The organism is Streptomyces sp. NPDC001663 (assembly GCF_042893105.1).
Classification (GTDB): domain Bacteria; phylum Actinomycetota; class Actinomycetes; order Streptomycetales; family Streptomycetaceae; genus Streptomyces.
In genome coordinates this window covers 1-55,884 of the sequence record NZ_JBIAUR010000001.1, presented here as the reverse complement: position 1 = coordinate 55,884, position 55,884 = coordinate 1, and the positions used below count along the sequence as shown (strand labels likewise).

The window sequence follows — 55,884 nt, the reverse complement described above, 5'->3', positions numbered from 1 at the left end:
TAGCGTTGATCCCATGAAGGTCATCAGGCGAACCCGCACCGCAGCCGCGCGAGCGACCAGCTCACCGGCTGCCGACGCCTGACCTCTCCACCACATTCCCCGGCGGCCGGAAACGGACCGCCGGGACGTCGTCGCACCTCTCCTCCCCGTCTGCTCGCGCGGTTCTTTCCGGTCCCCACGACCCGAAGGACCAACGCCATGAACACCGAGCAGACCCTGCGGACGTTCACCGACTTCTACCGCGAGCGCGGACACCACCTCGTCACCGGAAGCTCGCTCCTGCCCCCGCCCTCGGACCCGGTGCTGTTCACCACCTCCGGCATGCACCCCCTCACGCCCTACCTCCAGGGCCGCCCCCATCCCCACGGCCGACGCCTGCTCAACGTCCAGCGCTGTCTGCGCACGACAGACCTCGACGAGATCGGCGACCTCACCCACCTGACCGTCTTCGAGATGCTCGGCTCCTGGTCGCTGGGCGACTACGGCCACTCGCAGAGCCTGCGGTGGGGACACGAGCTGCTGAGCGACGGATTCGGCATCCCGCACGACCGGCTGCACGTCACCGTCTTCGGCGGCGACGACCAGGTGGGCCCCGACATCGAATCCCTGAGCACCTGGCGGGAGTTGGGAGTGCCCGTGGAGCCGACCGTCGAGGACAACTGGTGGTCCAACGGCCCTGTCGGCCCGTGCGGTCCCGACTCGGAGATCTTCGTCTGGACCGGCGACACCTCACCCCGGGGCACCCCGACCACCGACCCGCGCTGGGTGGAGATCTGGAACCACGTCCACATGCGCTACCACCGCCACGAGGACGGCAGCCTCGAACCTCTCCGGCAGCCAAGCGTCGACACGGGCATGGGACTGGAACGGCTGCTGACCGTCCTCCAGGGCCACAACTCGGTCTACGAGACGGACCTGTTCGAGCCGTGGACGCGACTGCTGCCGCCGCTGTGGGACCTGGACGAGCCCTCGATGCGTCTCGTCTGCGACCACCTGCGCTCGGGCATCGTCGTACTCGGCGACGGCGTACGCCCGTCCAACACCGGCCGCGGCTACGTACTGCGCCGCCTGCTCCGCCGCCTCCTCACCACGCTGAGGCGCGACGGCTCCGACCGAACCTTGTCCGACCTGCCGGAGGAACTCATCGAGCACACCCTCGACCACTTCCGCCAGCCCTGCGGAGCCGGCCCGATCCGTGACGAACTGCTGGAGGAGGAACGGCGGTTCACGAAACTCCTCGAACGAGGTCGCCGCGTGCTGTCCCGCTCGGAGTTCCAGCGACCGCTGACGGACGAGGACTTCGGCTACCTGCACGACACCCACGGGCTGCCGCGCGACCTCGTGGCCGGCCTGCTCACCACCCGATGAACGGTTACGGCTTCAGGGCGTAGAAGATCTCGATTCCCGCGCCCGCGGGGCCGTTGGAATCGCGCCAGGCAAGCAGGACCCGGTTGTCGCCGGCCAACGTCATGTCCAGGCTCGGCGACTCCGGGTTGTCGGCGCTGACCTTCGTGGGGGCCTGGAAGCTGTCACCTCCGTTGGCACTCCGGGTGAGGAAGACGGCGAATTGGTTGTTCACCACCGCCTGCCAGGCCACGAAGACGTTGGTCCCGGATGCCACCACTCGAAGGAAGTCGGGATCGGTGCCGGTGGTGGCATCGCTCAGCTTGATGCGGTTGGCGAAGATGCCGTCGTTCTCCCGGTCCCGCCGGAAGACCACGTCGCCGCCCTCGGCCCACACCACATAGACCCGGGTACCCGACACCGCGATCCTCTCGCCGCCGGAGAAGATCGTGCGACTGTCGCTGAGGTTGATCCGGGGCAGGAACGTCGTGCCCCCGTCCTTGCTCCGGGCCAGGAAGACGTCCGGCTGCGGGTCGTTCGGATCGAAGCCGGGCGGAAACTCGTGCCAGAGGACGAAGATGCTGCTCCCCGACCGGGCGACGGTCGGGGGCTCGGCGTCCGCGTTGGGAGTTCCGGGGATCTGTTTCGGCGCGGTGAGCGCACGCTCCTGGATCGTGGTGTCGTCAGCCATGACGACCTCCTGGTGATCGGTGTCGGGCGGGCATCCCCTCCGCGGCCGATGCTATTGCCGCCGCGTCACGTTGACCGACGCGGAACCGGTCAGTCTAAAGCGGACGATTCGGGCCTTGGTCCACTGCTCCGACCACCGCTGGGGCCGACCCCGGGCATCTGCGCTCAGCCAAGCGCCCGGGCCAGATAGGCAGCCGTGGCGCTCCCGCCCGCCCCCGCGACCTCCGTCGGCGTCCCCGCCGCCACGACCCGCCCGCCCGCGTCCCCGCCGCCCGGCCCAAGGTCGATCACCCAGTCCGCGCCCGCCACGACCGACATGTCGTGCTCGACGACGATCACGGTGTGGCCGGCGTCGACCAGTCCGTGGAGTTGGCGCATCAGGACCTCGACGTCGGCCGGGTGGAGGCCGGTGGTCGGCTCGTCGAGGAGGTAGAGGGTGTGGCCGCGGCGGCCGCGCTGCAACTCGCTTGCCAGCTTGATGCGTTGGGCCTCGCCGCCGGACAGTTCGGTGGCGGGCTGCCCGAGGCGCAGATAGCCGAGGCCGACGTCGAGGAGGGTGGTCAGGCTGCGGGCCACCGCCGGGGTGTCGGCGAAGAACTCCGCCGCGCTCTCCACCGTCAGGTCCAGCACCTGCGCGATGTTCCGTCCCCGGTAGGTCACTTCGAGCGTCTCGGGGTTGTAGCGGGCCCCGCCGCAGTCCGGGCACGGCGCGTATGTGCTCGGCAGGAACAGCAGCTCGACGCTGACGAACCCCTCGCCCTGGCAGGTCTCGCAGCGCCCGCCGGCGACGTTGAAGGAGAACCGTCCGACGCCGTAACTGCGGGCGCGTGCCGCGTCGGTGGACGCGAACACCTTTCGTACGACGTCGAAGAGGCCGGTGTAGGTCGCCAGGTTGGAGCGCGGGGTGCGGCCGATGGGCTTCTGGTCGACCGAGACCAGGCGTTCCACGCCCGCCAGGTCCTCGGTGATCTCTCCGATGAGCGTGGATTTGCCGGACCCGGAGACGCCGGTGACCGCGGTGAACACGCCGAGCGGGAACTCGGCCGTCACCCCGCGCAGGTTGTGCCGGGTGACCGGGCCGACCTTCAACTGGCCCCGGGCGGTGCGCACTTGGCGTACCCGAGTGGGCGATCCGTCGAAGAGATAGCGGGCCGTCGCGGAGTCCGCCACCGCGGCCAGGTCCGCCACCGGGCCGCTGTGCAGCACCTCCCCACCGTGCTCCCCGGCGCGCGGGCCCACGTCCACCAGCCAGTCGGCGCCGCGTACGACGTCGAGGTGGTGCTCGACGACGAACACCGAGTTCCCGGCGGACTTCAGCCGCTCCAGGACGGTGAGCAGGGCCTCCGTGTCCGCCGGGTGCAGTCCGGCGGAGGGTTCGTCGAGGACGTACACCACACCGAACAGCCCGGACCGCAACTGCGTTGCCAGGCGCAGCCGTTGGAGTTCACCCGCGGAGAGGGTGGGGGTGGAGCGGTCCAGGCTGAGGTAGCCGAGGCCGAGTTCGAGGATCGGGGCGATACGGGACTTCAGGTCCTCGGTGAGGACGCGGGCGGCCTCGGAGGTGGCGGCCAGGGCGTCGGCGAGATCCGTGATCGGCAGCGCGGCCAGCTCGGCGATCGTACGGCCGGCGAAGGTCACCGCCATTGCCTCGGGGCGCAGCCTGCTGCCGCCGCAGGCCGGGCAGGGGGCGCTGGTCAGGAAGCGTTCCGCCTTGGCCCGCAGTGTCGGGCTCTTGGAGTCGGAGAAGGTCTTCATGACGTACCGGTGGGCGCTCATGTACGTGCCCTGGTACGGCCGTTGGATGCGGTCGGCGTCGCGCACGGGGTGCACGGTGACGACCGGCTGCTCGTCGGTGAACAGGATCCACTGCCGCTGCTCGGCGGGCAGTTCGCGCCACGGCTGGTCCACGTCGTGGTCGAGCGCGTCCAGGATGTCCCGCAGGTTCTTGCCCTGCCAGGCGCCCGGCCAGGCCGCGATCGCGCCCTCGCGGATCGACAGCGACGGGTCGGGGACCAGCAACTCCTCGGTCGTACGGTGCACTTGACCCAGGCCGTGGCACTCGGGGCAGGCGCCCGCGGCCGTGTTGGGGGAGAAGGCGTCCGAGTCGAGGCGCTCGGCGCCGGGCGGGTAGTCACCGGCGCGGGAGAACAGCATGCGCAGGGAGTTGGAGAGGTTGGTGACCGTGCCGACGGACGAGCGGGACGTCGGCGACGAGCGCCGCTGCTGGAGGGAGACCGCGGGCGGCAGTCCGGTGATCTCGCCGACCTTCGGCGCACCCACCTGGTGGATCAGACGGCGCGCGTACGGGGCGACCGACTCGAAGTAGCGGCGCTGCGCCTCGGCGTAGATCGTGCCGAACGCCAGCGACGACTTCCCGGACCCGGACACGCCCGTGAACACGGTCAACACGTCCCGGGGGATGTCGACGTCCACGCCCTTGAGGTTGTGCTCACGGGCGCCGCGGACGCGGACGTAGGGATCGTGTGAGCCGTGTGGGTCGGGCATGAAGTGGGCTCCGTACGGGTGGGTCTTCGACGGGGGCGGGACAAACCCCGCGATTCTATGCGAGGGGGGTGAGGGGCGCTCGGTGGCCGTCACGGGGCGGCAGTGCATCGCTGTCCCGGGCTTGAACCTCACGCGGTGTGAGGCTGCATCGTTGCTCCATGACCACTTCTGCGACCTGGAAGGTGGGCCGGCTCGCCGAGGCCAGCGGGCTGACCGTGCGCACGCTGCACCACTGGGACACCATCGGGCTGCTCAGCCCCTCACAGCGCACCACGGGGGGACACAGGGAGTACACCGAGGAAGACCTCGTCCGTCTGTATCAGGTGCTGGCGCTGCGCAGTCTGGGGCTGGCTCTGGACACGATCGCCGTCTGCCTCGATGCGGGGGTCGACCCGGTGCGGTTGGTCCGGGACCACCTGGCCGGTGTGGAGGAGTCCATCGCCGCGCTCGGTGTCCTGAAGGAGCGGCTCGTGCGACTCGGCGACGAGCTGTCGGCCGACCGGGCCCCGACGACCACGGACCTGCTCGACGCGCTGCACGCGATCGGCGGCACCGGTCCGGAGGGAGAGCACACGCTGGGCCGCCACCTGGATGCCGACCAGATCCACGTCCTGCGGACTCGTGCCGCTGCCCTGGGGCCCGCGGCACATTACCTGCTGGAGATCGAGTGGCCCGAGCTGTACCGCAGGGCCGAACGGCTCCGCACGGCCGGCACCCCTCCCACCGACCGCAACGTCCGCCGGCTCGTGGCCCGCATGGATGAGCTGAGCGCGCTGTTCACCGGCGGCGACGCCGGCATCTCGGCCGGCGTGCGCGCTGCCTGGCGGGACGATCCGGCGGCCATGTCCGGAGACCCTGCGGCACCGGCCGGCGAATGGCGAGCGCTGGCCGACTACCTGGACCGCGCTCGCAACAGCCCCCGCACGAGCTGAGCAACCTCCCGGGGGTCCACGCGGTCGGCGCACTCCGTCATGCGCCGCTCCCGGCTCGGGGCGAGGCTGGCTGTATGACCGGCGCCCCGTCCATCGCGATCTACCCGCCCGCTGAGGACGGCGGGCGGCGGGTCCGTGCCGCCGACCGGTTCCTGGGCATGGCGTACGGGATCCTGGACATCGTCGAGTTTCTGCGCCTCGCGGGTTTGGAGGACGTGGACGAGGACTGGGTGCGGCAGTCCCCGCTGATCGAGTGGCGGGGCGGTGGGCCGGAGGAGTGGAAGCGCTGACGCGGTGTCGGTGGAGATGCGGCCCTGGTCGCCTAGCCGATCAGGGCCTCGGTGATCTGGCGGGTGGTCTGCGCAGCGACCCGCGGATTGACGGCGGCGTAGGCGGTATGGGCGCTCAGGCCCGTGGCCAAGGCCCAGCCGCGGCCCCGCAGCCAGGTGGCGTCGTCCACGCCGAGTGCGGCGCGGAAGGCGGCCCGGCTCGCGGCCGACATCAACGTGAAGGCGATGGTCAAGTCGCAGGCCGGGTCGCCCACACCGAGCCCGCCGAAGTCGATGACCGCGCTCAGACGGCCGCCGACGGTCAGCAGATTGCCGGTGTGGAAGTCGCCGTGGAACCAGACCGGTGGGCGATCCCACGCGGGGGCGCCCAGCGCCGTGTCCCACAGCCCGGCCATCGCCGCGGCGTCGAAAGCGCCGTCGACCTGCGCGATCGCGGCACGCGTGGCACGGTCCCGGTCGGCCAGAGACCCGGCGGTGAGCTCCGCGCGGGCATCCTCGACCGGGATGGCCTCGGGAGTGAACCGCTGAAGGGCGACCAGGAACTCCGCCAGTTCTACCGCGGCCACGCACGAGTCGGCCAGCGCCTCGACGGTCGCGACCTCGCCGTCCAGCCAGCGGGACACCGACCATGGCCATGGATAGCCGAAGCCGGGTTCTCCCACCCCCACCGGCACCGGGACGGCCAGGGGCAGGTGCGGGGCGAGCCGGGGCAGCCACTCGGACTCCTTCCTGGCCTGCCCGACGGCTCCGGCCTGGCGGGGCAACCGGACGGACAGCTCCTCACCCAGCCGGAAGATCACGTGGTCCGAGCCGGCCGGGTCGAGCAACTCCAGGGGCAGTTCGGCCCACTGCGGGAACTGCGCATCAACCAGGTGCCTGGCCAGCGCGGTATCGATCGCGGGGCGGATGCCCGCGGTTCTCCCGGTCGCCAACAGCAGCTCCTGCGGTCGGCCCGCTCCGTGCGGCGGGCGGCCTCGGCCATCCCAGTACGTCGCGACCCCGCCTGTCGACCGGATTTCTCGCCGCACCGGGCAGCGCAGGCCGGTCCGGCCGCCGGGAGCCTGTCCCCGCGTGAGGGTTGCTGACAGCATGCCGTGATGCGCATCAACACCGCCTACGAGGGCGCCCTTGGCGACTACTTCGCCCAATCGGCCACCGACGGCCCCTACAACGCTCACACCGACCGGCCCGCCATGCTCGCCCTGGCCGGCGACGTCACCGGCCTGCGTGTCCTGGACGTCGGCTGCGGTGCCGGGCACTACATCGCCGAACTGCGGGCCCGCGGCGCGGCCGAGGTGGTCGGCGTGGAGGGCAGCGCGACGCTGTTGCGCCACGCCCGCGACCGGGTCGGCCGCGAAGCGACCGTCACGCTGCACCACCACGACCTGGAGGAGCCGCTCGATTTCCTGTCGGACGGTTCCTTCGACCTTGCAGTCGTGGCCCTGGTGCACCATCACCTGGACGACCGCACGCAGCTGTTGGCCGAACTGCACCGCGTGCTGCGTCCCGGCGGAACGCTGCTGGTTTCCACGGTCCATCCGACCGCCGACTGGGTGTGGCACGGTGGCTCCTACTTCGACGAGGACCGTGTCGAGACCCGCTTCGGGGAGAGCGGGTTCACCAACTCCTACCGCCGTATGACGATGCAGACCTTCCTGGGTGAGCTTCTCGACGCCGGGTTCGCCCTGGAGCGACTTGTGGAGCCGCGGGCCGAGGAGTCCGCCCGCCGAGTCGACGAGAACCGCTACCTCAAGACTCTTCAGACGCCGTTCTTCGTCGCCGTCCGCATGCGAAGGGACTAGGACGCAGCCTCACGCCGGATAGGGAGTCGCCTCCCGGGCCGACCGGAGCGCACCCGCCCACCAGGCCAGCTGGTCCAGCAGCGTCTTGGCGTACCCGGGAGCTTCGGTGTCGAGGGGACGGCCGTCCTGCCACGCCGTGAAGTAGTTCGGGAAGGCGAGGCCGTCGCGGATCGTCACGGCGTGCAGCTCGGTCAGGACGTTCTCCAGGTGCAGCACCGCGTGCCGGCCGCCCGCCGCGCCGCCGTAGCTGACGAAGGCGACGGGCTTGGCCGTCCACTGGGTGAAGTGCCAGTCGATGGCGGCCTTCAGCGATGCGGGATAGCTGTGGTTGTACTCCGGTGTCACCACGACGAACGCGTCCGCGCCCTCCAGGGCCGAGGTGAGGGCCGCCATCCCGGCCGGACGGGGGTACTCGTCTCCGGCGTACTTCGGGGAGGCCGCAGGCAGCGCCAACGGGATGTCGATCTCGGCCAGATCGACGACCTCCACCTCGAACCCGCCGTGCGTTACGGCCTGTTCGGCGACCCACGAGGACACGACCGGGCCGAACCGCCCGTCCCGGACGCTTCCGACGACGATCACCAGCTTGTGCTTGCTCTGCTCGTTCTTCTCCATGGCCACCACGATCAGACCGCACCGCGACCCCAACCAGACCGTGCTCAGGCTGGCCCCCACAGGGCCACGCTGAGCCCTCCGCGACCAGCGGGCCGCGTCCTATGCTCGCCACCATGGGCACGCCGTTGGGGGACTTCATCCGGGCCAAGCGCGACAGCATCCAGCCTCAGTCGCTGGGACTGCCCGAGCGCGGCCGCCGCCGGTCACCGGGTCTGCGCCGCCAGGATCTCGCCGCGCGGGCCGGCATCAGCGTCGAGTACCTCACCCGCATCGAACAGGGCCGCGACCGCAACCCGTCGGTGGCGGTGGTCAACGCGGTGGCCGACGCCCTCAGCCTCGACCCGTCGGAGCGCAACCACCTGCGCTACCTCGCGAAGATCACCGGCGGTGAATGCGTCGCCCACACCCAGCCCGCACCACCGCGCCGCCAGGTCCGGCGGCAGGTCCTGGAGACGCTCCGTCTCATCGAGCCGGGGATCGCCATGGTCACCAACCGGCTCGGCGACGTCCTCGCCCACACCGGCGGCTACGAGTCGGTGATGAGCGCGGCCGGACTGCTCGACGCGGACGAACCGAACCTCACCCGCTACCTGTTCACCGACCCCCGCGCCCGGACGTTCTTCGCCGACTGGGACGACGTGGCGGACGAGCAGGTCTTCGACCTGTGGCTCGCACCGTCCATGGAGAACTCGGAGTGGTTCACCGCCGAACTCGCCCCCGTCGCGGGCCCCGACTTCACGCGCCGCCTGAACCGCCACGTGGTTCCGCCCCGCGGACCGCTCCGCCTCGACCACCCGTCCGGGGGCGAACTCCGGCTCGAGCGCGAGACGCTCGAACTCTCCTCTGACGCCCAGCAGTTGGTGGTCTTCCTGCCCGCGGACGAGCGGACGGCCGAGGCAGTCGAGCAACTGCGCCGCCGGCCCCACGGCCGGCTCCGGGCCATCTCGTAACCCCGACCGCCGACGTCGGCGAGAGCGGCCCGCAAAGCTTCTTCCATCCCGCGCGCGTGATCGGCCGCGAGCTGTTCTGCTGGTTCCTGGAACTTCCCCCCTTTCCCGCCCATCCCGGAGGGACAGATGGACACCTATCGAGTCGCGCAGGCCGTGGAGGCCGGCGGGCCGTTCCAGATCGTCGAGCGGGAGGTGCCGCAGCCCGGCCCCGGCCACGTACGCGTGGCGGTGGAGGCCTGCGGGGTCTGCCACAGCGACACCATGTTCGTGAACGCCGGAGCGCCGGGCATCAGCTTCCCGGTGGTCCCCGGACACGAGATCGCCGGACGGATCGACGCGCTCGGCGAGGGCGCCCAGGACCGCGGCTGGCAGGTGGGCGACCGGGTGGCGGTCGGCTGGTTCGGCGGCAGCTGCGGCCACTGCACACGCTGCTGGCAGGGCGACTTCATCGTCTGCGAGAGCCTGAAGGTGCCCGGTTGGGCGTACGACGGCGGCTTCGCCGAGATGCTGATCGCGCCGGCCGACGCATTGGCCCGGATTCCCGACGCCCTGTCCGCGAGCGACGCGGGGCCCCTGGCCTGTGCGGGCGTGACCACGTACAACGGACTGCGGCGCAGCTCGGCCCGGCCGGGCGACCTGGTCGCCGTGCTCGGCCTCGGCGGTCTGGGCCACCTGGGCGTGCAGTACGCGGCCGCGATGGGCTACGAGACCGTGGGGATCGCCCGCGGGGCGGAGAAGGCCGACTTCGCCAAGCAGCTCGGCGCCCACCACTACATCGACAGCACGGCGGCCACGCCCGTCGCCGAAGCGCTGCGGTCACTGGGCGGCGCCAAGGTCGTCCTGGCCACGGCCGGCAACTCGCAGGCCATCACGGCGACCGTGGACGGGCTGTCGCCCCGCGGCGAGCTGGTGGTCATCGGGGCGGACGCCGAGCCCCTGGGGATCAGCCCGGTGCAGCTGCTCATGAGCGGCCGGGTCGTCCGCGGCCATCCGTCCGGCACCTCGCAGGACGTGCAGGACACCATGGCGTTCAGCGCCCTGCACGGCATCCGCCCGATGACCGAGACCCTGCCGCTGGACCGGGCCGGCGAGGCGTACGAGAAGATGCTCTCCGGCAAGGCCCGCTTCCGGATGGTGATCACCACCGGCTGAGACCGCGACCCGCAGGTCAACCGCCGAGCCCGCTGGCGGCGATGCGGGCGAGGCGGCGATACGAGTCCACCAGCGCCGCCCGGTCGTACGTACTGGTCGTCACCAGCACCTCCTGCGCCCCTGTCTCCTTGATCACTGTCTCCAGCTCGTGCGCCACTTGCTCCTCGGTGCCCGCGATGTGCCCGGCGAGCCCGGCCTCGTAGAAGCCGCGCTCCTTGGTTGTCATGGCGAGCGCCTCGACGCGCTCGGCGGGCGGCAGCGGTGGGAAGGTGCCGTGGGTGCGGGAGTACGCCATCGACCAGGCCTCCGGGATCAGCAGCCGGCGGGCCTGGTCGGGGCTGTCGGCGACGGCGATCGTGCCGGAGATGACGACGTACGGTTCGGCGGCCCAGGGGGAGGGGCGGAAGTGGGCGCGGTAGTGGTCGATGCCGCGCTGCATCTTCTCCCGGTTGCGGAGGTCGCCGATGACCATCGGCAGCCCCGCACGGGCCGCGATCGCGGCGCCCTCGCCCATGGCCAGTACGAACGGCGGCACGCTCAGCCCCTCGGCGGGCCGTGCATGAACCCCGGTCGGGGACGTCCCGCGGAACCAGCCGAGCAGCTCCTCGAGCTGCGCCCCGAAGTCCTCGGCGTCGCCCTTGTCCCGCCCGAGCGCCCTGCGCACCCCGTCCGTGAAGCCGACCGAGCGGCCGAGCCCCATGTCGATGCGTCCAGGGAAGAGGGACTCCAGCACCCCGAACTGCTCGGCCACGACCAGGGGTTGATGGTTGGGCAGCATCACACCGCCGGTCCCGACCCGGATCGTCCGGGTCGCCGCCGCGACGGCCGCGGCCAGCACGGTCGGTGCCGACCCGGCGACCCCGGGCACCCCGTGATGCTCCGAGACCCAGACCCGGTGGTAGCCGAGCTCCTCCAGCGCCCGCGCCATTTCTACGGTGTCGCGCAGCGCCTCGGCGTTCGTGCGGCCCTCGCGGGTGCGGGAGCGGTCGAGGACGGAGAAGCGGGTCGAGGCGATCGCGGAGCTCATGAAGGGTTCAACACCCACGAGCCCGCAAGATTCCTCAAGTGCCGCGAAGGGCTTTCCTCAGGGCGCGATGTTGTGGTTCAGGCGGAACAGGTTGCCCGGGTCGTAGCGGCGCTTCAGGTCCGTCAGACGGGCGTGGTTGCCGCGGTAGTTGGCGCGTACGCGGTCGTGGTCGTCGGCGTCCATGAAGTTGACGTAGCCGCCTCCTGCGCAGTGCGGTTCGAGGGCCTTGTAGAAGGCGCGGACCCAGGCCTTCTGGGCCTCGCAGTCCTCCCGGGTGGTCAGGGTGGGGCTGAGTGCGATCGAGTAGTCGGCGTCCCGGTAGGAGAAGGCGGTGTCCTCCGGGCGGATGCGGTGGCAGGCGCCGTCGACGGGGAAGACGACCGTCACGCTCTGGATGGACGGGGTCGTGGCGCCGTACTCGACGAACGCGTCGACGACTCCGTCCGGCAGGCCGCGGCTGAAGGCGCCCTTCCAGTAGTGGAAGAGGCCGGGCGGCACGAGCTCGTCGAACAGGGTGTTGATCACCGGGTAGGGCATGCGCTCCACCATCCGGCCCAGCACCGGTCCGAGCCCGGCGACGCGGTCGCGGATGCGGTCGTCCTCGTCCTCGGGGCCGGTCCAGCAGGTGACCACGCCGCACAGCGGCCGCCCGTGCCAGCGTTCGGGCAGGAACGGCAGCGGCGGTCCGAGGCCTACGACGAGCAGGGCGCCGAGCCGTTCGTCGCCCTCCGCGATCAGCTCCCGGTACCGGCGCATCACATCGGCGTCCAGCGGGAAGAACGTCGGCCCGCCGAGGATGTCGGCGACGGGGTGCAGCCGGTAGGCGAAGGACGTGACGACGCCGAAGTTGCCGCCGCCCCCGCGCACCGCCCACATCAGGTCGCTGTTCTGCTCGTCCGTGCAGGTCAGGAAGGATCCGTCGGCGGTCACCAGGTCCACCGAGGTCAGGTTGTCGCACGCCAGACCGCAGCGGCGGGCCAGATAGCCCATGCCGCCGCCCGTCGTCAGGCCGCCCACCCCGGTGGTGGAGACGATCCCGCCGGTGGTGGCCAGGCCGAAGGCGTGCGTGGCGTGGTTGACGTCCGCCCAGGTGCAGCCGCCCTCGACCCACGCCGTACGGGCATCGGGGTCGACGCGGATCCCGCGCATCCGGCCGAGGTCGAGGACGACACCGCCGTCACAGGTCCCGTGCCCGGCGACGCTGTGGCTGCCGCCGCGGACCGCGAGAGCGAGGCCCTGCTCGCGCGCGAAGTCCACGGTGGCCATCACATCGCCCGTGTCGACGGCCCTGACGACGATCGCCGGCCGCTTGTCGTGCAGCGCGTTGTAGACCAGGCGCGCCTCGTCGTACTCCGGGTCGCCCGGTTCGACGATCTCGCCGCGCACGGCCCCGCGCAGCCGCCCCAGCAACTGCTCGTCGAGGGCCGGTGTGGAGGTGGTTGTCATGGTGGCCACCTGCTTTCCGTTCCGGTGTCGGGAGGGGGCACACCACCGGTCTATGCGGGAAGGGGATGTGTCCTCATCGCCGAAACGGCCCATCCCGGGCACAGGAAGGCATGGGCAGAACGGCCCATCAGGCCAGGCCGTGCGTGCAGGCGTACGCCGTCGCCGCCGCCCGCGAGGACACGTCGAGCTTGGCGAAGATGTTGTTGAGGTGCCGGGCGACGGTGTGCTCGCTGATCACCAGTTCCGCGGCGATGGCCCGGTTGGTCGCGCCCGCCGCGACCAGCCGCAGCACCTCGATCTCCCGCCCGGTCAGCCCGCCCGGCCGCCGGTGCTCCACATCGGCCAGCAGAGCCGCCGCCCGACGGGCGTCCGGTACGGCGCCCAGCTCCCGGAAGACCTGCCCGGCGGCCCGCAGCTCCATCCGCGCCCCCTCGTCGTCGCCCGCGGCGCGATCCGCCGCCGCCAGCGTCATCCGCACCTGGGCCGCCTCATACGGCACCTGCAGCTCCAGCCAGAGCGTCACGGCCCGGCGCAGCAGCGGCAGCGCCCGCTCGAGGTCACGGGCCGCGAACGCCACCGCGCCGCCCGCCCAGGCCGCGCTCGCGTGCAGCGGCGTCGTCTGCGAACCGCGCCGCTCCTGCCACTCCCGGGCCAGGTCCTCCAGCTCCTCGGCCGCGGTGGCGCCCTCGTCCAGCCGGCCGAGGGCGAGGCAGATCTCCACCCGGGCCGCGAGCAGCCGGCAGTGTTCGAGACCGCCGGGCCCGGGGGCCTTGCGGCTGTCGTCGAGGGCCGGGCGCAGCGCGGCGGCCGAGGCCTCGGCCTTCCCCTGGGCCAGCCGCAGCAGGGCGAGCCCGGGCTGCGGGTCACGGCCCAGTTCATGAGCCCTGGCGTACGACTCCTCGGCCGCGGCCAGCTCACCGCGCCGCCGCCGGACCTCCCCGGTCACATAGAACGCCTCGGCGGCCATCCGCCGCTCGTAGGGCAGCAACTCCTCGCAGGTCCGTACGGCCTCGGCCAGCGCCCGCGTCCAGCTGCCCCGCAGCTCCAGCACCTCCACCCGGTGCACCCGGCACAGCCCCCGGAAGTTGTTCTCCGCCGGCATCGAGGCGCACCAGCTCATGGCCGCCTCGGTCCACTCGGCGGCGCGTGCGAGGTCGGCGCAGGCCATGCACTGCTGCAGGCCCAGGCAGTAGACCCAGCCGGTGAAGAAGGCGCTGAGCTCGCCCGCCGTGGCCGAGCACATCGCGTCGTCGAGGAGCTCGAGCCCCTCGGCGACCCTGCCCCGGGCGACCAGGACGCCCGCCTGCGCCTGGACGCCCATGGCGTGCAGATCGGGGCTGTCACAGCGGCGCGCGATCTCGGCCATGCGCCGGGCCGCGGCCATCGCCTCGTCGAACGCGCCGCGCTGCTGCGCCGCCTCCGCGTCCATCCAGGCGAGATAGCACTGCTCGACGCACTCGGGCTGGTCGCGCAGATGCTGCCGGGCCCGGCGCAGCCAGCCGGCGGCCACGGCCGAGCGGCCGGCCAGCTGGTGCTCGTAGAAGAGCATCCAGGCGCAGTACGCGGCCCGCCGGTCGTCGCCGGCCGCCGTGTACCCGGCGTAGGCGCGCATCCGCTGGACGATCGACTCCTCGACACGGCTCGTCCACCAGGCGGCGTCGGCGAAGGCGGCACAGTCGTCGGCGGTGAGCCGGCCGGGGTCCAGGCGCCGCAGCAGTCCGTACGCCTCGGCCCACGCCTCCCGGGCCACGGCCTCCCGCGCCCGCCGCAGTGTGTCGCCGCCGCTCTTCCCAGTCACACGCGGCTCCCTTCACGCTCACCGCGAGCAGGACCGCCTCCTTTCGGCCAGGATAGTCAGGCCACGGACAGTCGGTCCTGGGCCGCGCGCTCGTGATCGCAGGCCTCGTCGATGCCGTACGTGTCCCAGGCGGGGAACGGATCGACCGGCGGGAGGCTCTCGCCGGGTGTCATCAGGCAGCCGGTCAGGGCGGCTTGGAGTCCCGGCGCGTTCAACTGCGTGCCGATCAGGACCAGTTCCTGTGCGTACGGCGCTTCGCGGTCCCGGACGGCGGACGGCTCGAAGCGGGCCACGGTGCCGGCCTGGGACCACAGGCCCGTCACGTGCGGGCGGCCGGCCAGGGTGAAGAAGCCCTTGGAGCGCAGGACCCGGCCGTAGGCGCCGCTGTCCAGGTCCTCGGTCACGAAACGCCACAACCGGCCGGGATGGAAGAGGAGTTCGGAGCGGAACACGGTGGAGGAGATGCCGTACTCCTCGGTCTCGGGCACGTGGTCGCCGTTGAGTTCCTGCACCCATCCCGGTGCCTGTTGGGCGCGTTCGAGGTCGAACAGGCGGGTGCCGAGGACCTGTTGGACATCCACCCGCGCGTGTGTGGCCGTGACGATGCGCGCGGCGGGATTGAGACGGGTGAGCACCGCTTGCAGCCGGTCTGCGGCGCCTGCGTCCACGAGGTCGAGCTTGTTGAGCACGATGACGTCGGCGAACTCGACCTGGTCGACCAGGAGATCGCTGACGGTGCGCTCGTCGTCCTCGAACGGCGCCAGCCCGCGCTCGGCGAGCTCGTCACCCGACTCCAGCTCCGGCAGGAAGTTCGCGGCGTCGACGACCGTGACCATGGTGTCCAGCGCGGCGACCTCGCCGAGGGTGGCGCCGTCGTCGCGGGCGAAGGCGAAGGTGGCCGCGACCGGCATCGGCTCGGAGATGCCCGAGGACTCGATCAGGAGGTGGTCGAAGCGGCCCTCGCGGGCCAGCCGGTCGACCTCCTCAAGCAGGTCGTCGCGCAGCGTGCAGCAGATGCAGCCGTTGGTCATCTCGACGAGGCGTTCCTCGGTCCGCGACAGGGCGGCCTCACCGCCGCGCACCAGCGCGGCGTCGATGTTGACCTCGCTCATGTCGTTGACGATGACGGCGACCCGCAGGCCCTCGCGGTTGGCGAGGACGTGGTTGAGCAGCGTGGTCTTGCCCGCCCCGAGGAAGCCGGACAGGACGGTGACGGGCAGGCGGTCGTACGGCATCCGGCGTCAGCCCTCGGGGCGCAGCAGCCCGCGCTCGTACGCCTTGACCAGGTGCTGCGGCACGAGGTGGGCGACGCCGTCGATGGTGAGAGGCACCAATTGCGCGGTGGTCGCCTTCCACTGGGCGCGGCGGTGGCGGGTGTTGCTGCGGGACATCTTCCGCTTCGGGACAGCCATGGGAATCCTCCTCGGTGGCCCTGGGTGGGCGAGCACCGAGGACGCTACATGAAAATGGATCCCATTAACAATTGACGGTTGGTCGTCCTTGGGGGGCCGTCAGCGGCGGCTGCGGACGCGTGCCTCCCGAGGTGGCCGGATGAACTGCAGCTCCAGTGTGATCGGCGGCTCCGCGAGCCCCGGACCGCCCGCCGCCGCCCAGGTCACGATCTCCTCGGTGCAGTCGTCGTCCATGGCGAAGCCGATCCAGGTGGCCCGGCCGCCGGCCCGGCGCCCCTCTGCCGACGGCTGGACGACGATGACGTTCGCCTGGTCGCAGGGGCCCAGGCAGTCGGTCGTACGGACCTGGAAGCCGTACTCGGCCGCCGCGGCGCGGAGGCGGTCCAGCTGCCAGGCGTGGTCGGTGCCCGGATGCTTGCGCGGATCGCCGCAGCAGCAGCCCCGGCACACGACGAGTGTGCAGGGGCGCTGCCGGGCGGCGCCGATCATGATCGTGCGAGATGACATGCAAGAAGCATGCGGTGTACGGCGATCATGGCGCGCACGGGGGTCGTGGTGCGCGCCGTGTTGCGGGGCCGGAGGGTGCCGAGGGTGGTCTCACCGCTCGCTGCCCACGAGCATCCTTACCTCGAACTCCTCGTGGGAGACGTTCTCCTGACGGGTGCTCAGTACTGTGCCCAGCCAGCCCAGGAGGAAGCCCGCCGGGATGGAGACGATGCCCGGGTTCTGCAGTGGGAACCAGGCGAAGTCGGCGGACGGGTAGAACGAGTCCGGGGTGGAGGAGACGACGGGGGAGAAGACCACGAGCAGTACGGAGCAGACCAGGCCGCCCCAGAGGCTGAGCAGTGCGCCCTGTCCGGTGAACCGCCGCCAGAACAGGCTGTACACGAGGGCCGGCAGGATCGCGGAGGCCGCGATGGCGAAGGCGAGGAAGGCCAGGGTCGCGGTGTTGGCGTCCCAGGAGACGAGGGCGAGCAGGATGCCGAGGACACCGATGACGACCGCGGACAGGCGGGCCACGGTCAGCTCCTCGGTCTGGCTGGCCCGGCCCCTGCGGATCACCTCGCCGTACAGGTCGTGGGCGAGGGAGGTGGCCGCGGCGAGGGTGAGCCCGGCCGCGACGGCGAGCAGCGTGACGAACGCCAGGCAGGACAGCAGGGCGGTCAGGATGCCGCCGCCCAGGGCGTGGGCGAGGAGCAGCACGGCGGCGTCGCCCTTGTGGTCGGTGCCGGCGATGGTGTCCCGGCCGACGATCGCGGTGGCGCCGAGGCCGAGGATGCCGGCCGCGAGGCAGACCAGGCCGACCAGGCTCACGGCCCAGACGACGGAGGAGCGCAGCACGCCGCCGGAGCGCGGGGCGAGCAGCCGCATCAACACGTGCGGGAGGGCGGCCAGGCCCAGCACGATGGCCAGTTCGAGGCTGAGGAAGTCCAGCTTGCTGGTGGTGCTGGCGCCGTAGCGCAGGCCCGGTTCGAGGAAGCGGGTGCCGTATCCGCTGCGGTCGGCGGCCGCGGACAGGAGGGCGTCCGGGCTCCAGTGGAAGTGGTGCAGCACCATCACCGCGGTGACCGACACGCCCGCCACCAGCATCACGGCCTTGATGATCTGGATGACCGTGGCGCCGGGCATGCCGCCGATGGAGGCGTAGACGATGACGACGGTGCCGATGGTGACCACGCACAACGTCCGTGTGGTGGCGCCGGGTTCGCCGGTGAACTGGGTCAACAGGGCGACGCTGCCGACGAGTTGGGCCACCAGGTAGAGGGTGGTGATGGTCAGCGTGCACACCGCCAGGGCGATCCGCACCGGCCGCTGCAGCCGGGGCAGGCGCAGGGCGAGCATGTCGCCCGGCGTGAACTTCCCTGCGCGGTGCAGCGGTTCGGCGATCAGCAGCAGCACCATCATCCAGGCGACGGTGGTCCCGGACAGGTACAGCAGCCCGTCGTACCCGGTGAGGGCGACGAGTCCGGTGCTGCCCAGCAGGGTCGCCGCGGAGAGGTAGTCGCCGCACATGGCCAGGCCGTTGCGCAGCGGCGACATGGTGCGGTTGCCGAGGTAGAACTCGCTGATCTCGTCGCGGTGCGGGGCGGTCAGCAGGGCCATGAACAGGGTGACCACGACCACCGACAGGAACAGCACGAACGTCAGCTGCAGGCTGAAGCGGTCGACGACGGCTGCGGAAATGCTCACCACGCGCGCTGCCCCCTCGCCCGCTGGGCCTCGCGCTGGTGGTGGGCCTCGCGCTGATGGAGCTTGGCCCGCAGGCCGCGGGCGAGCGGGTCGACGCGGGTGCGCATGTGCCGGAGGTAGCACCACGCCGTCACGCCCATCACGACGAACTGAGCCAGACCGAAAACGAGTCCGACGGTGAGATGGCCGAACAGGGGCTGATTCATCACACCGGGGGCGAAACTCGACAACAGCACATAGAGCAGGAATCCGCCGACCGACCAGAGGGTCGCGCGCGTGCCGAAGCGGCGGTGGGCGCGACGCAGGGAGTGAAATTCCGGGTGGTCGGATATCGGGGGAGGCTTCAACTGTTCGTCGTTCGCCATGGGATACGGGGGCGAGTCGTAGGGCCAGGCTGATTGTTCGGGCACAAAAGCACCTTCTTTGCCGCTTCATGCCATGCACCGTGCAGAATGTGCTGGTGGGGTGCGGGCTGTGGGGAGATCGTGAATCCGAATTCCCTGGTATTCGAATTCTTCGCCCTTGTCGGGGACGTGGGGGGCGAGGTGGGAAGCGGAGTATTGCAGGGTGCTCTTTGAACAATCAACCGCCAGGACGTATTGATGTGTACACATGGCTCATTCGCGCACACGCGGTGTGCAAGCGCTATCGCACAGCCTGCACAAAGCAAGCCCGCGACGAATAGTCCGGACTAATTCTCCGGTCAGGCTGTCTCAAATACGTCGCAGGCGCTTCAGAACCGGGCGCCGATCGCGGCGCCGTTGCGCGGGACCAGGAAGGCGGGCGCCGGCGGGAGTGAACCGTCCGCGGCCCGCGGCCCCGTGAGCGCGCCAGGGTCCGTACTGAGAACCGACGAAGCATCCCAAGTGCCGCCCAGATCCCAGTTGCCCTTGGATACTGTCCCGGAGCCGCGGGCCACGGCCTTCCCGTCGGCGACCGACAGGTCGGCGCTGAGCGTGGCGGTCCCGCCCGAGACGTCGGCGTCGAAGCCGGTGCCGGCATTGCCGTAGGCGGAGTCGCGGGTCAGAGCGAGTGCTCCGGCGTTGCCGTTGTCGGTGAAGCCGTGCGCGGCGTTCTTGAAAGCGACGCTGCCCCGGACCGTGTGGGCCACCGCCGGGGCCGGCGTCCCGCCGCCGAGCTTGAATCCGTTGCCGTCGCCCGCGAAGTCCGGGAAGTTCCAGCGGTTGAAGCCGTTGCCGTACGCCACCGTGTTCTCGATCAGGATCGGCGAGGTGAACTTCCAGGCGTCGAAGCCGTCGTCGACGTTGTTCCACAGCCGGGCACCGCGCACGACGTTGCTGGTGCCGCTGCCCTCCTTGATGGCGAGACCGTCGGCGCTCTCGCCGTTCTTGCGCGGGTCGCGGTTGAGGTAACTGTCCAGGTTCAGGATCTGGTTGTTGCTGGAGACGCCCTGGAGCTGGAATCCGGACTCGTAGTTGTCGTGCGTGGACAGGCGGGAGAAGACGTTGCCGTTGCAGCCGTCGCAGTAGATGCCGTACGGCCCGTTGACGATCTCCAGGCCGGAGATCCGCCAGTACGACGCCTCCTGGTGGATCGCCCCGCGCTCGGCCCGCGGGATGCTGCCGCCAACGGGTGTGTGACTGGCGGGCAGTTGCTCGCCGTCGACCACGACCCGCTCGCCCTGGTAGGCGCCGAGCGTGATGGGCTGGGACGCCGTGCCCGAGGTGGTGATGGTGATGTTGTCGGTCAGCGCGTATGTCCCGCCGCGTACGGCGATGGTGTCGCCGGGGGCCGCCAATCCCACTGCCTTCTGGATGGACTTGAGGGGCCGGGCGAGCGTACCGGGCGCGGAGTCGTCCCCGTTCGTGGCCACGACCAGGGTCTTCGCGGCGGCCGAGGCCTCGCCCGCCGTGCCCAATGACGTCACCATGGCCGCGCTCACGACCGCCGCCGTCCAGATCGCCGCGTTCCTCTTGCGCATGGGGTCTCCCGCCTCCGCCTGCACGTCGTGTCGCTGAGCAGTGGTCGCGGGCGGCGCGAAGGTTGCCCGCCGGAGGTCGCCGGTTGGCTAGCGTGTCCACGGATGGTCACCGACGTCAGCAACACGATCGGCGACGACAACGTCTTCGGCCGTACGCCATGGAGCACGCCGGGGCCGTTCTGCGCCTGAGGCCGACAGCAAGGAGGTGCGGGCCGTGCGGCGACTGAAGCCGGCCAGTGGAGTCGTATGGCTGCTGTCCTGGTTCGGTCTGTGGCTCGAGGTCTTCCGCCGGCATCACGTGACGAAGTCGCTGCGGCTCGATCCACCGGCGGCACCGCCAGGGACGGACCGGCAGGCGCAGCCCGGCGGTTTTCTCCTCGCGATCCTGGTGGGCTCGGCTGTGGCACCGTTGACGCTCCTGACCGCTGTGGTCGTGGACCGGGCGTGCGGCACACGGCACACGGACATCGAGAGGGGCAGCCGCAGTGAGTGACTGGCCGCTGACCAGGACCTTCCGCAGCACCTCCGGCGAGGTCCGCTGGGACAGCCTCGGGGAGCCCGGCCGGAATCCGGTCGTCCTCTGCCACGGCACGCCCTTCTCGTCGTACGTCTGGCGGGCCGTCGCCCGGTCGCTCACGCGGCGCCATCAGGTGTTCGTGTGGGACATGCCGGGCTATGGGGCGTCGCAGATGTTCGCCGGGCAGGATGTCTCGCTGGCGGCGCAGGGCAGGGTGTTCACCGAGCTGCTGGCGCACTGGGGACTGGCCGAACCGCTGGTGGTGGCGCACGACTTCGGCGGTGCCGTATCCCTGCGCGCGCATCTGCTGCACGGGGCCCGCTACCGTGCGCTCGCGCTCGTCGACCCGGTCGCGCTGGCCCCGTGGGGGTCGCCGTTCTTCCGGCTCGTCGGCGCGCACTCCGCGGTCTTCGAGCAGCTGCCGCCCGCGCTGCACGAGGCTTTGGTGCGCGAGTACGTCGGCTCGGCCAGCAGCCCCGGCCTGCACCCCGCCGTCCTCGACCGGCTCGTCCGGCCCTGGCTCGGCGAGCTCGGCCAGGCGGCCTTCTACCGCCAGATCGCCCAGGCCGACCAGCGCTACACCGACGAAGTCCAGGAGCGCTACGGCGAGATCCGCATCCCCACCCTGATCTGCTGGGGCCAGGAGGACACCTGGATCCCCCCGGCGAAGGGGGATGAGCTCGCGGCCCGCATCCCGGGCGCCCGCCTCGAACCCGTCCCCGGCGCCGGCCACCTGGTCCAGGAGGACGCCCCGGCCGAACTCACCGCCGCCCTCCTCACGTTCCTCGCCGATGTATGCCGCGGCCGGGAGTGATGCGGTCGGGGCGGACGGCGGCGGGCACTCGGGCCAAGCCCTCTGGCGTGCCGACGGCGTCCACGCACGGCATCCACAGGGCACGCCGGTGCCGGCAGCCATCCCCCGGTACGGCGAACTGGGCGTCGTCGGAGTGGCTGGGCCAAGCCGCACCGACCCTCGCTCACGGAAGCCGACGGCCGCCGTGGTCACCGCACTAGGGTGGATCGGGTGACCGACAGCAGCAAACGCCCCCTCGCCGTGTTCGACCTGGACAACACCCTGGCCGACACGGCCCACCGGCAGCGCTTCCTGGAGCGCGCACCGCGGGACTGGGACGGGTTCTTCGCCGCCGCGCCGGACGACCCGCCGATCCCGGAGGGCATCGCGCTGGTGCTGAAGAGCGCCGAGGAGTGCGAGGTCGTCTATCTGACCGGGCGGCCCGAGCGCTGCCGGCCCGACACGCTCGACTGGCTCGCCGCCCAGGGGCTGCCCGAGGGCCGGGTGTTCATGCGGCGCAACGACGACCGCAGGCCCGCCCGCCGCACCAAGCTGGAGATCCTGCGCCGCCTCGACCGCACCCGCGACATCCGCGTCTTCGTGGACGACGACGAGTTGGTGTGCGAGGACGCGGAACGGGCCGGCTTCACCGTCGTACGGGCGCGCTGGACGGCGCCGTCCGCGGAGCTCAAGGTGGCGCAGGAACGGGAGGGGCGGACCTGAGGACCCGGGGGGTCCCGGCCGGCTCCCGGGCAGGCCGTGATGTCAGTCCGACTCCTCCAGCCTGAAGCCCACCTTCAGGCCCACCTGCCAGTACGCGATCTGGCCGTTCTCGAGCTGGCCGCGCACCTGCGTCACCTCGAACCAATCGAGGTTCCGCAGGGTCTGCGCGGCGCGGGCGATGCCGTTGCGGACGGCTTGGTCGACGCCCTCCGGTGAGCTGCCGACGATCTCCGTGACCCGGTACGTGTGGTTCGTCATGCGGGCGCTCCTCTCCGCCGTGACACCTGTGTCACGCGTCACTCCACCGTGCCCCAAGCTGCGGCGGAGCGCGAGACGTCCGCCCCGACGCCCTGTGGCCCTTGACCCTTCGCATTGGTCCATACCAAAATCCGGCACACCCGTACGAGCCCCGTGCTCGTCCCCCCACGTCGGGCCCCCAGCCCTGTCCGCCAGGCAGAACAGGACCCCTCGTGAGACGCCATCGCCTGCCCGCCCTCGTCTGCGCCTGCATCTGTGTCTGTCTGCTCAGCGCGTGCGGAGTCGTGCCGCACATGGGCGGGACGGACCGACACACCGTCACCGTGTGGCTGATGAAGGACAGCGCCTCGCAGGACTTCCTGCGCCGGTTCACCAAGTCCTTCGAGAGCGAGCACTCCGACCTCCGCCTCGACATCCGCATCCAGCAGTGGACCGGCATCGGCGAGAAGGTGCGGGCCGCACTGGACGCGGACAGCGGCGACGGGCCCGATGTCATCGAGGTCGGCAACACCCAGGTCCCGCAGTACGTGGAGGACGACCGGCTGCTCGACCTGACGCTGGAGTCGGCGCTGCGCTGGGGGAGCGAGGACTGGCTGCCGGGCCTGGCCGAGCCGGGCCAGCTGCTGTCGCACCAGTACGGCATCCCCTGGTACGCCGCCAACCGCGTCGTCGTCTACCGCAAGGACCTCTTCGCTCGGGCCGGCATCACCCGCCCGCCCCGCACCCGCGACGAATGGCTCGCCGACACCGAGAAGCTCAACTCGGGCGGAAACCAGGGCATTTACCTCGCCGGACAGGACTGGTACACGCTCTCCGGCTTCATCTGGGACGAGGGCGGCGACCTCGCGAGCGACGCCGACGGCGGCTGGCGCGGCACACTGGCCACCCCGGCCGCGCTGCGCGGCATGGACTTCTACCGCCGTCTGCAGTCACTGGGCGACGGACCCACCAGCTCCGACGAGGAACACCCGCCGCAGGCAGGCGTGTTCGCCAAGGGGCACGTCGCGCAGGTCGTGGCGGTGCCCGGGCTGGCCCGGACGATCGTGCAGCAGAACCCGGACCTGGAGGGCAAGTTGGGCTTCTTCCCGGTGCCCGGCAGGACCGCCGCCAAGCCCGGTGCCGTCTTCACCGGCGGCTCCGACCTCGTCATCCCGAACAACACCGACGAGCACGACGGCGCCGTGGCCGTCGTCGCCGCGCTCACCGGCGCCAAGTGGGACACCGAACTGGCCCGCACCATGAACTACGTTCCCAACAAGAAGACCCTCGCCAAGTCCCTTGCCAGGGCCGTCGCCGGCGAGGAGGGAGCCGCTGCCATGGCGGCCGGCGCCGCGCAGGGCCGGGCGACCCCCTCCACCGCGCAGTGGGGCGCGGTGGAGGAGGGCAACCCGATCAAGCCGTACATGACCAAGGTGCTGGAGGGCGCCGACCCGGCGACCGAGGCCCGCCGCGCCTCCCACCGCATCACCGAGGAACTCAACCGCCTGGACTGACGGCCGAGTTGTACGGATTCGCTATGCCGTCGGAGCCACCGCGCGGCCGGTCTGCGGGGAGATCATGCCGGCGCACAGATTGCGGGCGGCCAGCCCCTGCGCGATGCGCGGGATCGCGGCGACGGTGTTGGCGGGCCAGTCGTGCATGAGGATGACCTGGCCGCTGGTGAGCCGGCCGGCGGCCGCCACGATCGCGTCGGTGCCGGCGCCGTTCCAGTCCTGCGAGTCGACGTTCCAGAGGATCTCGGTCAGACCGTACTTGGCCTCGACCGCCTTCACCGTCGCGCTGGTCTCGCCGTACGGCGGCCGGAACAGTTTCGGTGTGCCGCCGCCCGCGGCCGCGACGGCCTGCTGGGTCCGGGAGATCTCCGAGTCGATCTGGGCCTGGCCGAGCTGGGGCAGGTGCGCGTGGGTGTAGCTGTGGTTGCCGACCCACATGCCGGCGGCGACCTGTGCCTTGACCTGGGCGGGGTAGGCGGCGGCGTACTGGCCCTCGTTGAACATCGTGGCCCGTAGCCCGTTCTGCTTGAGTGCGTTCAGCAGGGCGGTGGTGTTGCCGGACGGGCCGTCGTCGAAGGTGAGTCCGACGTAGCCGTTGCAGGTGGCGGCCCGGGCGGGGGAGGCGTGGACGGTGAGGGTGCCCGCGGCGGCCAGTGCGACGGCGGCCAGGGTCGTCGTCAAGGGGCGTAACGGGAAGCCTGGTTGGCTGCTCATACCGACACCGTGATGTTGGAGCTGCCGCTGCTCTGATAGCCCTCGGTCGCGAGGATCATGTAGTACTTGAAGCTGCCGAGGGTCATCCCGGCGCGGGCCCAGGCGTCGAAGTGGTTGCCGGTGGTGATGGTTCCGCCGGTCCGTTTCGACTGCCGCACGCTCCAGTACTGGTTGAAGGTCTTGGTGCCTTCGACGGACGGGGCGTTGTACCGCGTCGTCAGGTAGATGTCGTACGTACCGCCGTCGCTGGTGACGGTGCCCTTGTACGTCCCCGTGGGCCGGTAGGTGCCCCAGTTGTCGACGATGTAGTACTCGACGAGCGGGTTGGACGTCCATCCGTAGAGGGCCAGGTAGCCGTTGCCGGACGGGTTGAAGCTGCCCGAGTAGGTCACGTTCCTGCGGGCGCCGGTGCTCCAGCCCTTGCCGCAGACGAAGTTGCCGGTGTTGCTCCAGCTGGTGCTGTAGTTGCCGCCGGAGCCCAGGGTCATGGAGACCGTGCCCTGCGCGTCGGTCCAGAACGAGTAGTAGAAGCCGTTGTTGGTGCCGGTCTGGTTCGTGGTGATGACCGTGGCGGCGCGGGCGGTGCCGGGCAGCGCCAGCACCGACGCGGCACCCAGCAGCATGCCGCAGGCGGTCCTGCGGTTCATCGGGTGTGCGGGATTGCCGTTCATGCGGGTGTTCCTCCTCGCTGTACGAGGCCGGGTATTGGTCGAACAGTGTTGGCCTGTCCCCGTCAAGCGTCAATAGTTTCGGCATTGATCGCGAAACATTCGAAGCCATGTACAGCGGTTATCTGCCACAGGAGAATTTGCCTAGATCATGACTGGATGCGAACTCTCGAATGTTTCGAAGAGTTTCCGGACCGTCGAGTCGACGGATGTCCCTTACGCCGGGTCCAGGTCGGCGTACAGCTGGTGGTGATCCGAGTACGAGGTGGGGTGCACGCGGTGCTCGAGCGGGGCGATGCCTCGCAGGAAGACGTAGTCGAACCTGCTGTACCAGTCGGTGGTCGGCTCGCAGGTGCCGGCGGACGAGGGACGGCACTGGGGGTCTGCATCCGCGGCCAGTGCCCACATCCGGGCGAGTTCGGGGGCGTCCGGCACGGCGTTGAAGTCGCCGAGGACGATGGCGCGGTCGTGCCGGGCGACGGCTGCGGCCAGTACGCGGGTCTGGTCTGCCCGAACCGCTTCTTGGCGTCGTTGGGCGAGGTGGGTATTGAAGACCCGGATTCGCTGACCGCCCACCGTGGTGGTGACCGCCATGTAGCCGCGGTCCTCGGAACCGCCGTCGGGGTATTCCACGTTGACGCGGTCGGTCATCGGTGCCGCCGAGAGGATCGCCTGGCCGAAGCCTCCCGGACTCCACGGCGCTCCACCGCAGCGGCCCCAATTCCGCAGAACCGACCCGTACTCGACGTGGTAGACCAGCCCGTAAAGGCGCTGTAGGTAGTCCCGGATCCTCTCGACGTCACTCGCGCACGCTTCTTGCAGGCCGATGACCTGGGGCGCATACGTGGCGATCTCCGCTGCCCGGTCGACGTTGCCCGCCTCGCAGGGGTTGCAGAGGTTCCACGTCATGACCCGGTTCGGTACGACATCCTTGGCGGCATCGGCGGGCAGTGACCTGGCGAAGGGGGCGCCGCCCGGGACGCTGGGGCCGACGAGCACCATGCAGGCCACGATCATGGCGCCCGCGAGCAACCGCGTGCCCCTTTCGAGCACCATCGCCTCCTCGAAGCATCCGACGTCTCCTTGCACGAGGTTATGGGACCCGGCTGTCGGCAACGCATGGTGTGCCGGATCTCGTTGCGCTCGGACGAAGTGCCGCCTCGACCGGGTCGTGATCGCCGGTCAGAACCAGTGCAGGCAGTGCGGGGAGCGCTCGGCGCGGAAGAGGGTGTCGGCGAGGGCGGCCGCGCCCGGGCGGTGGGCCCGGATGTGCCCGGCACGCACCAGCGTGCTCGGGGCGGTGCCGCCGAGGTAGACGGAGCCCAGGTCGCTCGCGTCCAGGGACAGGTCGGGCTCCCGGTCCGTCGGGACGCAGTCGGCCTTGCTGTCGCGGACGGTCAGCAGGTAGCGGCCGTGCTCGCCGAGGAACGGGTCGTTTACGTCGAGGACGAGCTCGCCGTCCGTGAACCAGCCGCGCGCGGTCAGCGCACGCGGGATGTCCAGCAGCCGCACCCAGAGCCAGTCGGTGTCGCCGCTCACCTGGCCGGCGCGGAAGTCCGCAAGCTGCCAGCGCAGCGGGTGCCCGGGCGGGAAGTGCTTGAACACGACCTGAGTGACGAGGTCGTGTTCGAGCACGAAGCGGGCCAGCGCCGTGAAGACGGCGTCGTCGGTGGCGATGGTCTCGTCGACCGTCAAGGTGTGGTCGGGATCGCCGGTCGAATAGCTGGCGTAACCGTCCGGCACGCCGTCGGCGTCCCGGTGGACGGCGACGTAACGCGGCGCCGGTGAGATCGGGGGCTGCCCCGCGCCCGAGGTCCACCAGCGGTGCGGTCGGGACAGTGCGCCGGGCTGGGCGCGGCGGTAGCGGTCGTAGACCTCTTCCAGGATCTCGCCGCACTCGGCACCCCGCAGCACCTCGATGGTGCCGGTGTCCGAACCGGTCGCCGGGGCGTCGGCCGTTCCCCGCGAGCGGGGGAGGGCGAGGGCGGCCCGGTGGCGAGGCACCGTCAGCCGCTGCGTGTAGGTCGCCGGTCCGTAGCCGAACCTGCGGTAGATCAGGGCCTCGGAGGCCAGCAGTACGGAGAGGAACTCCCCTCGGGCGCGCAGCTCGGTGAGCTGATGCCGCATCATCGCGCTGAGCACGCCCTGGCGTCGGTGCGAGGGCACGACGCCGACGGCGGTCACCCCGGCGGCCGGGGCGAGGATCTCGCCGGGCAGGGTGAGCTCGAAGGAGTACGCACCGGCGGTGCCGACGGGCCGGCCGTCCACCGTCATGGCGAGCAGGTTGCGGTCCATTTCGAGCGCGGACCACCAGACTCCGCCGCCGTCCTCGCTCGGGGTTTCCGGGAAGCGGCCGAACGCGGCATGGAGGGTGTCGACGAAGACGTCGAGGTCCTGGTCGGTCGTGGAACGGATCTCCATCGCTGCCGCTGCCTCCCCGTGATACCCGCACCACGACTCATGGTGTCCCGCCACAGTGCAGCGTCGACCCGTGACCAGGTCAAGCGGATTACGACCGGGCTTGCACGGGTCGCCCGAGATCACAACTTGAACTCACATTCTTCACTTGGTCCTCACATGTATTAGATTCACGTTCCACTTAAATCACCGCCAGGGGGGCGCAAGTGAGTCAGCAGTACCCGCAGCAGCCGGGGTGGCAAGCACCGCAACAACCGGGCTGGGGCGCACCGCAACAGCAGTATCCGCAGCAGCCGGGCTGGGGTCCGCCGCCCCCGCAGCCGCCGAAGAAGTCCCCCGTCGGAAAGATCCTCGGCTTCGGCTGCCTCGGTGTCGTCGCCCTGGTCGTCGTGCTCGGCGTCATCGGTGCGGCCCTCGGCGGCGGTTCCGATTCGGACGACAAGGCCACCGGCGCCAAGAGCAGCGCCTCGGCCGGTACCAAGCAGGACACGGCGAAGGACGCGGACGACACGTCGAGTGACGACTCGAGCGGCACGTCGAGCGACTCCAAGCCGCAGGCGCCGGTGAAGTTCACCGCCAAGAAGACGGCCTTCGCCAAGAGCATCCTCGCCGACAGCAGCAACTACACGAGCGTGCTGGTCACCGTCACCAACAACGGTGACGACAAGGTGAGCGTGAACCCGCTGTACTTCACCATCACCGACAGCAAGGGCACCAAGCACACCGCCGAACTGGCCGTCGACGACAAGCAGATCGACACCGTGGACCTGGCCCCCGGCGAGAACATCTCGGGCACCGTCACCGGCAAGGGCAACTTCACGCCGAAGTACGTGACCTTCACCGAGGACCTCCTCGGCGACGAGACCCGCATCAACGTGTCCTGACCGGCAGCCGTCCGGCACGCCCGACTGACAGGCCCGACCGCCGTCCCCGGCGGTCGGGTCTCGGCTGCAGAGGTCAGCGCGCCACGCTCAGCGAGAGCGCGAAACGTCCCTCCCCGTCCGTCCACCAGTGGGCCAACTCCAGCCCCGCCGTGGACAGTTCGGCGCGTACGCCGTCCTTGCGGAACTTCGCCGAGATCTCGGTGCGCAGTTCCTCGCCCTCGGTGAAGTCGACGGCCAGATCGAGTGCGGGGATCTTCACCGACTGCGCCGTGCGCGAGCGCAGCCGCATTTCGATCCACTCGTTCTCGGTGTCCCACAGGGCCACATGATCGAAGGCGCCGGGATCGAAGTCGGCGTCCAACTCGCGGTTGACGACGGCCAGGACGTTCTTGTTGAAGGCCGCCGTCACGCCGGCCGCGTCGTCGTACGCCTCGACCAGCACCTTCTCGTCCTTGACCAGGTCCGTGCCGAGCAGCAGCGCGTCACCGGGGGAGAGGAGGGTGCGGATCGCCTTGAAGAACTCCGCCCGCTCGGCGGGCAGCAGATTGCCGATCGTGCCGCCGAGGAAGGCGATCAGGCGGGGGCCCGGCGTCTCCGGAAGAGTCAACGAGGCCGTGAAGTCGGCGATCAGGGCGTGCACGTGGAGGCCGGGACGCTCCGCGATGAGCGCGTGCCCGGCCTGGGTGAGCGCGCTCTCGCTGACGTCGACCGGGATGTAGGTGTGCAGGCCGGTCAGGGCGTCCAGGAGGTGGCGGGTCTTCTCCGAGGAGCCGGAGCCCAGCTCAATCAGGGTGCGGGCACCCGTCGCCGCCGCGATCTCGCCGGAGCGGGCGATCAGGATCTCCCGTTCGGCGCGCGTCGGGTAGTACTCGGGCAACTCGGTGATCCGCTCGAACAGTTCGCTGCCGTGGGCGTCGTAGAACCACTTCGGCGGCAGGGTCTTGGGGTTGCCGGTCAGGCCCTGCTGGACGTCGGCGCGCAGGGCGGCGTCGGTGGCGTCCTCGGGCAGGGTGCGGGTGAGAAGGAACGGACTCACGTACGGGGCTCCTTCGGCAGTGCGGTTGCCAAGGTCTCGCTCGGCTCCTTGAGGGGGGTGAGCAGCACGTCGGTGCGGCTCGCCGCGAGCAGGGTGCGGTCGGGGACCTCCTGCCAGTGCGGGTCGTCGTCGTAGGGCTCGGAGGCCACGACCGTGCTGCGGCCGGGCTGCAACAGGTACCAGAGGGTGTCGCCCCAGGTCGTCGCGGTGATCGTCTCGCCGTTGGTGAGCAGCAGGTTCAGCCGCGATCCGGGGGCCGCCTCGGCGACCTCCAGGACCGTGTCGGCCAGCGCCTGTCCCTCGTCGTCGCCGGCCCGCAGCCGCGCCAGGACCAGCGCCCACACGAGCGCCGAGTCGTTGCGGGCCTCGAGCGACAGCACGTCGACCGAGGGCAGGCCCGCCACGAGGGGCGCGAGCGAGCCCGGCCAGCCCTTGACGGCACCGTTGTGGCTGAACAGCCAGGCCCCGGCGGCATACGGCGCCGCCGCGGCCTCCGCGTCGGCACCCGACAGGGTCGCATCGCGTACGGCGGCCAGGACCGCGCCCGAGCGCACGACCCGGGCCAGGTCGGCGAAGGACAGGTCCGCCCAGATCGGCCCGGCCCGGCGGTAGCGGGCCGGCACCGGGTCGCCCTCGGCGTACCAACCCACCCCGAAACCATCGGCGTTGACCGTCCCGTACCGCTGCCGCCGTGGCGCCCACGACTGGCGGTACAGGGCGTGCGCGGGCTCCACGAGGACTCTGCCGAGCGGCTCCTCGGGCCCCAGGTACGCCAGGTGACGGCACATCAGACGTCTCCCGCGGACCGGGCGGTGCGGAACCCGGAGAAGATCTGCCGCCGGATCGGGTAGTCCCAGTTGCGGAACGTCCCCCGGCAGGCCACCGGGTCCACGGCGAACGAACCGCCGCGCAGCACCTTGTACTCCGGCCCGAAGAACACCTCCGAGTACTCCTTGTACGGGAAGGCCTCGAAGCCCGGGTACGGCGCGAGGTCGCTGGACGTCCACTCCCACACGTCGCCGATCAACTGCCGTACGCCGAGCGGGGATTCGCCCTCCGGATAGCTGCCGGCCGGGGCCGGGCGCAGATGCCGCTGGCCCAGGTTGGCGTGCTCCGGCGCCGGGTCCGCGTCGCCCCACGGATAGCGCATCGAGCGTCCGCTCGCCGGGTCGTGGCGGGCGGCCTTCTCCCACTCGGCCTCGGTGGGCAGCCGCCGGCCGGCCCAGCGGGCGTAGGCGTCGGCCTCGTACCAGCACACGTGCAGCACCGGCTCGTCCGGCGGCACGACCTCGGTGACGCCGAAGCGCCGGCGCAGCCACTGCTTGCCGTCGCGCTTCCAGAACAGCGGGGCGTGGATGGAGTGTTCGCGGATGTGGGCCCAGCCGGCGGCCGTCCACCAGCGTTCGTTGTCGTAGCCGCCGTCGTCGATGAACGCCTGGTAGGCGGCGTTCGTCACCGGGGTGGTGTCGATGTAGTACGGCGCCACCTCGCGCCGGTGCGCCGGGCGTTCGTTGTCCAGCGACCAGGGCTCGGTGGAGGTGCCCATGGTGAACGGGCCGCCGGGGACCAGGACTTCGGCCGGTCCGGTGAACAGCGGTACCGGGTCCGGGTCGGGGGCGGTCAGGGCCTGCGGGCCCTTGCGGAGCTGATGGGTGATCAGCATCGTTTCGTCGTGCTGCTGTTCGTGCTGGGCGATCATCCCGAACGCGAAGCCCGCCTCGGTCAGCCGCGTGCCGTGGAAGTCGGCGCTCTCCAGCAGGTCCATCACCCGCCCGCGCACCTCGGCCGCATAGGTGCGGGCCTCGGCGGGCGGCAGCAGCGGCAGCGAGGGCCGCTCGGAGCGCGGGTGCTCGAAGGCGTCGTAGAGGCCGTCGATCTCGGGGCGCATCGCCTCCCGGCCGGCGACGGCCCGCAGCAGCCACAGCTCCTCCTGGTTGCCGATGTGCGCCAGGTCCCACACCAGGGGCGACATCAGCGGCGAGTGCTGCGCGGTCAGGTCGGGCTCCTCGACGCAGCTGGTCAGCAGCGTGGTGCGGGCGCGGGCGGTGGTGAGGGTGGTCAGCGCCCGCTCCCGGAGCGTTTCCGCGTCGACGATGGGTTCCTCGATGGCGCGGTCGGTCATGTGCGAAGGTCCTTCCGGTGCGGCATGGGGGTCCCCCCGGTCGAGCCGAGCCGGGACCGGGGCAGGTCGGTGTCGCGCACCCGGTCCAGCAGGTCGTCGGCGGGGCAGCGGCCCTGGCTGACATAGCGGTCCAGATACGCCGCTACGGCGTCCGTGACCTGGGTGGTGGCGCCGAGCCTGGGCAGCGCCTCGAGCGCCGTGACGAAGCACGCGACGGCCGCCTCCTGCAGCTCGGCGTCGGCCAGGCCGGAGCGGGCCGCGTCGAGCCACAGCGGATTGTGCGGCGCCGGCAGCCCGAGGGACCGCTCGGCCAGGGGCTTCACGGTGCGGTAGGCGGTCTCGGCGGCCTCCGGGTCGTCGAAGAGCGCCGTCGCCACGGCGAGCGGGACGATCCATCCGTCGTCGCCCGGCTGTGCGTCGATCATCCGCAGTTCCAGGTGGCCGCGCGGTCTGACCGGCGGGAACAGCGTGGTGATGTGGTAGTCGAGGTCCTCCTTCGTCGGCACCCCCGACCGGGTCCACTCCCGGAAGGTCAGCCCCTCCGGGACGTCCCACGGCCCGCTGTCGCGCCGTACGCACATCACCGGCGCGTCCAGGACGTGCCGGGCCCAGGACGTGCGCGGGTCGCCGTCCAGCGCGGGCGCGCCCGCCCGGCCGGGCCCGATCTCCATCCACAGCAGCTGCCGGGTGGAGCGCCAGCCGGTGGGCTCGCTTCCGGCCAGCGGGGAGTTGGCGAAGGCGGCCACCAGGACCGCGCCCAGCTGGTGCGCCAGCCACCAGCGCCGCCCGTGGCCGAGCGGTCCCGGCTCCTCGTACCCGGCGTCCAGGCAGACCTGGACGGAGGCCGAGGTGCACATCATGCGGCGGCCGGCCGGACCCGTGCGGTCCAGACAGGCCTCCATGGCGTCATAGCGCGGCTCGTGCAGGAACCGGCGCGGCGGGTGCCAGGGATCGTGGCCGAGGCCCACGAGGCCGAGGTCGTGCCCGGCGAGGACCGAGCGGACGGCGTCGAGGTCGGCGGAGACGGTGGTGATGCACTCCATCAAGGAGGCGGCGGGCGGCGAGCTCAGCTCCAGCTGGCCCCCGGGTTCGACGGTGAGCGCCGACCTCAGGGGGACGGCCCGCAGTGCGGCGTAGGCCGCTTCGAGTCGTTCGGTTGAAACGGGAAGCTGCGGCATGCGCAGCTCGTGGACGAGCCATTCCACTTCGACCCCGACGGTGCGGGGCGGGCCGGTCTTGAAACAGATGCCCCGAACCAGGGCCTCCACCTCGGCTTCGGCGAAGGCGGTGCGGGGCTCCGTACAGTCAGGCGCCGTACAGTCACTCGGCGTGTCGGACATTTCGGGAACCTCCTGAGATTCGACAGCGTTGTCGACCTGGCCCGTCAGGTGCCCGGACGGCAACACTCGTCCCACCCAAGACCCTCCCGCCGTATCGCACAAGGGTGCGTACCGGTACGTTCCGGCTCGGTAATCTCCTCGTTCCGAGCGTTTCTCTGGGCCTTTCCTGCGGCTTTCCTGGGCGTTCGGGGACGCGGAAACTCTGTTGCACCGCAAGTCCAGCATCGCCCAGGATCGGTGCATGAGCACGACGGGGGAGCGCGCACGGCGCGCGAGCATGGCGCACACGGGGGTGGCGCCATGAGCGCGCGCCTGCGTGGCATCGCACAGCAGACAGAGCAGATCGTCGCGGCGGGCGCGTACAGCGCGCCCGACGGACGCGAGGTGCCCATCGCGGCGGCCGTGGCGGCCGCGCGGGCCAGCACTCGGATGTACGGCCCGGAGCCGATACCGGTGCCGCCGGTCCCGCCCGCCGACACGTTCTTCGAGGTCACCGGCGAGAGCAGCCTGGAGGCGGCGCGCCGCCTGGGCGGCGAGGTGGCCGTGCTGAACTTCGCCTCGGCCCGCAACCCCGGCGGCGGCTACCTCAACGGCGCCCAGGCCCAGGAAGAGGCCCTGTGCCGCGCCTCCGCGCTGTACACATGCCTGATCGAGGCCCCGCAGTTCTACGACCACCACCGCACCCACCGCGACCCGTTCTACACGGACCGCGTCATCCACTCACCGGCCGTCCCCGTCTTCCGCGACGACCGCGGCCGCCTGCTGGACGAGCCGTACCTGGCGGGCTTCCTGACCTCCCCGGCACCGAACGCGGGAGTCGTCAGGCGTACGACGCCGGAGCGCGCCGCCGGGCTGCCGGGGGCCCTGGCCGTCCGCGCCGAGCGGGTGCTGGAGACGGCGGCGGCCCAGGGCTACCGGCGGCTGGTGCTGGGCGCGTGGGGATGCGGGGTGTTCCAGAACGATCCGGCGCAGGTGGCGGGCGCCTTCCGCGCGCTGCTCGGCCCGGACGGCCGGTTCGCCCGGACCTTCGAGCACGTGACGTTCGGCATCCTGGACCGCACGACGGGCAACACGGTGCGCGGGGCGTTCGTACGGGCCTTTCCGGAGCGGCAGCTGCAGCCGTAGGGCGGCGTCCCCGTCAGGACGCCCTTGCTCACCGGCGATCGGGGCCCGCTCCCGTAGCAGGTCCCCGAAGGGGCGAATAGGCTGGTCGGAGGGGTCGACATGGTTCGATCCTGAGGAGCCTCCCATGCGCAAGAACAGAAACGGCGCCTGGCGCGCGACGGGAGTCGTCACCGCACTCGCCACGGCCGCCGCGATCGCCTCTGTCGCTCCGGCTCAGGCTCAGTCCACCGCTCAGCTGTCCGCTTGGGTAAGCGACGGCTGGGGCGGCGGAACCATCACCAGCCAGCCCGCCGGGATCAACTGCCATACGTCGGCGTGGGATCCGTATGCGCCCGGCGCATCCGCCCCGAATCCGACCGGCACCTGCACCGCGAGCTTCACGGTCGGAACGACGGTCACCTTCACCGCCACGCCCGACCCGGGTTCTTACATCAACGCGGGCCCCGACCCGAATCCCGTGACCGTGCGAACCGGCTACAACTTCACGTGGGTCATGTTCTGCCCGAACGACGGTCTCTGTTCCGCGGGCTAAGTCGCCCGCCGGGGCTGCCGGTTGTCCACGACTGAACGCGTCTGGGGCCCTCCGAGTGGAGGGCCCCAGGCGTGTCGCGTGCGACAGCCGATCCGACGCTGCGCAATGAGTCTTGAGACACGTTTTACGCGAAGAATGCAACTGCCACCCCTGCTGTCGCCATCTGACATGGAGTCGGGCCCCGTCAGGGCCGAGGAGCGAGAGAGCGGGGCAGGTTGTGGGACGGCGCAAGGGCAGCATAGGGATCGCACTCGTCACGGGTGTGATGCTGGTGGGCGCGAGCGCCTGCGGCGTGGGCGGCAGTGGCAAGGCGAGCGCGGACGACGCAAAGGTGGCGGGAAAGCCGAGTGCGAGCGCCTCTCCGTCGCCGAAGAAGCCCGCGGGCCCGCCGATGCTGCTGGAGACGATCACCCCGCAGACGGGAACCACGGTCGGCGTGGCCATGCCGATCTCGGTGGTCTTCACGAACCCGGTGGCGGCCAAGGCACGGGCCACGGTCGAGAAGCACATGAAGGTGAGCGCCTCGCAGCCGGTGGCCGGCGCCTGGCACTGGTTCGGCGACAAGCGCGCCGACTGGCGCCCGAAGGCGTACTGGCCCTCCGGCACCACGGTGAAGATCGACGCCGACATGACGGGCGTCAGCAACGGCAACGGACGCTACGGCGTGCACAGTTACACGCACACCTTCAAGGTCGGCGACGACGTGCGCGCGGACGTCTCGGTGACCGGCCACACCATGAAGGTGACCCGGAACGGCACGGCGGTGCGCACCCTGTCCATCAACGCGGGCAGCGCCGAGTATCCGACGTGGAACGGCACGATGGCCGTCATCGACAAGCAGGAGAAGGTCCACATGACCTCCTGCAGCGTCGGCATCAGCTGCGACAAGGGCAGCGCCAACTACTACGACCTGACGCTGCCCTGGGACGTCCACCTGACCTACTCCGGTACCTACGTGCACTACTCGACCGGTGACCCGAACCCGGGCAGCGGCAGCGCCCGCGGCTCGCACGGCTGCGTCCACCTGTCCATGTCGGACGCCAAGTGGTTCTACGGCCAGGTCAAGCAGGGCGACCCCATCACCATCACCGGCTCGTCCCGCGCCAAGGCCCCGGCCGACAACGGCTACGCCGACTTCAACCTGGGCTGGGACCAGTGGCTCGCGGGCAGCGCGTCCGGGGAGGCGACGACCTCGACGCTGTGACGGGCTGCGGGCTGTAACGGGCTGCGGTGGCGGTGCGCAGGCATCGGCGCCGCAGCCCGCGCGGTTCAACTTCGCGGTCTGGTTTGCGTGTCACTTCCTCGGGGCGGTCGCCAGGGCTGTGCCGGAGGATAGAGACGTGCAGCTCCCCTACGGCTACCGCGTCACCAAGTACGACCCCGCCGACCGTGATGAACACGGGCACTACACAGGCACCGAGGACACCGTCAGCGATCACGGCGAGATCGAGGCGGCCTACCTGCTGGCGGTCGAGGCGTTCGCCGCGGAGGCCGGCATCGACCGCCTGTCCGTCCGCGAACCGCAGGTCCCGTCCCTCGCGCACCTCGGCGCCGAGCGGCCGATGGAGGACTTCGGGCTCGACGGTGCCTTTCCGCAGGGCCTTGCCGGCTTCCACGACGGAGCGGAGGTGCCGCTCCATCTCGGGCTGGAACTGGTGCGGCTCATGCTGCGCGACAGCGGCGCATGGTGCCGGCTGGAGGCGGAGGGCACCTTCGCGGTGCACGTCGGATGGGACCAGTACGTGTACGTCAGCAGCAGTCGGCCTTGTGGGCAGGCGCCGGCGCGGACCCGCGAGCTCGGACTCTTCCCTGAACGCCTGGATGCCTCCCCGTACGGCTTCGAGGACGAGGAGGAAGGTGCCCAGCGCCCCGGCGACGATGACTTCTGGGCCGACCTGCACCGGGCAGTCGCCGACGGCAGCGCCGGAGTTCTGGAGGAGACGTATGTCGAGGGCGCCTCACGATGGCACCACCTCACCCGCGACACCCTCGACACGGTTCGCGCCGGGTTGTCCCCCCGGGCCCGTCTGGCCGTATGGCCGCCCTTGTCCTCCGACATCGACGCCGTCCTGGAAGTCCTCCCCGCGGAAGGCCTCGTCGAAGGCGTCTGGCAGGACGACGACGGCCACATCCACAGCGCCATCGCCGACGAGACCGCATTCCCGGAGCTGACCGCCCGGATACGCTGCGCCCGAGCCGCCGCCCTCCTGTCCGTATATACAGGTGAACGTGTTCCTCTGTGCACCGCTGTCATGCCCGACAACGACGGAGTCCTACGGGCTCGTTGGCGGACCGAGCCGACACCGGGCGACCGAAGCTGGGCCCTCCGCCACCTCAAACGGTGAACACTCCTGGCTCCGGAGCTGGTGAGCCCCCGCAGACGGGGGATGCCGCGGGGGACTCACTAAGGAAGACGGACGAGAGACGGGCCGAGTTCCCGTCCGGCGAAATCGTCCCGTCAGTGGGCGCGGCCGATCTGCATACCGGGCCGGCGGACGTGGACCGTCAGATAGGCGAGGCCGTCGCCGCCCGAGGTGATGCTGCGGGTGGAGCCGTGGGGGAGCCAGAGCAGGGTGCCCGTGGTGAGGGGCCGCGGCTCGTCACCCGGGCCGGCGCCGAGGACGCCCTCGCCGGAGACGACGAGCAGGAGTACGTCCAGGTCCGGTTCCGCGTGCGGGGCGACATGGCAGCCGGGCGTCAGCCGGACGAGATTGGCGTCGAGTTGGCGTCCGCTCTCGGTGAGCTTCCACAGCACTCCGGCCGCGCTCGGGTCGGCGCTCAATGCGTCGGCGTCGCACAGGATGCGCGGAGTCGGCGCCTCCTCCGGCTCCTTGCCGACGTGTGTCCTGGCGTCGGTCATCGGCTGCCCTCCGCTCCTCGTCCTCGCTCGACGCTCTTCGTCCTCGCTCGACCTGCCGCTCAATTATTACAGGTATCATTTGGAGAAAATGGCTGCAGGTGAGGAGAGGGGTGGGTGAGGAGACATGTCCACCGCGCGCACCAGCCCCCGCCGCCGCGAGGTCCTGGACGTCCTGCGTGCAGCCACGTCCCCGCTCGGCGTCACGGAGACGGCCGAGCGCATCGGCGTCCACCCCAACACCGTGCGGTTCCATCTGGACGCGCTGGTCGGCGAGGGCCTCGTCGAGCCGCAGGTGCAGGAACCCTCGGGACCGGGACGTCCGCGTACCGTTTACGCCCCGCGGCCGGGCATGGACCGTAGCGGAACCCGCAGCTACCAACTGCTCGCGCAGATGCTGCTCAGCCGGCTCGCAACCACCGGATCCGAAGCACGCTCTGCCGCCGTGGAGGCCGGCTGGGCCTGGGGCCGTTCCCTCGTCGAACCGCCATCCCCGTCCCAGCAGTCGACCCCCGAGGACTCCGCCGCCCGACTCGTCGCACTGCTGGACGAACTCGGCTTCGCCCCGGAACCGCAGGGCGGCACGGTGCCGACGCGGATCCGTCTGCGCCACTGCCCCTTCCTCGAACTCGCCGAGGAATACGGCCAGTTGGTCTGCCCGCTCCATCTCGCCCTGATGCAGGGCGCGTTGGCCGAACTGCGCGCCCCGCTGACCGCGACGGCCCTGGAACCGTTCGCCGAACCCCATGCGTGCCTGGCCCACTTGGCGCCCACACCCGAGCCGACGGCAGAAAGGCACCCTTGATGTACCCCACGTGGGCCGCGGCAGCGGTCGCGGTCACCTTCGTCTGGCTCGGAATGGTGCTGGCGATCTCTTTCCTGGAGGCGCCGCTGAAGTTCCGCGCGCCCGGCGTGACCATCCCGCTCGGGCTGGGGATAGGCCGACTGGTCTTCCGCGCCCTGAACCTCGTCGAGGCCGTCCTCGCCGTCACGGTCGTGGCCGCCGTCGCCGCGGGTGATCCACCGGCCCGGGTCGTGGGACCGGTCGCCGCCGCGGCCGTACTGCTGCTGGCACAGCTCCTCGTCGTGCGCCCGCGCCTGAACCGCCGCTCGGACCGGATCTTGGCAGGCGAGGACCTGCCCCGCTCACGCGAGCACCTCTACTACGTCGCCCTCGAACTCGCCAAGGTCGCCGCCCTGATCGCCCTGGGCGTCGGCCTGTTCACCATGGCGTGACGGCGAAGCAGCCGGTCCTCACGGACAACCGCTGCAGTACGGGTGCGGCGGCTTCAGGTCCAGCCGTAGCGCTCGTGCAGCCGCTGCCGCACCAGGTTGAACCGCCCCCGGTCCAGCGCGCACGCCTCCCGCCGCATGCCCTCCTCGTGCAGCCGCAGCACCCGGTCCACGTCGACCCAGGAGTCGCGCCCCGTCCGGTCCCAGGGCCCGCTGCCGATCGCCACCCACTCCCGGTCGCCGTCGTGCCGCTTGCTGGACAGCTGCACGGCGAGCAGGGTGCCGTCGGCTTCCCGGGCGACGACCAGGACCGGGCGGTCCTTGCCGCGGCCGTCGTTCTCCTCGAAGGGCACCCAGGTCCACACGATCTCGCCGGGGTCCGGGTCGCCGTCGTGCGCGGGGGAGTACTCGGTGCGCACCTTGCCGACCTGGCGTGGGTCGGCCTCGGTGGTGGCGGTGGGGCCGAAGCGGCCGGGGACGTTCTCATCGATAAAGGCAGTCACGCAGGCACCTTAGTGGTCCCGTAAGCTCGCGGATCAGGGGGCCGTGGAGGCCGGGATCGCCCACGGGGGATACGGGGATACGGGGGTATCGCGAACATGCTTACGCCTGCGCAGATTTGGGCCGACGCCGACCTGCCCGCCCGTCGGCTCGCCGGGCTCGCCCTCAACCCGTCCGCACCGGAGGCCGTCCTGCTGCGGCTGCTCGCGGAAGCCCCCCTCGCCGTACGGATGGTGCTGTGCCGGGACCGGGACCTGCCCGGTGCCGTAGTCGATGCCGTGATCGAGCATCCCGACACGCGCACCCGCGGATTCTTCGCAGCCAACGCCCTTGTCGATCCGGCCCAGCGGGCGCGGCTGGTGGACGACCCGGAGTGGTTCGTGCGCGCGCACCTCGCCATCGGACCCGACATCAAGTACCCGTACCGGCCGAGGCCGTTGCCCGATGACGTCGTCGTCCGCATGATCTGCACCTACGAGGACGAACTCCTGGGCACGCTCGGCATCTTCCAGCAGATGTCGGCCGCGCTGATCGAGTCCCTGCCCGAGCACCCGCAGCCGAAAGTCCGCTGCTGGGGCGTCAACGGCTGGGCGCAGCTGCCCGCGGACACCAGGGCCGCACTGCTGGCGGACCCCGACGAGACGGTGCGGGAGCGGGCGCAGAACCATGCGCGCTACGAGGATCCGGCCTGGGTGGAGAGTGTGCTGCCCGCTCACTCGTGCCATGCCCGCACCGATGTCCTGCTCCATCGGGCCCTGAGCCGAGCCGTCGTGGACAGCGTGCTCACGGCTCCGGCCGGCAAGGACGACAAGGCGATGATCGCCCGCAACCCCAGCCTCCCACCCGACGTCGTCATCCTCCTGGCCACCGATCCGGACCCCGAGGTACGGGAGGAGATCGCGCGCCGCACGGATCTCGGGCCCACCGAGCGCCACGCCCTCGTCGCCGATCCCCACCCGGACGTGCGCAGGGCGGCCGCGTACCGCACCGACCTCGGACCGGACGAGCGACGTGCGCACGCGGCGGACCCCGACCCGCGGGTGCGCCTGGCCGTGTCGGTCCACCCCGCCCTGAGCGAGGAGGAACGGGCCGGGATCGACTACGAGGTCCCCATGGACTGCCGCTTCGGCTACCACCCGACACCCGTGGTGCCCGCCAAGCCCGCCGAGCCCTCGCAGTCCGAGGCCGTGCGCAGGAACGCTCTCTCCCGCCACCCGCTGCTCCGCCGGGAGGCCGCGATGGACCACGACCTGCCACCGGACCTCGTCACGCGCCTGGCCGAGGACGACGACCTCGGCGTACGCGTGCTGCTGGCCCAGAATCATCCGGACGCCCCGCCGGCACTGCTGCTGCGCAGCTTCCTGGAGTACACCGGCCCCGAACGGGACCACCTGACCACTCGGCCCGACTTCCCGACCGCCCAACTGGCCGCGTTCGCCGACCACGAGGACCCGCAGGTCCGCGCCCTGGCCGCACGGGACCCCGACACCGCGCCCGCCGCAGTGGAGCGACTCACCCGGGACCCGGACCCGGACGTACGGGCCGCGTTCGCGCGCCATCCGAACCTGCCGCCGTCCCGGCTGGCGGAACTCCTCGGCGACGAGGAACTGGCCCACCACGCCGCCGCGAACCCGGCGCTGGACCCCGCCACGATCGACCGGCTGCTGACGACGGACGGCCGGGGCCCCTGGTGAGGGAACCCCGGCCGCCCGACCGGAACAGAACCGACTAACCCTCCTTCTCCACCGGCACCTTCTGCGACGGCGGCGCCGCGATCCCGTTCAGGGACGGCGAAGTCCCGTTCGGGGTCTGGCCGTTCTGGTTCATCGAGGCCAGCAGCTGACGGGCCAGGCCGAGGCCGGTGCCGCCCATGGTGAGGGCCTTGGCGAGCATGTCGGCCATGCCGTCCGCGCCGTTGAGCACCACCATGTTGTCGACGCTGCCGAAGGCGGACGCGCCCGCCTTGACGATCTCCGGCCAGTTCTCGGCGAGTTGCTGGGCGACGACCGCCTCCTGGTTCTCGGCGAGGGCCGCGGCCCGCGCCTTGATGGCCTCCGCCTCGGCGAGACCCTGGGCCTTGGTCGCCTCGGCCTCCGCCAGACCCCTGGCCTGCGCAGCCGCCGCCTCCGCCTCACCGGTGGCCCGCGTCGCGGCCGCCGTGGCGGCACCGCGGGTCTTGGTCGCCTCGGCCTCGGCACCCGCGGCCGCCTTGACCCGGGTCGCCTCGGCCGCCGCCGCGAGCTCCGTCTCCTTCGCCTTGGCCTCGGCGGCCGAGATCCGCGCGTCGCGCTCGGCCTCGGCCAGCGTGCGCTTCTCGTAGGCCTTGGCGTCCGCCGGCTTGCGGACGTCCGCCTGGAGCTGCTGCTCCCGCCGGTGCGCCTCGAGTTCGGCGACCCGCGTCTCCTGGACGACGACCTCCTGCCGGGCGGCCGCGTCGGCGAGCGGACCGGCCTGGCGCGCCTTGGCGCCCGCCTTGTCCCGCTCGGCCTGGTAGCCGGCCTGGAGGATCTCGCTGTCCCTGGTCGCCTCGGCCATCCGTGCGTACGCCTGCTGCTCGGCCTCGGTGGCGAGCCGGTTCGACTCCGCCTGCGCGATGCGCGCGTCCCGCTGGACGGCCGAGGCGTGCGGCGCGGCCAGGTTCTGGATGTACCCCGTCGGGTCCTCGATCTCATGGATCTGCAGGGAGTCGACGATGAGACCCAGCTTCTCCATCTCCGTGCCGCAGGCGGCCCGGGTCTGTGCGGTGAGCTTCTCCCGGTCGCGGATCATGTCCTCGACGGTCAACCCGCCGACGATGGACCGCAGATGACCGGCGAACACGTTGTGCACCCGCTCCGCCATCAGCTTCTGCTGGTCGAGGAAGCGGCGGCTCGCGTTCGCGATCGACACGAAGTCGTCGCCCACCTTGAAGATGACCACGCCCCGCACCTTGAGCGGAATGCCCTGGTGGGTCACGCAATCCACATGCAGTTCGGTCTCGTTCAGGTCGAGGGAGAGCTTGCGCACCGCCTGGACACCGGGCAGCACCAGCGTGCCGCGTCCGGTGACGATGCGGAAGCCCATGCCTTCGCCGAGCCCCTCCGTCTTGTGCTTGGAGCCGGAGATGACGAGCGCCTCGTTGGGTTCCGCGACGCGCCACATGAGCTTGAACAGACCGATCAGAACGAGAACGGCGGCAACCGCCACTCCCGCAACGACGCCGACAACCATCGGCATACGCCCCCTTTGCATGGTGCCCTTTCGGCACCGAACGAAGGGAGTGTGCTCCTGCGCGACGCCCGGATAAAGACGCTGACGAATCCTTGTCGCGTTCTTGACGCGCGCGCCCTCAAAACGCTCTCACCTGCGCGGAAGCAGGCTCACGTGTTAAATCAAGTGGCGGCTCAACTGTCGTACGCCTCAGTCACATAGACCGTTCTCGGCGGCAGATACTCCACCACCATCACCACCGTGCCGCGCTCGATCCGTGCCGTCCCGGTGGCCGGATAGGCGAGGAAGTGCTCGGCCCCGCCGCGCACCCGGACGATCACCTCGCCGACCAGCCCGGGCCCGACCGTTCCGGTGACCCGCCCCATGAGCCCGACCATCGACGCATCGTCCATGGCCACAGGGTACGGGCGGAATGGGATCAGGCAGCCGTGGAATCCGTGTCGACGACCTGCGGCGGCCACGCCTCGTGCCAGCGCAACTCCGCCTCCAACTGCGCGGCGAGCGAGATCAACAGGGGTTCGCTGCCGGCCGGTCCGAGCAACTGCGCCCCGACGGGCAGGCCGCCGGAGACGAAACCGGCCGGGACGTTGACGCCGGGCCACCCCAGCACGTTCCACGGCCAGGCGTACGGGCAGGCGGCGATCATCGCGCGGTCGGTGGCGAAGCCGCTGAGCGGCAGCATGGCGCCGATGCGGGGCGGGGGAGCGGCTGTCGTCGGCGCGAGGATCACGTCGTACGACTCGAAGAATCCGCCGATACGACGGTGCAGCACCGCCTCCGCCCGCCGTGCCGCCCGAAGCGGCGCCCCGCCGAGCAGCCGTCCCAGCCGGGCGGCGTCGCGGGTGCGCCGGTCGAGGAGCGCGGGGAACGGCGCCTCGCTGACGCGTTCGGCGAGGCCGACGGTGGCGCGCGGGATGAAGGTGAGCCCGATCTGACCGTACGGCGGGTCGGCCTCCTCGACGACATGCCCCAACTCGGCGATTTTGTCGGCGAGTTCGACGGTCTTCGCGCGCACCTCCGGCTGCAGGCGTGCGGGCAGCGCGGTGAACGGCGGCTTCAGCGCGAGCGCGATACGCAGCCGGCCGGGCTCGCGGCCGACGGCCGCGGACGCGTCGATGGCAGGCGGCTGGTGCGGATCGCGCTCGTCGTTGCCGCTCGCCGCGTCCAGCAACAGGGCCGCGTCGGCGACCGTACGTGCCAGCGTGCCGTTGACGGTGATGCCCTGGAAGGACTCGCCGCGCGGCCAGGTGGAGATGCGGCCGCGCTGGGGCTTGATGCCGATGAGGTGGGTCCAGGAGGCGGGGATGCGCACGGATCCGGCGCCGTCGGAGCCGAGCGCGGCGGGCACGAGCCCGGCGGCGACAGCGGCGGCGGATCCGCCGGACGACCCGCCCGGCGTGTGCTCCGGACTCCACGGATTGCGTGTCGCACCGAACGCGGGCCCCTCGGTGAACGGCCACTGCCCGAACTCGCACGTGTTGGTCTTGCCGACGATCACGGCCCCGGCGGCGCGCAACCGCCGCACGGCCTCGCCGTCTTCGGCGACCGGCGGGAACTCCCCGTCGCAGCCGAACGCGGTCGGCTCACCGGCCACGTCCATGTCGTCCTTGACCGCGACCGGGACACCGAGCAGCGGTTTGCGCACCCCCGCGGCCAACTCCTTGTCGGCAGCGTCGGCTTCGGCGAGCGCGGCCTCCGTCCGCACGATCCGGAAGGCGTTGAGGGAGGACTGCGTGGCCTCGATCCGCGCGAGGGCCTCCTCGACGAGCGCCCGGGAGGTGGTCTGCCCGTCGGCGAGCGCTCGGGCGGACTCCGCCAGGCCTGCGGCACGGTCGAACGTCATGCGGGGCACCTCTCCGGGACGTCGTTGTCTACCGAACAGTAACGTCCGGAGGGCGGGGGCGGAACGGCTCCGACGGCTTGCGGCGCGTAGGGGTGAGGCGACCACCACGATGGCGGATGAGGGCGGGCTCCAATACATCAAATGCATTTGATGTATTCTGGATGGATGATGCCTTCGGGTCACACCACCCCGGCGTTTGTGCATCTGGCCGCGCACCCGCTGCGCTGGCGACTGCTCACCGAGCTGGCCGCGAGCGACTACCGGGTGCGTGAGCTGGTGGAGCGGGTCGGCCAGCCGCAGAACCTGGTCTCCTACCATCTGCGGCTGCTGCGCGGTGGCGGGCTGGTCACCACCCGGCGCAGCAGTTTCGACGCCCGGGACGGCTACTACCACCTGGACCTGGAGCGTTGCGCGGAGGCGCTCGCCGAGGCCGGTACCGCCCTGCACCCGGCGCTGGGATTCCACCCGACCCCGACCCCGACCGCACCGGCACCCACACAACCAACCGCCGTGCTGTTCGCCTGCACCGGAAACAGCGCCCGCTCACCCATCGCCGAGGCGCTGCTACGGCATCACACCGACGGCCGGATCGAGGTGACCAGCGCCGGCAGCCACCCCAAACCCCGCTTCCACCCCAACGCCGTACGGGCCCTGCGCGAGCACCACGGCATCGACATCGCGGCCCGGCGCCCCCGCCACCTGGACGCACTGACCGATCACCGCTTCGACTACGTGATCACCCTGTGCGACAAGGTCCGCGAGGTCTGCCCCGACTTCGGCAGCCGACCGCGGCTCGTTCACTGGAGCCTCCCCGACCCCGCAGCGGCCGACGGCCATCAGCGGGCCGACTACCCCGCTTTCGTCCGTACGGCGGCAGAGATCGACACCCGTATCCGCTACCTGCTGCCGCAGCTCGCCCTCACGCCCAAGGAGGTCAAGTCGTGACCACGCCAGAGCAGTTCGCCAGCGTCCGTTACGTCGTCGACGACGTCCAGGCCGCCGTTGACTTCTACACCACTCACCTGGGTTTCACCCTCCGCAGCCACCCGGCCCCCGCCTTCGCCGACGTGACACGCGGGCCGCTGCGGCTGCTGCTGTCCGGCCCGACCAGCTCCGGCGCCCGCGTCACCCCCAGCGGTGCCGGAGCCGGCCGCAACCGCATCCACCTGATCGTCGACGACCTCGACAAAGAGATCGACCGGCTGCGCGACGCCGGCCTGACCTTCCGCAGTGATGTGGTCAGCGGCCCCGGCGGGCGTCAGATCCTGCTCACCGACCCCGCGGACAACCTCATCGAACTCTTCGAACCCGCCCACTAGGGCAGGGCGGAGCCGGCTCCGGGCGGTCAACACAGCTTTCCCCCAGGCCACTTCTGGTTGCGCGCAAAGCATTGACGTGCCCGTACCTCACCCTTACCTTCTGATCGATTCACCGAACTTCGTTCGAAATATCGAATATAGATTGTGTACGAGGGAGAGCCGCCCGTGACTACACGCCCCCCTGCCCCGTCCCGCCGCGCCCTCCTGCGCGCAATGGCCGCCCTGCCCGCCTCGGCGCTCGTGCTGGGCGAACTGCCGGGCCTGCTCGGCACGGCGTCGGCCGCCGCACCGGCCAGTGGCTCCGCCACCCGCTACACCATCGTCCCGTTCCTCAACAGCAACGACGGCACGGTCAACGTCTACCAGTCCGACGACGCCACGGACTTCCGCCTCGTCAAGGCCTCGGCCTACACCCCGCCGAGCAACAGAATCCGCGACGCGAGCGTCTTCAAGCACACGGACGGCTACTACTACATCACCTACACCACGCACACCTGGCAGGACGTCAGCACGACGATCGGCTTCGCGCGCAGCTCCGACCGGGCCAACTGGACGTTCCTGTACGACTACACGGTGCCGATCACCAACCTGTCCCGGGCCTGGGCGCCGGAGTGGTTCGTCGACAGCGACGGCAGCGTCAACGTCATCGTGTCCTGCTCGCTCGCCAGCGACGAGTGGATCTTCACGCCGTACCGGCTGAAGGCCACCAACTCCGCGCTCACAGCCTGGAGTTCACCGGTCGCCCTGTCCGGTATCGGCTCGAACCACATCGACACGTACATCGTGAAGGTCGGCTCGACGTACCACGCGTTCACGAAGAACGAGACGGCCAAGTACATCGAGTACGGCACGGCGTCCAGTCTGACCGGGCCCTACACGATCTCGAAGACCGGCAACTGGGCGGGCTGGGGAAGCTACCGCGAGGGCCCGTCCGTCATCCAGCTCGACAACGGCGGCTGGCGCATCTTCTTCGACGGCTACGGCGACGGCAACTACTACTACAGCGACAGCTACGACACCTTCGCGACCTGGACCGCCCCGAAGGCCCTGCCCTCCATCTCCGGCACGGCACGCCACTTCACGGTCATCAAGGAGACGGTGTCGGGCGGCCCGACCCTCTCGAAGAACGTCACGCGCTCCCTCCAATCGGCGAACTACACGACGCGTTACTGGCAGGAGCAGTCCTCGCTGCTCAACCTCCCCGTGGTGACGAGCTCCAGCACGAGCGCGGAGAAGACAGCGTCGACGTTCACCGTCGTGGCCGGTCTGGCCGACTCCAACGGCTTCTCCTTCCGCGACTCGTCCGGCAACTACCTGCGGCACTACAACTTCCGCGGACGCTTCGACACGAACGACGGCACGTCGACGTTCGCGAAGGACGCGACGTTCATTGCGCGGACGGGTTCGGCGAGCGGCTCGATCCGCTGGGAGTCGTACAACTATCCCGGGTACTACCTGCGGCACTACAACTACCAACTGGTGGTGAATGCGACGGACGGGACGGATCTGTTCCGGCAGGACAGTTCGTTCGTGCCGGTGGCATCCTGGGCCTGAGCTGCACACCCGCTGACCTGGGCGGTTGCGCTGACGGCTGCGGAATACTTCCCTCCAGTTCTCTAGAATTCCCGGGAGTTCCCGGCCAAGTGCGCAATAGATGTGCAATGACCTTGCTGACTGGAATGTGTCGCTCAGCCAGCAGTGAGCGTGGGCCTGACGAGCCGGCCATCGGCCCATTGCCGCCGGCGAGTGGCGGATGAGGCGGCGCGGAGAAACGGCGGGACTACCTGCCACCCGCCGCGTAGTGGAACTCGATGTGTGGTTGCGGCCCCTATGCGCGCTCGTCGTCGCAGGGGTCGCGGCGTACGCGTCGTACGTGCATCAGCGGGAGTTCGCGATGTAGGGCGGAGCGGACCCAGTGAGTGCTTCGTTGTGGCCCCTGTTGGTGGACGTCCTACTGCTCCTGGCCACGATCGGCCTCTTGAAGCCGTCGGGGCTTGCCACGCGCCGAGCCCGGTGGGTCATCTGGTTGGCCTTCTTGTTGGGAATCGCTGTCTCCCTGGCCGCAAACATCGCGGCTGTACATCCTTAGACGGGCTGCGGCAGCCTCAAGACTCCGAACGCCAGCCATTGGGAGGCTGCGAGCGGCGGATCTCATTGCCGTTGTGAGTAGCCCCTCCAAGCAAGCGTGCGACTTGCTCGCTGATGGGAACGGTGTGTGGCGGACCCTTCACGCGAGCAACTTGGTCGCTCGCTCAGACCTTGACCACGGACTGGCCCGCCGCACAGCACGGTCGGTCCTCGAGTCGGAGGCGGGGCTCGGGCGACTGACGATGATCACATCGGTGATGCCGGAGAGCCTCAGGAGCGCGTTGCGGGTGGTGTCGTTTCGTCCTCGGCGAGGCCTAGTAGCGCGGCCTGCGTCGACCGGGAGGAATGCCTACGCAACGATCTTCGCGACGGAGTCTCGAGCCTGGTGCGCGATGCGGTCGTCAGTGACGTCGTCCGCCCCGCCCACGCCGATGGCACCGATGACCTCGCCGTCGCCCGTCACGATCGGCACGCCGCCGGCGACCGGCAGGAGGTTGGCATCAACCAGGTGAGGAGGTGCCACCTGCATCTGGGGGGACGCGGCGAAGGCCGCGAACTTGGCCGTCGGGACACCGCTCACGGCCGAGGTGTAAGCCTTGCGTCGCGCGGTTTCCACACCGAGAAGACCAACGCCGTCGTCGCTGAGGAGAACCTTCGTGACACCGCTTCGGTTGACCACGACGGCGCACACCTTGTGCCCCTCGGCCCTTCCTGCTTCCAGAGCGGCCAGAGCGGCGCCGTGCGCGATCTCGTAGCTGAGCGGCTCTCGCATGGGGCGGTTCCTTCCCTTGGCGGCCGAGTGGCCGACTGGACGTCTTCCATGGGATTCCCGGGGGCGTCGACAGTCCAGGTCATCGCTGATTCCGGACGTGTTGGAAGCCCGCGACAGTATGTCGCGGCCCGAGGTGAATGTGAAGCGTACCTCGCATTCGCATCAGGGTGCCCGGGGGCTCACTCCGTCGACGCGCCCAGTAGGTACAGGCAGGCAACGTTCGCCAGCTCGTCAGTGAGTTGACGCCACGTCAGCGGTCGCTCGGACTCGAATCGTTCGCCGTGCAGCACGCGGTTCATGCACGCCGCGTACACCAGGCGAAAGGTGACATCCAGCCGCAAGTCCGGCTCTGGCGCGCTGATCATCGGCACGATCGGTTCCAGGAATTGCCGGAACACCTGGCCGGAGTCAATGCTGGCGTCGGACCCGACTTCGGACACTGCGGGATCGGTGGTGCCCGCGGTGATGAAGACACGCATCAGGCGTGCGTGTGCTTCGAACGTCTCCGTGATCCCGGCGACCGCCGAGGCGATCAGTGTGGTCGGGTCTGTGCGCAGCGGAGCGAAGCGGCGGATGATGTCGGCGCGAAAGTGATCGATCATGTCGTGCTGCAGTGCGGCGATCAAGCGGTCCTTGTCGCCGAACCGTCGATAGACACTGCCCACCGAGACGCCCGCTCGAGCGGCGACGGCCGCGATGGTGAGCGCCTCGGTGCCGCCCTCTGTCAGGAGGGCCGTACCCGCTTCCAGGATTCGCTGCTGGGTCAGCCGGCTCCGGGCCTGCTGTGCTGGCGGCAGATCGAGTGAAGGTTCGGTACTCACCGCCTCAGCGTATACGCCGCCGGCATGCGTTCCGGCGGCCCTGCACCTGGCATTGCTGGGTCGTGAGCAGTGGCGCAATCGGGTCGGCGAGCGAGTGCCGTGCAGAGGCGGCACAGTGCCCGACCGGCTCGGAGCTGGGGCGCAACCGTCAGGAAATCAGCCTCTCCCCGCCGAGCGGACACCTGGACATGACCCTTGACGCACCGCGAAGTGAAATGCGAATGTGAATAAACAATCTCATTCGAGGGTCGCGCAGAACGGTGCCCTCGCAGGTGATCCCCCACAGCCCTGCACGCGCCACCAGCTGTGCGCCCGAGCCGCACGGGAGACAAGACGATGACCACCACTTCAGAGGTCGACACCGGTACCGGCTACGGTCGCCCGAAGCCCTCCTACAACGCCCGTCTGCGCGAGGTCGGGCCCGGTACGCCCATGGGGGAGGCCTTGCGTCGCTACTGGCACCCGATCGCCAGCTCGGAGACGCTCGTCGCCGGTGCCCTGCCGCAGAAGACCCGCGTACTGGGCGAGGACCTGGTCGTGTTCCGGGACGGGCAGGGCCAACCCGGTGTCGTGATCGAGCGCTGCACCCACCGCGGTGCCAGTCTCTTCTACGGCCGTGTCGAGGACGACGGCATCCGCTGCTGCTACCACGGCTGGAAGTTCGACACGCAGGGCCGCTGCATCGAGCAGGCGTGTGAGCCGGGCCTGGGGCGCAGGCGCGACGCCGCCCGCCAGCCGTGGTACCCCGTCCAGGAGCGCTACGGCCTGGTCTTCGTCTACATGGGCCCGCCCGAGTTCAAGCCCGAACTCCCGCGCTACGACGCGCTGGAGAACCCCGCGGAGGACGAGAAGTACTTCGCCAGCTGGCCGGTCCCGCACGCCGCGGTCCTTGGTATGCCGGCGGACTTCAACTGGCTCAACATGTACGAGAACGGCGCCGACCCGACGCACGTCACCTGGCTGCACTCCACGCACAGCGGGTACCAGATGCTGGGCACAGGCACGTTCGGCTACCCCGAGAGCTTCTTCGACCCGGCCACAATCGCCGAGCGCGTGACGTACGAGCGCACCGACCACGGCGTGAAGTACGTCCAGCGATTCGAGGTCGAGGGCGAGGACGGTGAGGTCACCGAGTACGGCTTCGCGGTCGAGCAGCACCTTCCCAACATCTTCGGCCTGCCGGACTACGTGAAGATGACCCCCGACAATCCGGACCAGTTGCTGTGGCTGGTGCCCTCCGACGACACCACCAACCGGCTCTTCTTCTCGATCCGCAGCAACGATCCCGAGCGCATGGTCCGCTTCGTGATCGGCATCACGCAGAACGGCAAGCAGAACCACGAGCTGACCGACGAGGAGCGCCACCGCTTCCCCGGTGACGCGGAGGCCCAGGGCTCGCAGGGAGCGATCACCCTGGACTCCGAGGAGACCCTGGCCACCTCGGACCGCGGCGTCGTCATGCTGCGCCGCATGCTGCTCACGATGGTCGACGACGTCGAGGCCGGGCGCGACCCGATCAACATCGTCCGCGACCCCTCGGAGGTCCACCGCACCCAGTCCGGGCTCTTCACCCTCGGCAAGCGCCCGGCGGGCGACGACGCCGACGCCCCGGCCACCGCTGGAATCTGAGCGAGCATCATGAGCAACGATTGGCTCGACACCATCGTGGACGCCCGGCGCGACGCCACCAGTCGGATCGTGGTGCTCGACCTGGTCAGTCCCGACGACGTCGAGCTCCCGGAGTTCGCCGCCGGCGCGCATGTCGACGTACTGGTCGACAGTGCCGCCGGGCTGGTCCGCCAGTACTCCCTGTGCGGGCCGCCGCACGACCGCACCCGCTATCGGCTGGCGGTGCTGGCCGAGACCGCGTCGCGCGGCGGCTCGCTGGGGATGCATCGACTCCGCAAGGGCGACCGGCTGCGGATCTCCCGCCCCCGGAACAGGTTCGGAGTCTCGGACGAGGCACGACGCCATCTGCTGGTGGCCGGCGGTATCGGCGTCACTCCTCTGCTGGCCATGGCACACGCGCTCGAAGCGAGCGGCGCGGAGTACGAGTTGCACTACTGCGCGCGGAGCCGGGGAGACTCGGCGTTCCTCGACGAACTGGAGCACAACCCCCGTGTTCGCCTCCACTTCGACGACGGCCCGGACGACCAGCGGTTCGGCATCGCCACCGACATAGGCCGGCCCGATCCCCACACGGCGATCTACGTCTGCGGACCGGGAGGCTTCATGGACTTCGTGATCTCCTCCGCGCTCGCAGCGGGATGGCCTGCCGAAGCGATCCACAAGGAGCGCTTTGCACCCGTCGAGGACGCCGACGAGCACAAGGCCGGCGGGGCCTTTCGAGTGCGGCTCGCCAGGACCGGCGGCGAGTACGGGATCGAGGAGGGCCAGAGCGTCCTCGACGTCCTGCTCGCCAATGGGGTGGACGCCCCTTATTCGTGCCAGCAGGGAATCTGCGGCGAGTGCATCGTGCGCGTCCTCGCCGGAGAGCCCGACCACCGCGACGACATCCTCACCGATCGGGAACGCGCCGACGGCATGTTCACCACCTGCTCATCGCGAGCACTCTCACCGATTCTGGAGCTGGACCTATGACAGCGACCACGTCCACCGCGGCCACCGCGACCCTCCAGGCGATCGAACAGGCGGAAGCCGCCTGGCTCGTGGCTCTCGTCGAGGGCGAGAAGGCGCTGATCGCCCTCATGCTCGAGGACAGTCACGTCGTCCACGGCCCGGTCGGGAAGATCGACGGCCGGGAGGCCTTCGCCCACTTCGCCTCGACCCGCCGCCGCACCGTCTTCGCCAAGGCCGAGGAACTGAGCATCACGGTCCACGGCGACACCGCGATCACCACGTGTCTCCAGGAGATGCACATCTTCTTCGACGAGAACCTTCCGCCCTTCCCCGTCCAGGAGGCGATGACCCGGGTCTGGGAGAAGACCGCGGAGGGCTGGCGCCTGGCGCACATGCACCAGTCCAAGCGCATGCCGCCGGCCTGACACCCGGGAAGGCCGACCGCATCCCCCTCACGCCGCTGTTCGATGAACGGACAAGAGGCTTCAGGGCGGGCGGTCGGCGGCAGAGAGTTCGACATGAAGATTCCCGCGGCGATCGACGACGATCGCCGCTGCTGTGGAGGCGAGGCGACAACAATGTCAGCTACTGAGATCAAGGCACCCACGTCCGGCGCGGTCCGGACCAGCGACCTCCTCATCGCGGGCGAGCACGTCGCGGCCAGGGACGGCCGCTACTTCGAGACGACCGAGGCCCTGACCGGAGAACCCATTGCACGGGTCGCGGCAGCCTCCGTCGAGGATGTCAACCTCGCGGTGGACGCGGCGGCGGCCGCCCTTCCGGAGTGGTCGGGCCTTCCGCCGGCCGCGCGGCGGTCGGTCCTGGAGCGGGCGGCCGTCCTGCTCGGCGAGCGCACCGACGAGATCGTCGCCACGATGAGCCGCGAGATGGGTGCCACTCTTCCTTGGTGCGGCTTCAACGTGCACGTCGCGAAGGGCATGCTCGTCGAGGCGGCGGCCCAGGCCTACGCGGCTGTCGGCGAGGTCATCCCGTCGGACGTGCCCGGCCTCACCGCCCTCGGTGTGCGTCAGCCGGTCGGCGTCGTCGTCGGCATCGCGCCGTGGAACGCGCCCCTGATCCTCGGTGTGCGTGCCGTCGTGTGGCCACTGGTGTGGGGCAACACGGTTGTGCTGAAGTCCTCCGAGCAGACGCCGCTCACCCAGGCCGCCATCGTCCAGGTGCTGCATGACGCCGGCGTGCCCGCCGGAGCGGTCAACCTGATCAGCAACGCGCCCGAGAACGGTCCGAGCGTCGTCGAGGCCCTGATCGCCCACCCCGCCGTGACCCGCGTGAACTTCACCGGCTCCAGCCGCGTCGGCCGTGTCATCGGCGAACTCGGTGGCCGTCACCTGACCCGGGTGGTCCTCGAACTCGGCGGCAAGGCGCCCTTCTTGGTGCTCCCTGACGCGGATCTGGAGGAGGCCGCCGCCGCGGCGAGCTTCGGTGCCTTCATGAACCAGGGCGAGATCTGTATGTCGACCGAGCGCGTCATCGTCGACCGGACCGTCGCCGACGAGCTCTCCTCCCGCCTGGCCGAGCGTGCCGCCAAGCTGGTCGTCGGCCCCCCGAGCGACCCCGCCTCACAGATCGGCCCGCTGGTCCACACCGCCGCCCGGGACCACGTGGTCGCGTTGATCGAGGACGCCCGTGCCAAGGGCGCGCAGGTCCTGACCGGTGGCACGGCCGACGGCCTGTTCGTGCAGCCCACCGTGGTGCGCGGTGTCACCCCGGACATGCGCATCTACAGCGAGGAGTCCTTCGGACCGGTGGTCTCGATCATCGAGGTCGACTCCACCGACGAAGCCGTCACGGTAGCCAATGACACCGAGTACGGACTCTCCGCAGCGGTCTTCGGCAAGGACGCGGCCGCGGCACTCGACGTCGCCCGTCGGATCAAGTCCGGCATCTGCCACATCAACGGCGCCACCGTGCACGACGAGCCCCAGATGCCCTTCGGCGGTGTCGGCGCCAGCGGCTGGGGCCGCTTCGGCTCCCGCGCCGCGCTGGAGGAGTTCACCGAGCTGCGCTGGATCACCATCCAGTCCGGATCCCGCCACTACCCCATCTGACGATGCGACGAGGTCGTAGGGCGCACGTGACACGGCGTGCGCCGGGCCCCCGGGCCTTGCCCGGCTGGATGTGGTGCCTTGCTGCGGCTTTCAGCCCGGCGGTGGGAGCGGCATGGCTGGCGGAGGTCCGAGAGGCAGAGGCCCTCGAGCAGCTCCACCGAGAGGTGGAGGAGTTCCTCCGGTCCTTCTGACGAGGCCCCTGTACCAGGGACCCCCACCCTTCCAAGGAGTCAACAATGTCGCAGGTCGACAACGACCGCCACGAGATCCGGCAGCTCATCGAGAACTGGGCGCTGTGGCGCGATGCCGGGGACTGGGGCCGCTTCGCCACGGTCTGGCATCCGCGCGACGGCTGGATGAGCGCCACCTGGTTCCAGGGAAGTGCCACCGACTTCATCAAGGCCAGTCGTGAGGGCTTCGAGAACGGAGTCAGCATTCTCCACTTCCTGGGCGGTCACACCGCGGACATCGCCGGCGAACGGGCCATCGCCCAGACGAAGATGACGATCAACCAGCGCGAGAGCATCGACGGCATCGAGGTCGATGTCGTCTGCACCGGCCGCTTCTATGACTTCCTCTCCCGGCACGAGGGGCGCTGGACCCTCGTGCGCCGGCAACCGATCTACGAGAAGGACCGGCTCGACGTCGTCGACCCCGCCGCGTCACTGACGTTGGATCCCGAGCTCCTGGACCGGTTCCCTTCCGGCTACCGGCACTTGGCCTACCTGCAGACCAAGGCGGGTTTCATGGTGAAGGACGGGCTCCCCGGTCTCACCGGCCCAGCGGTCGAGCACATTTACTCCGAAGGCACGCGATGGCTGGCCGGGGCCTGAGGCCGCCAGAGCCACCGAAGGAGCAAGCGATGAGATTCACGCACGAGACCCTTCCCCAGCGGGTGGTGTTCGCGGCCGGGGAGTCGCCCGCCGCTGTGGCGGCGGAGGTCGAGGCACTCGGCAGTTCCAAGGTCATGCTGATCGCGTCGGACCGTGAGAGGGAACTGGCCGATCCGATCGCCAAGGAGATCCCGCTCGTACTGCGTCACGAGGAGGTCGTGATGCACGTACCGGTCGAGGTCGCCGGGCGAGCCCTTCGTGCAGCCTCCGACGCGGGCGCGGACATCCTGGTCAGCGTCGGCGGCGGCTCGACCACGGGTCTGGCCAAGGCGGTGGCGCTGACCACCGGGCTGCCGATCGTCGCGGTACCCACCACGTACGCCGGCTCGGAGGCGACCAACGTGTGGGGCCTGACCGAGGGTGAGACCAAGACCACCGGTGTGGACGGCAAGGTGCTGCCCGCGTCGGTCGTCTACGACGCCGGTCTGCTGACCACGCTGCCCGGCGAGATGACAGTCGCCAGCGGCCTGAACGCGATGGCGCACTGCGTGGACTCGATGTGGGGCCCGCGTGCCGACCCGATCGACCGGGCGCTGGCGCAGGAGGGCATCCGCGCACTGGCGACCGGCCTGCCGGCGGTGGCCGAGGACTCGACCAGCGTCGAGGGCATCGAGCAGACGCTGTACGGCGCCTACCTCGCCGCGGTCGCCTTCGCCTCGGCCGGCTCCGGCATGCATCACAAGATCTGCCACGTCCTCGGCGGCATGTTCAACCTCCCGCACGCCCAGACCCACGCCGTCGTGCTGCCCCACGTCCTGGCCTTCAACGCCCCGCACGCCCCCGAGGCGGAGGCGCGCATCGCCCAGGCCTTCGGCACGGTCTTCCCCACCGACGGGGCGAGCGCGGGCCTGGCCGCCCTCCGCCTGGCGCTGGACGCGCCGAGGGCACTGCGCGACTACGGCATGCCCGAGGACGGCATCGCCAGAGCGCTGGGGCCAATCATGAAAGCGATCCCGGCCAACAACCCCACCCCCGTCACT

The 55,884-nt window shown here is 70.5% G+C and carries 57 protein-coding genes; 28 read left to right on the top strand and 29 right to left on the bottom strand.

All coding sequences use genetic code 11. The features are described from left to right. The first annotated feature begins 198 nt into the window (after positions 1-198). Positions 199-1,368, top strand: coding sequence for an alanine--tRNA ligase-related protein (locus tag ACFY1L_RS00285; protein WP_388815798.1), 1,170 nt, complete (start codon positions 199-201; stop codon positions 1,366-1,368). A 4-nt stretch (positions 1,369-1,372) separates the two neighbouring features. Here the strand turns inward: ACFY1L_RS00285 and ACFY1L_RS00280 are convergent, their stop codons facing one another. Beyond that, complete coding sequence (locus ACFY1L_RS00280; protein WP_388815795.1) at positions 1,373-2,035, bottom strand: hypothetical protein; 663 nt, start codon at positions 2,033-2,035, stop codon at positions 1,373-1,375. Positions 2,036-2,199: 164 nt separating this feature from the next. Next, positions 2,200-4,539 (bottom strand): ATP-binding cassette domain-containing protein, encoded by a 2,340-nt coding sequence (locus tag ACFY1L_RS00275; protein ID WP_388815792.1) that lies wholly within the window; start codon positions 4,537-4,539, stop codon positions 2,200-2,202. Positions 4,540-4,697: 158 nt separating this feature from the next. Here ACFY1L_RS00275 and ACFY1L_RS00270 point away from each other — a divergent pair, with 158 nt between their 5' ends. Together ACFY1L_RS00270 and ACFY1L_RS00265 are read left to right on the top strand one after the other, a co-directional pair. Then, positions 4,698-5,471, top strand: coding sequence for a MerR family transcriptional regulator (locus tag ACFY1L_RS00270; protein ID WP_388815789.1), 774 nt, complete (start codon positions 4,698-4,700; stop codon positions 5,469-5,471). A 74-nt stretch (positions 5,472-5,545) separates the two neighbouring features. After that, positions 5,546-5,761, top strand: coding sequence for a hypothetical protein (locus ACFY1L_RS00265; protein ID WP_388815786.1), 216 nt, complete (start codon positions 5,546-5,548; stop codon positions 5,759-5,761). A gap of 32 nt (positions 5,762-5,793) precedes the next feature. On the opposite strand, the gene ACFY1L_RS00260 is transcribed toward ACFY1L_RS00265, so the two are convergent. After that, complete coding sequence (locus ACFY1L_RS00260) at positions 5,794-6,693, bottom strand: aminoglycoside phosphotransferase family protein (protein ID WP_388815783.1); 900 nt, start codon at positions 6,691-6,693, stop codon at positions 5,794-5,796. Positions 6,694-6,858: 165 nt separating this feature from the next. Between ACFY1L_RS00260 and ACFY1L_RS00255 the strand changes: the two genes are divergently transcribed. Then, positions 6,859-7,563, top strand: a complete 705-nt coding sequence (locus ACFY1L_RS00255; RefSeq protein ID WP_388815780.1) for a class I SAM-dependent methyltransferase — start codon at positions 6,859-6,861, stop codon at positions 7,561-7,563. Positions 7,564-7,572: 9 nt separating this feature from the next. Here the strand turns inward: ACFY1L_RS00255 and ACFY1L_RS00250 are convergent, their stop codons facing one another. After that, positions 7,573-8,178 carry an NADPH-dependent FMN reductase gene (locus tag ACFY1L_RS00250; protein WP_388818826.1) on the bottom strand — a complete coding sequence of 202 codons (606 nt, stop codon included), beginning with the start codon at positions 8,176-8,178 and terminating at the stop codon, positions 7,573-7,575. Positions 8,179-8,291: 113 nt separating this feature from the next. Here ACFY1L_RS00250 and ACFY1L_RS00245 point away from each other — a divergent pair, with 113 nt between their 5' ends. Further along, the gene (locus tag ACFY1L_RS00245) at positions 8,292-9,128 is read left to right on the top strand and encodes a helix-turn-helix domain-containing protein (RefSeq protein ID WP_388815778.1); all 837 of its coding nucleotides are present in this window, start codon (positions 8,292-8,294) and stop codon (positions 9,126-9,128) included. Between the two features lie 126 nt (positions 9,129-9,254). Then, a complete protein-coding gene (locus ACFY1L_RS00240) occupies positions 9,255-10,280 on the top strand; it encodes an alcohol dehydrogenase (protein ID WP_388815775.1) in 1,026 nt (341 codons plus the stop codon). A gap of 16 nt (positions 10,281-10,296) precedes the next feature. Here the strand turns inward: ACFY1L_RS00240 and ACFY1L_RS00235 are convergent, their stop codons facing one another. The 9 genes from ACFY1L_RS00235 to ACFY1L_RS00195 form a co-directional block, all read right to left on the bottom strand. After that, positions 10,297-11,307 (bottom strand): LLM class flavin-dependent oxidoreductase, encoded by a 1,011-nt coding sequence (locus ACFY1L_RS00235; protein WP_388815772.1) that lies wholly within the window; start codon positions 11,305-11,307, stop codon positions 10,297-10,299. Positions 11,308-11,364: 57 nt separating this feature from the next. Then, positions 11,365-12,753, bottom strand: coding sequence for an FAD-binding oxidoreductase (locus ACFY1L_RS00230; RefSeq protein ID WP_388815769.1), 1,389 nt, complete (start codon positions 12,751-12,753; stop codon positions 11,365-11,367). Between the two features lie 127 nt (positions 12,754-12,880). After that, positions 12,881-14,551, bottom strand: coding sequence for a LuxR C-terminal-related transcriptional regulator (locus ACFY1L_RS00225; RefSeq protein WP_388815766.1), 1,671 nt, complete (start codon positions 14,549-14,551; stop codon positions 12,881-12,883). A gap of 56 nt (positions 14,552-14,607) precedes the next feature. Beyond that, entirely contained in the window at positions 14,608-15,786 is a 1,179-nt protein-coding gene (locus tag ACFY1L_RS00220) for a GTP-binding protein (protein ID WP_388815764.1), read from the bottom strand. Between the two features lie 6 nt (positions 15,787-15,792). After that, complete coding sequence (rpmF, locus tag ACFY1L_RS00215) at positions 15,793-15,963, bottom strand: 50S ribosomal protein L32 (protein ID WP_388815761.1); 171 nt, start codon at positions 15,961-15,963, stop codon at positions 15,793-15,795. 99 nt (positions 15,964-16,062) lie between these two features. Continuing rightward, on the bottom strand, positions 16,063-16,470 hold the full coding sequence (locus ACFY1L_RS00210; RefSeq protein ID WP_388815758.1) for a (2Fe-2S) ferredoxin domain-containing protein: 408 nt from the start codon (positions 16,468-16,470) through the stop codon (positions 16,063-16,065). Positions 16,471-16,560: 90 nt separating this feature from the next. Continuing rightward, a complete protein-coding gene (locus tag ACFY1L_RS00205; protein WP_388815755.1) occupies positions 16,561-18,153 on the bottom strand; it encodes a cation acetate symporter in 1,593 nt (530 codons plus the stop codon). Continuing rightward, a complete protein-coding gene (locus ACFY1L_RS00200) occupies positions 18,150-18,563 on the bottom strand; it encodes a DUF485 domain-containing protein (protein ID WP_388815752.1) in 414 nt (137 codons plus the stop codon). Before ACFY1L_RS00200 ends, ACFY1L_RS00205 begins: the two co-directional genes overlap by 4 nt. 323 nt (positions 18,564-18,886) lie before the next feature. After that, positions 18,887-20,095 (bottom strand): right-handed parallel beta-helix repeat-containing protein, encoded by a 1,209-nt coding sequence (locus tag ACFY1L_RS00195; protein ID WP_388815749.1) that lies wholly within the window; start codon positions 20,093-20,095, stop codon positions 18,887-18,889. 214 nt (positions 20,096-20,309) lie between these two features. Between ACFY1L_RS00195 and ACFY1L_RS00190 the strand changes: the two genes are divergently transcribed. The 3 genes from ACFY1L_RS00190 (at position 20,310) to ACFY1L_RS00180 (ending at position 22,128) form a co-directional block, all read left to right on the top strand. Continuing rightward, a complete protein-coding gene (locus ACFY1L_RS00190) occupies positions 20,310-20,588 on the top strand; it encodes a hypothetical protein (RefSeq protein ID WP_388815746.1) in 279 nt (92 codons plus the stop codon). After that, positions 20,581-21,426: an alpha/beta fold hydrolase gene (locus tag ACFY1L_RS00185; protein WP_388815743.1), complete on the top strand. Its 846-nt coding sequence runs from the start codon at positions 20,581-20,583 to the stop codon at positions 21,424-21,426. Before ACFY1L_RS00190 ends, ACFY1L_RS00185 begins: the two co-directional genes overlap by 8 nt. A 210-nt stretch (positions 21,427-21,636) precedes the next feature. Beyond that, complete coding sequence (locus tag ACFY1L_RS00180) at positions 21,637-22,128, top strand: hypothetical protein (RefSeq protein ID WP_388815740.1); 492 nt, start codon at positions 21,637-21,639, stop codon at positions 22,126-22,128. A gap of 42 nt (positions 22,129-22,170) precedes the next feature. Here ACFY1L_RS00180 and ACFY1L_RS00175 read toward each other — a convergent pair whose 3' ends face one another. Next, entirely contained in the window at positions 22,171-22,386 is a 216-nt protein-coding gene (locus ACFY1L_RS00175) for a dodecin (RefSeq protein ID WP_388815737.1), read from the bottom strand. 212 nt (positions 22,387-22,598) lie between these two features. On the opposite strand from ACFY1L_RS00175, the gene ACFY1L_RS00170 reads away from it, so the two are divergent. Further along, the gene (locus ACFY1L_RS00170; RefSeq protein WP_388815734.1) at positions 22,599-23,879 is read left to right on the top strand and encodes an extracellular solute-binding protein; all 1,281 of its coding nucleotides are present in this window, start codon (positions 22,599-22,601) and stop codon (positions 23,877-23,879) included. 21 nt (positions 23,880-23,900) lie between these two features. Here ACFY1L_RS00170 and ACFY1L_RS00165 read toward each other — a convergent pair whose 3' ends face one another. The 4 genes from ACFY1L_RS00165 to ACFY1L_RS00150 all read right to left on the bottom strand — a co-directional run bounded on the left by ACFY1L_RS00165 (position 23,901) and on the right by ACFY1L_RS00150 (position 27,682). Further along, complete coding sequence (locus ACFY1L_RS00165) at positions 23,901-24,593, bottom strand: polysaccharide deacetylase family protein (protein WP_388815731.1); 693 nt, start codon at positions 24,591-24,593, stop codon at positions 23,901-23,903. Beyond that, positions 24,590-25,264 (bottom strand): glycoside hydrolase family 11 protein, encoded by a 675-nt coding sequence (locus ACFY1L_RS00160; RefSeq protein WP_388815728.1) that lies wholly within the window; start codon positions 25,262-25,264, stop codon positions 24,590-24,592. The genes ACFY1L_RS00165 and ACFY1L_RS00160 overlap by 4 nt, the downstream gene beginning before the upstream one ends. 213 nt (positions 25,265-25,477) lie before the next feature. Beyond that, positions 25,478-26,317: an endonuclease/exonuclease/phosphatase family protein gene (locus ACFY1L_RS00155; protein WP_388815725.1), complete on the bottom strand. Its 840-nt coding sequence runs from the start codon at positions 26,315-26,317 to the stop codon at positions 25,478-25,480. Positions 26,318-26,443: 126 nt separating this feature from the next. Then, a complete protein-coding gene (locus tag ACFY1L_RS00150; RefSeq protein WP_388815722.1) occupies positions 26,444-27,682 on the bottom strand; it encodes a GNAT family N-acetyltransferase in 1,239 nt (412 codons plus the stop codon). A 203-nt stretch (positions 27,683-27,885) separates the two neighbouring features. On the opposite strand from ACFY1L_RS00150, the gene ACFY1L_RS00145 reads away from it, so the two are divergent. Then, positions 27,886-28,563 (top strand): DUF4352 domain-containing protein, encoded by a 678-nt coding sequence (locus ACFY1L_RS00145; protein WP_388815719.1) that lies wholly within the window; start codon positions 27,886-27,888, stop codon positions 28,561-28,563. A gap of 73 nt (positions 28,564-28,636) precedes the next feature. On the opposite strand, the gene egtD is transcribed toward ACFY1L_RS00145, so the two are convergent. Genes egtD through egtA form a run of 4 tightly spaced genes read right to left on the bottom strand, consistent with a single transcriptional unit; the run spans position 28,637 to position 33,061 of the window. After that, positions 28,637-29,599, bottom strand: coding sequence for an L-histidine N(alpha)-methyltransferase (egtD, locus tag ACFY1L_RS00140; RefSeq protein WP_388815716.1), 963 nt, complete (start codon positions 29,597-29,599; stop codon positions 28,637-28,639). Next, positions 29,596-30,387, bottom strand: coding sequence for an ergothioneine biosynthesis protein EgtC (gene egtC / locus ACFY1L_RS00135; protein WP_388815713.1), 792 nt, complete (start codon positions 30,385-30,387; stop codon positions 29,596-29,598). The genes egtD and egtC overlap by 4 nt, the downstream gene beginning before the upstream one ends. Beyond that, entirely contained in the window at positions 30,387-31,721 is a 1,335-nt protein-coding gene (gene egtB / locus ACFY1L_RS00130) for an ergothioneine biosynthesis protein EgtB (RefSeq protein WP_388815710.1), read from the bottom strand. The genes egtC and egtB overlap by 1 nt, the downstream gene beginning before the upstream one ends. After that, positions 31,718-33,061 carry an ergothioneine biosynthesis glutamate--cysteine ligase EgtA gene (gene egtA, locus ACFY1L_RS00125; protein WP_388815707.1) on the bottom strand — a complete coding sequence of 448 codons (1,344 nt, stop codon included), beginning with the start codon at positions 33,059-33,061 and terminating at the stop codon, positions 31,718-31,720. The genes egtB and egtA overlap by 4 nt, the downstream gene beginning before the upstream one ends. Before the next feature lie 300 nt (positions 33,062-33,361). Between egtA and ACFY1L_RS00120 the strand changes: the two genes are divergently transcribed. From ACFY1L_RS00120 to ACFY1L_RS00105, 4 genes are all read left to right on the top strand, one after another. Beyond that, the gene (locus tag ACFY1L_RS00120; RefSeq protein ID WP_388815704.1) at positions 33,362-34,186 is read left to right on the top strand and encodes a TIGR02452 family protein; all 825 of its coding nucleotides are present in this window, start codon (positions 33,362-33,364) and stop codon (positions 34,184-34,186) included. Between the two features lie 124 nt (positions 34,187-34,310). Next, complete coding sequence (locus ACFY1L_RS00115) at positions 34,311-34,718, top strand: hypothetical protein (protein WP_388815702.1); 408 nt, start codon at positions 34,311-34,313, stop codon at positions 34,716-34,718. Positions 34,719-34,983: 265 nt separating this feature from the next. Continuing rightward, on the top strand, positions 34,984-35,922 hold the full coding sequence (locus ACFY1L_RS00110; RefSeq protein WP_388818823.1) for an Ig-like domain-containing protein: 939 nt from the start codon (positions 34,984-34,986) through the stop codon (positions 35,920-35,922). 136 nt (positions 35,923-36,058) lie between these two features. After that, complete coding sequence (locus ACFY1L_RS00105) at positions 36,059-37,063, top strand: RNA-binding protein (RefSeq protein ID WP_388815699.1); 1,005 nt, start codon at positions 36,059-36,061, stop codon at positions 37,061-37,063. A 113-nt stretch (positions 37,064-37,176) separates the two neighbouring features. On the opposite strand, the gene ACFY1L_RS00100 is transcribed toward ACFY1L_RS00105, so the two are convergent. Then, positions 37,177-37,578, bottom strand: coding sequence for a hypothetical protein (locus tag ACFY1L_RS00100; RefSeq protein WP_388815697.1), 402 nt, complete (start codon positions 37,576-37,578; stop codon positions 37,177-37,179). A gap of 124 nt (positions 37,579-37,702) precedes the next feature. Here ACFY1L_RS00100 and ACFY1L_RS00095 point away from each other — a divergent pair, with 124 nt between their 5' ends. Together ACFY1L_RS00095 and ACFY1L_RS00090 are read left to right on the top strand one after the other, a co-directional pair. After that, complete coding sequence (locus ACFY1L_RS00095) at positions 37,703-38,380, top strand: helix-turn-helix transcriptional regulator (RefSeq protein ID WP_388815694.1); 678 nt, start codon at positions 37,703-37,705, stop codon at positions 38,378-38,380. Further along, a complete protein-coding gene (locus tag ACFY1L_RS00090) occupies positions 38,380-38,811 on the top strand; it encodes a hypothetical protein (protein ID WP_388815691.1) in 432 nt (143 codons plus the stop codon). Before ACFY1L_RS00095 ends, ACFY1L_RS00090 begins: the two co-directional genes overlap by 1 nt. Positions 38,812-38,864: 53 nt before the next feature. Here ACFY1L_RS00090 and ACFY1L_RS00085 read toward each other — a convergent pair whose 3' ends face one another. Then, a complete protein-coding gene (locus tag ACFY1L_RS00085) occupies positions 38,865-39,311 on the bottom strand; it encodes a type II toxin-antitoxin system PemK/MazF family toxin (RefSeq protein WP_388815688.1) in 447 nt (148 codons plus the stop codon). A 96-nt stretch (positions 39,312-39,407) separates the two neighbouring features. On the opposite strand from ACFY1L_RS00085, the gene ACFY1L_RS00080 reads away from it, so the two are divergent. Then, on the top strand, positions 39,408-41,003 hold the full coding sequence (locus ACFY1L_RS00080) for a hypothetical protein (protein WP_388815685.1): 1,596 nt from the start codon (positions 39,408-39,410) through the stop codon (positions 41,001-41,003). A gap of 34 nt (positions 41,004-41,037) precedes the next feature. Here the strand turns inward: ACFY1L_RS00080 and ACFY1L_RS00075 are convergent, their stop codons facing one another. The 3 genes from ACFY1L_RS00075 to ACFY1L_RS00065 form a co-directional block, all read right to left on the bottom strand. After that, complete coding sequence (locus ACFY1L_RS00075; RefSeq protein WP_388815682.1) at positions 41,038-42,525, bottom strand: SPFH domain-containing protein; 1,488 nt, start codon at positions 42,523-42,525, stop codon at positions 41,038-41,040. Between the two features lie 167 nt (positions 42,526-42,692). Then, entirely contained in the window at positions 42,693-42,911 is a 219-nt protein-coding gene (locus ACFY1L_RS00070) for a hypothetical protein (protein ID WP_275772530.1), read from the bottom strand. A gap of 26 nt (positions 42,912-42,937) precedes the next feature. Further along, positions 42,938-44,362, bottom strand: coding sequence for an amidase (locus tag ACFY1L_RS00065; RefSeq protein WP_388815679.1), 1,425 nt, complete (start codon positions 44,360-44,362; stop codon positions 42,938-42,940). Between the two features lie 165 nt (positions 44,363-44,527). On the opposite strand from ACFY1L_RS00065, the gene ACFY1L_RS00060 reads away from it, so the two are divergent. From ACFY1L_RS00060 to ACFY1L_RS00045, 4 genes are all read left to right on the top strand, one after another. After that, positions 44,528-45,307, top strand: coding sequence for an ArsR family transcriptional regulator (locus ACFY1L_RS00060; protein WP_388815676.1), 780 nt, complete (start codon positions 44,528-44,530; stop codon positions 45,305-45,307). Continuing rightward, positions 45,304-45,681, top strand: a complete 378-nt coding sequence (locus ACFY1L_RS00055; RefSeq protein ID WP_388815673.1) for a VOC family protein — start codon at positions 45,304-45,306, stop codon at positions 45,679-45,681. The genes ACFY1L_RS00060 and ACFY1L_RS00055 overlap by 4 nt, the downstream gene beginning before the upstream one ends. Positions 45,682-45,846: 165 nt before the next feature. Further along, positions 45,847-47,235, top strand: a complete 1,389-nt coding sequence (locus ACFY1L_RS00050; RefSeq protein ID WP_388815671.1) for a glycoside hydrolase family 43 protein — start codon at positions 45,847-45,849, stop codon at positions 47,233-47,235. Between the two features lie 361 nt (positions 47,236-47,596). Continuing rightward, positions 47,597-47,770: a hypothetical protein gene (locus ACFY1L_RS00045; RefSeq protein WP_388815668.1), complete on the top strand. Its 174-nt coding sequence runs from the start codon at positions 47,597-47,599 to the stop codon at positions 47,768-47,770. Positions 47,771-48,118: 348 nt separating this feature from the next. On the opposite strand, the gene ACFY1L_RS00040 is transcribed toward ACFY1L_RS00045, so the two are convergent. Together ACFY1L_RS00040 and ACFY1L_RS00035 are read right to left on the bottom strand one after the other, a co-directional pair. Continuing rightward, positions 48,119-48,541, bottom strand: a complete 423-nt coding sequence (locus tag ACFY1L_RS00040) for a heme-binding protein (protein WP_388815665.1) — start codon at positions 48,539-48,541, stop codon at positions 48,119-48,121. 179 nt (positions 48,542-48,720) lie between these two features. Next, a complete protein-coding gene (locus ACFY1L_RS00035) occupies positions 48,721-49,362 on the bottom strand; it encodes a TetR/AcrR family transcriptional regulator (protein WP_388815662.1) in 642 nt (213 codons plus the stop codon). Between the two features lie 336 nt (positions 49,363-49,698). Between ACFY1L_RS00035 and ACFY1L_RS00030 the strand changes: the two genes are divergently transcribed. The 6 genes from ACFY1L_RS00030 to ACFY1L_RS00005 form a co-directional block, all read left to right on the top strand. Beyond that, a complete protein-coding gene (locus tag ACFY1L_RS00030; protein WP_388815660.1) occupies positions 49,699-50,991 on the top strand; it encodes a Rieske 2Fe-2S domain-containing protein in 1,293 nt (430 codons plus the stop codon). Between the two features lie 9 nt (positions 50,992-51,000). Beyond that, positions 51,001-51,963, top strand: coding sequence for a PDR/VanB family oxidoreductase (locus ACFY1L_RS00025; RefSeq protein WP_388815657.1), 963 nt, complete (start codon positions 51,001-51,003; stop codon positions 51,961-51,963). Further along, entirely contained in the window at positions 51,960-52,367 is a 408-nt protein-coding gene (locus ACFY1L_RS00020) for a nuclear transport factor 2 family protein (protein ID WP_388815654.1), read from the top strand. The genes ACFY1L_RS00025 and ACFY1L_RS00020 overlap by 4 nt, the downstream gene beginning before the upstream one ends. A 153-nt stretch (positions 52,368-52,520) precedes the next feature. Beyond that, entirely contained in the window at positions 52,521-54,011 is a 1,491-nt protein-coding gene (locus tag ACFY1L_RS00015) for an aldehyde dehydrogenase (RefSeq protein WP_388815651.1), read from the top strand. Positions 54,012-54,247: 236 nt separating this feature from the next. After that, entirely contained in the window at positions 54,248-54,844 is a 597-nt protein-coding gene (locus ACFY1L_RS00010) for a nuclear transport factor 2 family protein (RefSeq protein WP_388815648.1), read from the top strand. 29 nt (positions 54,845-54,873) lie between these two features. After that, the coding region (locus ACFY1L_RS00005) for a maleylacetate reductase (protein ID WP_388815645.1) at positions 54,874-55,884 on the top strand (1,011 nt) is incomplete at its 3' end.

Coding starts and splice junctions, on each gene's coding strand:
- ACFY1L_RS00285 (WP_388815798.1), top strand. CDS start 199: ATGAACACCGAGCAGACCCTGCGGACGTTCACCGACTTCTACCGCGAG.
- ACFY1L_RS00280 (WP_388815795.1), bottom strand. CDS start 2,035: ATGGCTGACGACACCACGATCCAGGAGCGTGCGCTCACCGCGCCGAAA.
- ACFY1L_RS00275 (WP_388815792.1), bottom strand. CDS start 4,539: ATGCCCGACCCACACGGCTCACACGATCCCTACGTCCGCGTCCGCGGC.
- ACFY1L_RS00270 (WP_388815789.1), top strand. CDS start 4,698: ATGACCACTTCTGCGACCTGGAAGGTGGGCCGGCTCGCCGAGGCCAGC.
- ACFY1L_RS00265 (WP_388815786.1), top strand. CDS start 5,546: ATGACCGGCGCCCCGTCCATCGCGATCTACCCGCCCGCTGAGGACGGC.
- ACFY1L_RS00255 (WP_388815780.1), top strand. CDS start 6,859: ATGCGCATCAACACCGCCTACGAGGGCGCCCTTGGCGACTACTTCGCC.
- ACFY1L_RS00250 (WP_388818826.1), bottom strand. CDS start 8,178: ATGGAGAAGAACGAGCAGAGCAAGCACAAGCTGGTGATCGTCGTCGGA.
- ACFY1L_RS00245 (WP_388815778.1), top strand. CDS start 8,292: ATGGGCACGCCGTTGGGGGACTTCATCCGGGCCAAGCGCGACAGCATC.
- ACFY1L_RS00240 (WP_388815775.1), top strand. CDS start 9,255: ATGGACACCTATCGAGTCGCGCAGGCCGTGGAGGCCGGCGGGCCGTTC.
- ACFY1L_RS00235 (WP_388815772.1), bottom strand. CDS start 11,307: ATGAGCTCCGCGATCGCCTCGACCCGCTTCTCCGTCCTCGACCGCTCC.
- ACFY1L_RS00230 (WP_388815769.1), bottom strand. CDS start 12,753: ATGACAACCACCTCCACACCGGCCCTCGACGAGCAGTTGCTGGGGCGG.
- ACFY1L_RS00220 (WP_388815764.1), bottom strand. CDS start 15,786: ATGCCGTACGACCGCCTGCCCGTCACCGTCCTGTCCGGCTTCCTCGGG.
- rpmF (WP_388815761.1), bottom strand. CDS start 15,963: ATGGCTGTCCCGAAGCGGAAGATGTCCCGCAGCAACACCCGCCACCGC.
- ACFY1L_RS00210 (WP_388815758.1), bottom strand. CDS start 16,470: ATGTCATCTCGCACGATCATGATCGGCGCCGCCCGGCAGCGCCCCTGC.
- ACFY1L_RS00195 (WP_388815749.1), bottom strand. CDS start 20,095: ATGCGCAAGAGGAACGCGGCGATCTGGACGGCGGCGGTCGTGAGCGCG.
- ACFY1L_RS00175 (WP_388815737.1), bottom strand. CDS start 22,386: ATGACGAACCACACGTACCGGGTCACGGAGATCGTCGGCAGCTCACCG.
- ACFY1L_RS00165 (WP_388815731.1), bottom strand. CDS start 24,593: ATGAGCAGCCAACCAGGCTTCCCGTTACGCCCCTTGACGACGACCCTG.
- ACFY1L_RS00160 (WP_388815728.1), bottom strand. CDS start 25,264: ATGAACGGCAATCCCGCACACCCGATGAACCGCAGGACCGCCTGCGGC.
- ACFY1L_RS00155 (WP_388815725.1), bottom strand. CDS start 26,317: ATGGTGCTCGAAAGGGGCACGCGGTTGCTCGCGGGCGCCATGATCGTG.
- ACFY1L_RS00150 (WP_388815722.1), bottom strand. CDS start 27,682: ATGGAGATCCGTTCCACGACCGACCAGGACCTCGACGTCTTCGTCGAC.
- egtC (WP_388815713.1), bottom strand. CDS start 30,387: ATGTGCCGTCACCTGGCGTACCTGGGGCCCGAGGAGCCGCTCGGCAGA.
- egtB (WP_388815710.1), bottom strand. CDS start 31,721: ATGACCGACCGCGCCATCGAGGAACCCATCGTCGACGCGGAAACGCTC.
- egtA (WP_388815707.1), bottom strand. CDS start 33,061: ATGTCCGACACGCCGAGTGACTGTACGGCGCCTGACTGTACGGAGCCC.
- ACFY1L_RS00120 (WP_388815704.1), top strand. CDS start 33,362: ATGAGCGCGCGCCTGCGTGGCATCGCACAGCAGACAGAGCAGATCGTC.
- ACFY1L_RS00115 (WP_388815702.1), top strand. CDS start 34,311: ATGCGCAAGAACAGAAACGGCGCCTGGCGCGCGACGGGAGTCGTCACC.
- ACFY1L_RS00110 (WP_388818823.1), top strand. CDS start 34,984: ATGCTGGTGGGCGCGAGCGCCTGCGGCGTGGGCGGCAGTGGCAAGGCG.
- ACFY1L_RS00100 (WP_388815697.1), bottom strand. CDS start 37,578: ATGACCGACGCCAGGACACACGTCGGCAAGGAGCCGGAGGAGGCGCCG.
- ACFY1L_RS00095 (WP_388815694.1), top strand. CDS start 37,703: ATGTCCACCGCGCGCACCAGCCCCCGCCGCCGCGAGGTCCTGGACGTC.
- ACFY1L_RS00090 (WP_388815691.1), top strand. CDS start 38,380: ATGTACCCCACGTGGGCCGCGGCAGCGGTCGCGGTCACCTTCGTCTGG.
- ACFY1L_RS00080 (WP_388815685.1), top strand. CDS start 39,408: ATGCTTACGCCTGCGCAGATTTGGGCCGACGCCGACCTGCCCGCCCGT.
- ACFY1L_RS00075 (WP_388815682.1), bottom strand. CDS start 42,525: ATGCCGATGGTTGTCGGCGTCGTTGCGGGAGTGGCGGTTGCCGCCGTT.
- ACFY1L_RS00070 (WP_275772530.1), bottom strand. CDS start 42,911: ATGGACGATGCGTCGATGGTCGGGCTCATGGGGCGGGTCACCGGAACG.
- ACFY1L_RS00065 (WP_388815679.1), bottom strand. CDS start 44,362: ATGACGTTCGACCGTGCCGCAGGCCTGGCGGAGTCCGCCCGAGCGCTC.
- ACFY1L_RS00060 (WP_388815676.1), top strand. CDS start 44,528: ATGATGCCTTCGGGTCACACCACCCCGGCGTTTGTGCATCTGGCCGCG.
- ACFY1L_RS00040 (WP_388815665.1), bottom strand. CDS start 48,541: ATGCGAGAGCCGCTCAGCTACGAGATCGCGCACGGCGCCGCTCTGGCC.
- ACFY1L_RS00030 (WP_388815660.1), top strand. CDS start 49,699: ATGACCACCACTTCAGAGGTCGACACCGGTACCGGCTACGGTCGCCCG.
- ACFY1L_RS00025 (WP_388815657.1), top strand. CDS start 51,001: ATGAGCAACGATTGGCTCGACACCATCGTGGACGCCCGGCGCGACGCC.
- ACFY1L_RS00020 (WP_388815654.1), top strand. CDS start 51,960: ATGACAGCGACCACGTCCACCGCGGCCACCGCGACCCTCCAGGCGATC.
- ACFY1L_RS00015 (WP_388815651.1), top strand. CDS start 52,521: ATGTCAGCTACTGAGATCAAGGCACCCACGTCCGGCGCGGTCCGGACC.
- ACFY1L_RS00010 (WP_388815648.1), top strand. CDS start 54,248: ATGTCGCAGGTCGACAACGACCGCCACGAGATCCGGCAGCTCATCGAG.